We start from the raw sequence: 54,904 nt of genomic DNA, 5'->3' as shown, positions 1-54,904 counted from the left end.
CTGGAGTCGCTGTCGCGGCTGGAACCGCGGAAGCAACAGCGCGTCGCGCTGTTGCTGACGGCCGAGGACGAGGCCGCCCGCGCGGCGAGCGTGGCCGACGCCCTGGCGAAGGTCGATGGCGAGACCGAAGCGCCCGAGGCGAAGACGCCGACCAGCCGCATGTGGAATCTATGGAACCGGGCCTCGGCCGACGAGCGGCGCGCCTTCGTCGCCGAGCTGGACGAGGACGAGCTGGCCGACGCCGTCGCCGCCCGCGGCTACCGTCTGGAGCGCATCTGATGGCGCGGCGCCGGGATGGTCAGACGCTGGACCTGTTCGAATGGGAGCCGCCCAAGCTGGTGGCGCGCTATGACGAGCAGCGCGTCCGCGCCGCCGACCTCAGGATCAGGATCGCGCGGGCCATTTCCGAGACGCTGAACGACTGCGAATTCGACCGCAGCGAGGTGGCCAAGGCCATGTCGGAGTGGCTCGGCGAGGCCGTCAGCAAGTCGACGCTCGACGCCTATGCCAGCCCGGCGAAGGAAGAACACACGATCAGCTTCCTGCGTCTGATGGCGCTGGTCCACGTCACCGGCGACCGGCGGCTGCTGCAGATCGCGGCGGAGCCGTTGGGCTGGTCGGTGATCGAGGACCGCTGGCTGCCCTGGGTCGAAGTGGGCCAGCTGGCCGACGCCAAGGAAGACCTGGACCGCCACTACGACATGGCGCGCCGCCTCGCCCGAAAGGGCATCCGCTGATGAAGGACTGGTGGACAGCGGCCGAGCTGGCGGAGGCAGGGCTGAGTGGTCTGCCGACCACTGTTCGCGCGATCCAGCTGATGGCCAGGCGGGAGTGCTGGGCCGACCGGCGGAGGGTCGCCGGCGACCCTTTGGCCCGGAAGCGCAGGGGCCGCGGCGGGGGCATGGAGTACCACCGCAGCGTTCTGCCCGAGCGGGCGCAGATGGCCATCGCGAAGGCCGCGCTGGCCGCGCCCGTCGACACGGCCGCGCCGACGGCGCCCGGATCGACGGCCGAGCGGGTCGACTGGAGCTGGTTCGAGAGCCTGCCTGACAGCCGGAAGCGCAAGGCGCGGGAACGGCTGAAGGTCCTGGAGGAGATCGAGGCGCTGAAACGCGGCGGCATGTCGAAGAACAACGCCGTCTGCGCCGTCGCCAACGCCCACAAGGTCGGCAAGTCGGCGGTCTATGACTGGTTCCGTCTCGTGGCAGGTCTCGATCGCGCCGACTGGCTGCCGGCGCTGGCGCCGAAGCACACCGGCCGGACGAAGACCGCCGGATGCGATCCGCGCGCCTGGGAGTTTCTGAAGGCCGACTATCTCCGACTGTCGCAGCCGAGTTTCGAGACCTGCTACCAGCGGCTGGAGCTCGCCGCCGGCGAACATGGCTGGACCATCCCGGCGAAGCGGACCCTGCAACGGCGCCTCGAGAACGAAATCCCGCGACCGGTGCAGGTGCTGCTGCGCGAGGGCTATGACGCCCTGCACCGGCTCTACCCGCCGCAGGAGCGCGACCGCTCCTTGTTCCACGCCCTGGAAGCGGTGAACGCGGACGGCCACAAGTGGGACGTCTTCGTGCGGTGGTACGACGGCAGAATCGTGCGGCCGATGATGGTCGCCATCCAGGACCTCTATTCCGGCGCCCTCCTGAGCTGGCGCTTCGATGTCAGCGAGAACGCCGACACGGTGCGGCTCGCCTTCGGCGACGTCTTCCGCAAGTACGGCATTCCCGATCGCGTCTGGCTGGACAATGGCCGGGGCTTCGCCTCGAAGTGGATCACCGGCGGCACGCCCAACCGCTACCGCTTCAAGGTGAAGCCCGAGGAGCCCGCCGGCGTGCTGACGGCGCTCGGCATGGAAATCCACTGGACCCGCCCCTACAGCGGCCAATCGAAGCCGATCGAGCGCGCCTTCAAAGACCTCTGCGATTCCATCGCGAAGCATCCCGCCTTCGAGGGCGCCTATACCGGCAATCGCCCCGACGCGAAGCCCGAGAACTACGGCTCGAAGGCGGTACCGGTGGAGACTTTCATCGAGACCGTCGAGCAGGGCATCCGTCTGCACAACACGCGGCCAGGCCGCAACACGCGGGTCTGCCGCCGGAAGCTCAGCTTCGAGGAGGCGTTCCGACAGAGCTACAGCCAGTCGCTGATACGGAAGGCGACGCCGGAGCAGCTGCGCATGTGCATGCTCGCCGCCGAGAAGGTCCGCGCCGACCGTGAGTCCGGCTCCATCCGGCTGCTGGGCAACCGCTACTGGTCCGAGGCTCTGGTCGAACACGCCGGCGAGGCCCTGACCGTCCGCTTCGACCCCGATCATCTCCACGACGGCATCACCGTCTATCGCCTGGACGGGCAGATGATCGCCGAGGCCGCGTGCCTGGAGGCCGCCGGCTTCGCCGACACGGGCCAGGCGCGCGACCACAACCGCAAACGCAGCGCCTTCAAGCGCGCGACCAGGGAAGCGGCGGAAATCGAGAAGTCGCTCTCGCTGGAGGAGTACGCGCGGCTGCTGCCCGACGTGGACGAGCCGGTAGCGCCCGAGGCCCCGGCAATCCGTCTGGTCGCGAATGGCAGCCAGGCGGCCGCGGCGGCGCCGGCGGAGGAACAGGATTTCGATTTCGACGAGGCGTTCGCCCGGACGATGGCGCAGGAGCGCCGTCACCTCCGGCTGATCGAGGAGTAGGGGCGGGCGGCCGCGCCACGGCCATCCCGCCCCTGAGCAACAACTGCACAAGCGAAAGGCTACAGCATGAACGCTCCCAAGGACCAGACCCTTACAGACGCCGAGATCGAGGCGATCCGCGCCGAGGCGAAGAAGCTGATCGCGGACGAGAACCTTTCTCACGCCTCAGCCGCCCGGGACGCCGGCATTGCTGCGCCGACCATGAGCGCCTGGCTGTCGGGCACCTATACCGGCCGGAACGACAATGTCGCCGGCAAGGTGCAGCTCTGGCTTGCTTCCCGCGAGGAACGCAAACGCGCCCGTTCGTCCCTGCCGCAGGCGCCGATGTTCGTGAAAACCCGGACCGCTTCGAGTGTCACCGACGTCCTGCAATGGGCGCAAATCGGGCCGGACATCGTCGTCGTCGCCGGCGGCGCCGGTATCGGCAAGACCACGGCCTGCGGGCATTACGCCGGGACGAACCCGAATGTCTGGATGGCGACCATGCAGCCGTCGACGGCAAACGTCTATCCGATGCTCCAGGTCATCGCCCAGGCCCTGCAGCTGACCGAGAAGAGCCCGACGAAGCTGCCCGAGGCCATCGGCGCCCGGGTGCGCGACACGGGCGGGCTGCTGATCGTCGACGAAGCCCAGCACCTGGTCTCCAAGGCGCTCGACCAGCTCCGCTCGCTCCACGACCTCTACGGCGTCGGTATCGCGCTGGTGGGCAACGAGAGTGTCTACGGCCGGCTGCAGGGCGAGGGCCGGCGGCCGGAGTTCGCGCAGCTGTTCAGCCGGATCGGCATGCGGTTCACGCGAGGCAAGCCCTGGCCGGAAGACGTCTGCGAACTGATCGGCGCCTGGAAGGTCACCGACCCGGACACGGTCCGGCTGCTGAAGGCGGTCGCCACCAAGCCGGGCGCGCTCCGCGGCATGACCAAGGTGCTGCGCATCGCGAGCGCCTTTGCCAACAGCAAGGGGGAGCCGCTCAACGTCACCCACGTCAGCGCCGCCTGGAAGCGGCTCTCCGAGGATGGAGGCGACAATGCTCAGCACTGACCTGCAACACCATGTCGACCAGCTCCGCGACCTGATGCGGAGCGGCGAGCTCACCGAGGAGCGGCTTCAGTATGCGCTGCTCGGCTTCGAGGAGACGATCGAACGGGTCGCCGAACTGGAGCTGATGCGGGTGGTCGCCGAGCCCGCACAGCACGCCCTTGGCGGCTCGACCGTCCGCGTCTGCCGGCCCGGCGAAGTCCCGCCGCCGGCCGGCTATCGCGAGGCCGCGCCGCAACAGATCGACGGCTTCGGCGAGGTGGCGAGCTTCGAGCCCGACCCGACGCAGCCGGTGGTGCGCCTGGAAGACTTCAGGGGGCGGCGATGAACGCCATTGCCGCCAACCAGTTCGAAAGCCGGATGCTGCAGGTCGCGGAACGGACCGCCGAGGCTTGCGGCGTGACGGTCGAGGCGATGATGAGCGAGGCCCGGAACAGGGAGACCTCGCAGGCCCGGCACATTGCCGCCTATCTCATCTACCGGCGCCTGGGCAAATCCTCATCTCAGATCGGCCGGTTCTTCGGGCGCGATCACACCAGCATCCTGCACGGCATTCGCAAGACCGAGCACGCGCTCAGGACGCAGCCGGACGTCGCCAAGGTCGTCCAGGGGATAAACGCGGATTTCGCTCTCGAGGATTTCGAAGTGTTGCGCGAGGCCGGCCGCGCCGACCGCGAGCGCCTGATCTGGCGGCTGGAGAAGCTGGCCGACGGGATCGAACGCACCCTCCAACAGCTGCGCGAGGAGCTCTGCGATGAGACGCCGTAGCCACCTCCGCCGCTTCATCCGCCAGCAGCTGCGCTGGCTTCACCTCATCTGGGCAAGGAGCTGATCTATGAATGTCGAAATACCCGATGGCTTCATCATGGACGCGAAGGGCCGGCTGGTGCCCGAGGACATGGTCAAGGACCACGAGCGCCTGGAGGACCAGACGGTCCGCAAGATCCTGGGCTATGCCGAAGAGCTGAATGCGCAGATCGCGCGGTTCCGCGGCCACACCTTCGACGATGTCGCGACCTTCATGGACCTGCTGTCCGAGAAGTACGGCGTCACGCGCGGCGGCAAGAAGGGCAACGTCACCCTGATCACCTTCGACGGCTGCATGAAGGTGTCCGTGCAGGTGCAGGACTCGCTCACCTTCGGGCCCGAGCTGCAGGTCGCCAAGGAGCTCTTCGACGCCTGCATCTCGGCATGGTCGGAGGGCGCGGACGCGAAGATCCGCACGCTGGTCGACCACGCCTTCCAGGTCGACAAGGAGGGCCGGATCAACCGCGAGGCGCTGTTCGGCCTCCGCCGGCTGGAGATCGACGACGACGGCTGGCGGCAGGCGATCGCTGCGCTGAACGACTCCATCCGCATCCAGGGCAGCCGCGAGTATGTCCGCTTCTACAAGCGCGACCATCCGCGCGAGCCGTGGACGCCGGTGACCATCGACCTCGCCAGCGCCAGGGCGCCGGCCGAGCTGGCGGGCGCGTCATGATCTCTACCCGCTTCCAGCCCGGCCCGGCCGACAAGCAGGCGTTGCCGCACCCGGTGATCGACACCCATTTCGGCGATGATGTCGTCGCCCGCTTCCGCAGCGAGTGCCTGGCGCGCGAGTTCTGCCGCCGGCTCAATGAGCCGTTCTACCGCCCCACGCCGCCGCATTTCCAGCTTGCGGGCGCGATGGCAGCCGGAGGTCAACCGTGACCGCGGCCGCCCGCCAGCGCCTGCCGGAGCGGCGGCCGTCCGTCTCAGAGACGATCGAGCGGAACGGCCTGTCGGCCGAAGTCAGCTGCGGCTTCGATCCGGCGACCGGCGAATTGCGCGAGATCTTCATCTTCGCCGGCAAGGAGGGCTCGGAGACCCGCCACGCCCTGGAGGACGCGGCCGTGATGGCGTCCGTCGCCCTGCAGCACGGCATTCCGCTGGAGGCGCTGCGCCGCTCGCTGGCCCGCGTCGCCACCGGCCCGATCGATCCGGAGAACCTGGACCGCCGGTCGGAGACCGCGCCGGCCTCCATGATCGGTCTGGCGCTCGACGCCGCCCAGCGGATCGCCGCGGATTTCGGGAGCTGACCATGCCGTCGCGCCCGACCACCACCGTCGAGGAGATGCGCCGCGTGATGATGAACCTTGCGCTGGCGGCCGCACCGGCCGGGCGCTCCTCGCGCAGCGCTGAACGCCGGCAGGTGATCACCCGTGCGGTGACAGAGGCCAACGAGGTGCTGAACGCCGAGCTGATCCTGCCGCAACCGGAAGCCTGCCAGCACTGCCTCCGCCGGCTGGCTGAGGCCGCGGACGCCGAGGCGCGCGAGCGGCCGGGCTTCCGCTGCGACATCGAGGGCTGAGGCGATGGCCGCGGGCATGACCTGGAGCAGGGAGACTCGCAAGCACGTCCGCCGCCTGGCGAAGGCCGGGCTCGAGCCGGCGGAGATCGCCGCGCGGACCATGAAGCCGTACCAGGCGATCCGCGACTTTATTGATCTCGAACTGAAAGACGCGAGGTCGACGCCAGAAGCCAGCATGCTTAACGATTCACATCCAGCGCCGACCCGGCCGAAAGCCATCTCCACCTCTGTGGACAGGTCTTGCAGACCCGAAAACAAGGCTGTGACCCCGGCCTGCAACGAACCTCGGCCTCTGGATAAATGCTGTCAACCCACTCCCGCGACATATCCCGCTACCTCCCTCCACGCGTCTCCGCCGGCGGCGAAGCCTCAGCCGGCGATCAAGCAGGCTTCAAAGCCCGTTGAGAAGGCAATCGAACCCGCCCGCGCGCCGTCCTTTCCGGCGCTGCCGGCGCGGCGGCCGCAGGAGATCGCGCGCACGAGCCTGCGCCGGTCGGCCGAGGAGCAGGCGGCGATCGACGCGTTCCTGGCGAAGGGCAAGGTCACGAAATTGCCGCCCGGCCACGCCGCCGGAATCAGCGCGATCGAGATGGAGCACCACGCCGCGCCGCTCTCGATCGAGCAGCTGAAAGGCGGCGCGGCCCGGCTGAAGCGGCAGCGCGAGGCCGGCCGCAACGGCCGCCGCATCCGCGACGCGAAACGAGGAGTCGGCAAATGAGCCAGAACCGCAGCAGCGCCGTGATGGCGCAGCGGCGCGAGCCGCACGATTCTCTGGACTTCTTCCCAACGCCGCCCTGGGCGACGCGGGCGCTGATCGAGCACGTGCTGGTCGGCCTTGGCAAGTACGGCTATCGCAGCTTTCTCGCGCACTCGGTTGTCTGGGAGCCGGCCTGCGGCGAGGACCACATGGTCAATGCGCTTGCCGAGTATTTCGGCGAGGTCATCGGCACCGACGTCGACGCCAGAATGCACGGGGGGCCACCCCACGACTTCCTGATGCCGTACCTGCCCTACATCGTAGAGCACCGGCCGGGCCCTCACTTTGTCATCACCAACCCGCCCTTCCGGCTGGCGGCCGAATTCGTCGCCCGAGGCCAGGAGGTCGCGGAGATCGCGGTCGCCATGCTGGTCCGCACCGTCTTCCTGGAGGGCGCGGCGCGGTACCGCGAGATCTTCGAGTCGAACCCGCCACTGATCTTCGCGCCGTTCTCGGAGCGCGTGCCGATGCTCAAGGGCCGGCTCGATCGAAAGGCGTCGAGCGCGACGAGCTACGCATGGTTCGTCTGGCCGGGCCGGGATTTCAAACGGACCAGCATAGACCCGAAGCTGATTTGGATCCCGCCCTGCCGCAAGGCGCTGGAGCGGCCCGGCGACTACGAGGAACCGGACCGATGACCGTCCCGGCTAACCGGAAGGCGCTGCTGGCCAAGTCCGCGATCGCGGTGAAGCAGCTGGGGATAGAGGAGGCGGACTTCCGCGACCTGCTGGAAGCCCGCTACGGCGCGCGGTCCCGGACGAAGCTCTCCGACGATCAGCTGGTCGACCTGGTCGAGCACTTCAGGAGCCAGGGCTTCCGGCCGGCGAAGAAGGCGCGCGCCCGCCGGCCCTCCGCCACCCCGGGCGCGCGCGCGTCCAGTGGCATGCTTTCAAAAATCCGCGCGCTGTGGATCTCCGGCTGGCACCTGGGCGTGGTCCGCGACCGCTCCGACGAGGCGCTCAGCGCCTGGGCCCGGAACGTCACCCGTGTCGAGCGCGCCGAGTGGCAGCACGGCGAGGACGCCATGAAGGTGGTCGAGGGACTGAAGGACTTCCTCAGCAGGGAGGCCGGCGTGGCCTGGAACGAATGGGGCTTCGCCGGCCGCCCGCCCGAAGGGCTCAGGCCTGCGATGCGCGATCGCCTGGCGGTGCTGGCCGCCCAGGGCCGCAAGCTGCACGAGCTGGGCCGCTTCGAGACCGGCGACGCCTTCTACGTCGCCGCCGCGATCGGGCGCACCGCGCGGCCGAAGGATCACTACCCGCCGCGCCTGGACGAGCTCTCGGCCGAGGAGCTGGACCGCGTCATCGCCGCCTTCGGCCGGCGCATCCGCCGCGCCGAGGGCATCCCCGAAGACAGGGCCGGCCATGGCTGAGGGCCAGCTCCCCGCCACGCTCAATCTTGTGGCCGACGCCGCCGGCGTCGAGGCGGCGCTGGAACTTGCGCTCTCGCGGGGCGGTACACGGCTGCGCGTGCCCCAGCGGGCCGAGGGCTCCGACCTCGCGGCCATCGTCGGCGTTGACGCCGCCCGGGCGATCGTGGACGCTCTGGCCGACGAGCGCCTCGAGATACCGCTGGCCAAGGCGGTGATCTACCGCTGGCTCCGCGCCAAGAACTGGAGCCAGGAGCGCGCCGGCGCCGCGGTGAAGATCTGCCGCCGCACCGCCCAGCACTGGGACCGCGACCCGAAGCCCGCCGCCCAGATCGACCTCTTCGACTGATCCTGCCGGGGCGTAACCGTTACGCCCTTATTCGCACGGGGCAGAAGCCCGACCATGGCCGCAAATCACCCCGGTCCTGGGAGCGCCCGTTGCGCCATATCGATACCATCATCATCCACGGCGCCCACACGCCGCCCGGCATGGACATCGGGGTCGCGGAAATGCGGCCGTGGCACACCGACCCGCCGCCGGAGGGGCGCGGCTGGGATGACATCGGCTACAACTACGTCATCCGCCGCAGCGGCAAGACGGAGCCAGGCCGCGATCTGGACCGGGACGGCGACGTCGACGAGGAAATCGGCGCCCACGCCTATGGCCACAACGCGCAATCGATCGGCATCTGCCTGGTCGGCGGCAGGGCCGAGGACGCCGACCGGCCCGACTTCAACTACACCGCGGCGCAGATGCTGGCGCTGACCGTGCTGGTCGAGCACCTGCGCCGGCGCTTCCCGACGATCAGGCGCGTGATCGGGCACCGCGACGTCAATCCGGGCAAGGCCTGCCCGTGCTTCGACGTCGGCGCGTTCTTCGCCGGCATGCCCGAGGCCGCGACCTTTCAGGGGGGCGGGGCATGAGCGCGCCGAGGAAGGCCCGCAGCCAGCGCGTGAAGAAGCGCGCCTTCCACCGCTGCCGCCATCACGGCGCGCCGGCCGAGGTGCCGCGGGCGCTCTCAGTCGAGGCCCTGAGCTTCCTGCGCAGCTACCCGTTCGACCATCTCTCGGCGAGGCGGGGCTGATGGTCCCCGCCATCATCGCCGCGGCACTGCCACTGGTCGCCGAGTTCCTGCCGTCGATCGGGCGGCTGATCAACGGCGAGAATGGCGAGCGCGTCGCGACCAGGGTGGTCGACGTGGCCCGGCGCGTCACCGGCGCCGAGACGCCCGAGCAGGCGCTGGAGCGTCTCCGGGCCGACCCCAGGCTGGTGGCCGAGCTGCAGCGCCAGGCGACCGCGATCGAGCTGGCCGAGATCGACTCGGAAGTCGCCCGCCACCGCCAGGTCAACGAGACCATGCGCGCCGAGATCGCCTCCGACGATCCGTATGTCCGGCGCTGGCGGCCGACGCTGGGCTACGCGGTCGCCTTCACCTGGGCGCTGTCCATGCTGGGCCTGATGTTCGTGATCGGCTGGGTCGCGATCAATGAGCCGCGCGAGGCGCCGGCCATCTTCATCGCCCTGGGCGACGCCATCGCGTCGATCGCGCCGATCTGGATGTTCGCGCTCTCGGTCCTGGGCGTCAGCGTCTGGAAGCGTTCTGAGGACAAGAAGACGGCGGCCGGCGTGAACCGCGGGCCGGGTGTGATCGGTTCCATCCTCGGCCGCCTGACCGGCCGCGACGGTTCGTAGGAGGGGCGGCGCAATGGAGGAGATCAACTGGATCCCGATGATCATCGTTCCGGTGATCACGGTCATCATCAACATGGTGGTCGGCTGGGTCGCCTGGTCGATCCGCACGTCGGCAAAGCAGGAGATGGCCAACGTCTCCGCGAACATGACCGAGCAGCTGGCGAGCGTCTCGTCGTCCATCCGCACAGAACTCGCCGAGGTCTCCTCGGAGATCAAGAAGTCGCTCGACGAACATGACAAGCGGCTGCAGGAGCTGGAACTTCGCCACCAGTACGCGCCCGGCCACGAAGACCTGCAGCGGCTGCACGACCGGGTCTCGAACGTGAAGGACGCGGTGACCGCCATGGCCTCCGAAGTGCAGGGCGCGCATGCCGACATCGGCGGGCTGAAGCGCCTGATGGAGATCCTGGTCCGCCATCACATTCCCGAGGCCGGCGCACTGCAGAGGGGTGAGAAACGATGAGCCTTGCCGCATCCATCCGCGCCATGGTCCGGCGCGAGATCCTGCGCCTGCTGGCGGCCGACGCCGGCTACAGCCAGAACCACGCGATCATCCGCCGGGCGCTGGAAGTCTCCACGGCGCAGTCGCTGACGGAATCCGACGTCAAGGCGCACCTGTCGTGGATGGAGGACCGGGATCTGGTCACGACCGAGATCGTCGGCCCCTACGTCCTGGCGAAGCTGACCGACCGGGGCCTGACGGTGGCGCGCGGCGAGGAGCATGTCGACGGCGTGGAGCGTCCCCGGCCCAGCGAGCTCGGCTGAGATGCCCCCGCGCCACCAGATCGATCGCCTGCCGTCCGACGTCCGTCAGACCATCAAGCGCTGGCTGGCGGACGAGAACCGCTCGGTCGACGACTTTACCACCTTCCTGGCCGAGCTGCTGGCGCCGCACGAGATCAGCGTCTCGCGCTCCTCGGCGCACCGCTTCATGGTCAATCACGAGCGCACCGCGTCGCGGCTGCGCCAGGCGCGGGAGATGACCGAGGCGCTGGCGAAGGAGCTGCCGGACGCGGCCATGCAGGGCAAGCAAGGCCGCCTCCTGGTGGAGATGGCCAGGACCTTCGTCTTCGACCTGCTGGCCCAGGTGGACCAGGAAGGCGGCGTCCTGGATCCGAAGTCGATCGCCAATATCGGCAAGGGGCTGGCCGAGCTGGCGCGCGCCGCGCGCCTGGACCAGGACTTCGAGACCAAGGTCGAGGAAGCCCGCCGCAAGGAGCGCGAGGCGAGCGCCGACAAGGCCGAGGCCGCCGCCCGCAATGCGGGCCTCTCGGCCGACACGGTCAAGGGCATCCGCCACGCCATCCTGGGCATCGCCGCATGAACCAGGGCCCGATCGAGCAGCTGATGCCGAAGACGGCCGAGCTGCCGGCCGCGATGAAGGCCATGCCCCGCGGCGACATCCTGCTGCCGTACCAGGCGCGGGCCGTCACCATGACATCGGTCTCGGCCCTGCTGGTGATCGACAAGTCACGCCGCATCGGCCTGACCTGGGGCATGGCCTCCCACGCGGCGCTGACGGCCGCCGCCGCCCGCGGCGAGGGCGGCATGGACGTCTGGTACATGGGCTACGACCTGGAGATGGCGCGCGAGTTCATCGACGTGGTCGGCATGTGGGCGCGCGCCTTCGGCATGGCCGTCGGCGAGATGGACGAGATCGTCCTGGCCGACGACGAAAAGGACATCAAGGCGTTCCGGGTGAAGTTCGCCTCCGGCTTCGAGGTGGTGGCGCTGCCCTCCGTCGCCCGTGCGCTGCGCGGCAAGCAGGGCCTGGTGATCCTGGACGAGGCGGCGTTCTACTCGGATCTCGCCGAAGTTCTGAAGGCGGCCATGGCGCTGCTGATGTGGGGCGGCTCGGTGATCGTGGTCTCCACGCACAATGGCGTCGACAATCCGTTCAACCAGCTGATCGACGAGATCCGCGCCGGCCGGCGCAAGGGCGCGACCATGACCATCACCTTCGACGATGCGATCGCCGAAGGGCTCTACGAGCGCATCTGCCTGGTCACAGGACGAGAGGCCACGCCGGAAGGCCGCGCGTCCTGGTGCGCCGAGATCCGCGCCTTCTACGGCGCCGACGCCGCCGAGGAGCTGGACTGCGTGCCCTCGACCGGCGCGGGCTCCTGGATCGGCCTGGACGACATCGTCGCCGCGCAGCACCCGGAAGCCGGCCGCCCCGAGCTCTACCAAAAGGGCCTCGTCTTCTCCGGCTGGGACGTGGCGCGCCGCCGCGACCTGTCCGTCGTCGCCCCCTTCGAGATGGTCGGTGACGTGCTCTGGCTGCGCGAAGAGACCTACATGCACAACCGCCGCTTCGCCGAGCAGTACGACGAGATCGGCCGGATGATGCGCGACTACCGCGTCGTCCGCCTGGCCATGGACCAGACCGGCATGGGCGAGGCGGTGGTCGAGGAAATCCAGGCGCGCCACGGCCAGGAGCGCTGCGAGGGCGTGATCCTTTCGGGCCCGCGCCGGCTCGACCTGGCCACGATCCTGAAGGCGCGCTTCGAGAACGGCACCATCCGCATCCCCGACAGCCCGGAGATCCGCGCCGACCTGCGCGCCATCAAGCGCGTCGCCGGCCCGACCGGCGCGCCGCGCCTGGTCAACGACGACACGGTCCACGCCGACATCTTCTGGGCCTATGCCTTGGCTGCGGCGGCCGCCGCCGAGGGCGCGTTCGAATACGGCTACGAAGCCGTCACCGGCACCGCCAGCGGCCGCGCCGGCGTGCTGGGCCGCCGCGCCGAGGATGATGACGGGCCGCCCTCGCTGGCCGGTTTCGCGCGATCGAAGGGAGCCTGGTGATGCCCGAGACGAGGATCCTGGACCAGTACGGCCGCCCGATCGAGCGGGGCAAGCTGACCGAGGAGCTGGCGGCGCCGTCGCTCCGTTCCGTCCGCCAGGTGATCTCCGACCACCCGGAGGCGGGGCTCACGCCCGCCCGGCTGGCGCGGCTGCTGCTCGACGCCGAGCAGGGCGAGCCCACGGCCTATCTGGAACTGGCCGAGGCGATGGAGGAGAAGTATCCCCACTACGCCGCCGTCGTCGGCGTCCGCAAGCGCGCCGTCGCCGGACTGGAGCTGCAGGTCGAGGCCGCCTCCGACGCGGCCGACGACGTGAAGGCGGCCGACCTGGTGCGCGAGGCCGTGGTGCGCGACGGCATCGAGGACGAGCTGATCGACCTGCTGGACGGCATCGCCAAGGGCTATGCCGTGGCCGAGATCATCTGGCGGCAGGAGGCCCGGGCCTGGTGGCCGGAGCGCCTGGAGTGGCGCGACCCGCGCTGGTTCCGGCCCTCGATCGAGGACGGCACGACGCTGCTGCTGCGCGACATCGCCGGCGATCTGCCGCTGGCGCCGTTCAAGTTCATCACCCATCACGCCCGCGCCAAGTCCGGCATCCCGATCCGCGCCGGCCTGGCCCGGGCGGCGGCCTGGCTCTACCTGTTCCAGAACTTCGGGCTGAAGGACTGGATCGTCTTCGCCGAGACCTTCGGCCACCCGATCCGCATCGGCCGCTACGATGCCGGCGCGAGCGCGGAAGACCGGAAGGTTCTGCTCAACGCGGTCAGCGCCATCGGCACCGACATGGCCGGCATCGTGCCGCGCTCGATGGAGATCGAGCTGATCGAGGCCAAGCTCGCCGGCAATATCGACCTGTTCGAGCGGCTCTGCGCCTATCTCGACCAGCAGGCCTCCAAGCTGGTGCTGGGCCAGACCGCGACCACCGACGCCATCGCCGGCGGTCACGCCGTGGGCCGGGTCCACGACGACGTGCGCGAGGACATTCGCGACGCCGACGCCCGCCAGCTCTGCGCCACGCTGGCGCGCGACCTGGTCAAGCCGCTGGTCGATCTCAACCTCGGGCCGCGGCGCGCCTATCCCAGGATGCGCCTGGTGGCGCCCGACGACATTCCGCTGGACAAGCGGATCGACGGGCTCAAGACCTTCGTGCCGATGGGCCTGAAGGTGCAGATGTCGGAGATCCGCGACATGCTGGGCTTCGCCGATCCGGACGAAGGCGCAGAGCTGCTGGTGGCGCCGGCGCCGCAGGCAGTCCCGCCGCCGGGCGGGACGGACGATCCGGCGGCGGACCCGGCCGAGACCGCCGCCCGGCGCGACCGCCTCACGACCGCAGCTGCGACCGGCGCGGAAGCCGACATGCTCGACAACCTCGCGATCGCGGCGCTGGAATCGGAGGGCTACGACCCGCTCTCCGACCTTGTCGCCGACGCCCTGGGCGAGCTGGCCGAGGCCGACGACTTCGACGACTTCGAGCGGCGCCTGCGCCGGCTGGTCGGCGGCGAGCCGCCGGACGGCGCCGTGGAAAGGCTGGGCGACATCCTGTTCCAGGCGAAGCTTGCCGGCCGCATCGGGGTGGGCCTGGACGAGGACGCCTGAGCCGTGGCGATCGAGCTCGAACCGCTGCCGCCGGCCGAGGCCGTCGCCTTCTTCCGCTCCAAAGGCTACCTCACCGGCTTCAGCTGGCGCGACGTCTCGGCCGAGCAGCACGGCCAGGCCTTCACGGTGGCCAAGGCGATGCGCCTCGACGTCATGGAGGCGATCCGGGGCGAGCTCGATCGCGCCCTGGCCGGCGGGACGACGTTCCAGGATTTCCGCAAGACGCTCACGCCCCGGCTGAAGGAGCTGGGCTGGTGGGGCCGCAAGCCCATGTTCGACGAGCTCACCGGCGAGACGATCGAGGCGCAGCTCGGCTCCGACCGGCGGCTCCGCATCATCTACGACGCCAATCTCCGCGCCGCCCACGCCGCCGGCCACTGGACCCGTATCCAGGCGACGAAACAGGATCTGCCGTATCTCCGCTACGTCGCCGTCCTGGACGGGCGCACGCGGCCGCAGCACCGCGCCTGGCATGGCACGCTGCTGCCGGTCGACCACGTGTTCTGGCAGACGCATTACCCGCCCAACGGCTGGCGCTGCCGCTGCCAGGTCCAGCAGGTCTCCGAGGGCCAGATGCGCCGGCGCGGCTGGCAGGTGACCGAGCCGCCGCCCGAGAGCGGGCCCGGCCGGGCGCACGTCAACCGCCGGACCGGCGAGGTGATCGAGGCCCCGGCCGGCATCGATCCGGGCTGGGGCCACAATCCCGGTATGGCGGCCGAGGGGCGGTTTCCCGATCCGGCCCGCTACACGGATGCCGACTGGGGCCACGCCGCCGCCAGGGCCGCGGTGGAGAGCCCGCACTTCGAGGATATCGTCCGCGGCACCGCCGGGGGCGCCGCGCCGGTCGCCTGGCTGGACGAGGCGCTCGCGGCCGCGATCGGGACGGACGTGCAGCGCGTGGATCTCTCGGCCGACACCATGCGGAAACAGCGCGGCGAGCTGCCCGGCAATCCCGGCCACCCGGAGCTGACCCTCGTCGATTATCGACGTCTTCCAGACCTCATCGGCGGCGGATCGGTCTACAGCGACCGGGAGCGGAGCCTGCTGATCTTCTCGGAGCACGAGGGCCGCTTCTACCGCATCGCCCTGAAGGCGACAGCGGACGGGCAGGCGGCGTTCCTGACCTCGTTCACGAAAGTGCGCCGCGAGAACGCCCTGCGCCAGCAGCGGCGTCGCCGGAAGATCGACCGCGGAGATTGAAGACCGGCGGGGTGGGCGCCCGATCTGAACCCACATTGCGCTCGACGCCGAAGGCGCCTGCTACGGCTTCGGGACTTTCACCGTGTATCCCGCCGGCACCGTCAATATAGCGATCCGCCCGCCGCGATGAAAGCCAGAGGGCCGGCGGTTGTGGGACCGATTGGAGATGACCTCCCAAAAGTGCTCAGTGCAGATCGGTGGATGGCCTCGATGACGGATCCGAAGGCAGGGGCTATTGGAAGGACTCCAAGATCGACCGCGTCATTTCGCTGAATTTCCGGAGCATCTCGGCAACGGGCGGACGACCGATGTCGGGAACGTCGGCCAGCGATACGCTCAGCGTGATGTTCAACTGCAGGCCCTCGTCGGCGTCCCATCGTGCGACTGGGTCGCCATCGGTGTAGGGGCCATCCCAGAGCGCGATCAGCCTGATATGACCGTTGCCGCTGACGTGGGCGTCCCCGCGTTCTATGCCGCAGACAAGCAGCTTCCGGTGCTTATCCGTCAGGTCCAGATGGTGAAGAGCGTAGAGTAGCGCGTTGCCGCCGCGAAACGGTCGGAAGCCCAGAATTGCTGCCTGGTCCGCTTCGGAAAGACGCCGAAACTTCTTCCTGGTTCTCTTGTCGGCGAGTCCCTGCTCCGATTTGGCGAAAGGAAAGTAAGTATCGGAGGGCTCCCGATGGCCGTTGCGCTCGGCGAGAGCGCAGGCGAGAAGGTCGAGCGCGCTTCGCTGCGCGTGGATGATGGCGCCAGTCTGAACGCCGATTGACCGGGGCACGGGAGCCGCAGTCTTGAAGAAATAGATCAGGCCGCGCCCCTCGGGATCCGGCACCGGTCTCAGCCGATAGGGCTTCTGATCCAGAAATCCCCTAAGCTTCTGATCGAGAGCATCGATCTGAGTATCGGCCCAATCGATCTTCGCAAACGCGTCTGCCAGATCATCTGGGTCCATGCCAATTGCTCCGTTCGAACAGGTTGTCGTCCCCGTCGCTACAAACGCCAGCCCAGCGTCGTGAGCCATGTCCAGATCGTCTGGCCGACCTCCAACAGGGCGGGCGCGATACCCAGAATCTCCGAGCCGGCCTTCGTGCCGGCCACGATCACAGTAGCATCTACGAACCGGTCAGCCTTCTTCAGGATCCAGCCGGCAATCCGCCGGCCGAGAGATTCGGTTCGATCCTGGATGGCCTTCACTTCGGTCAGTTGGTCGCGATCCGGCTGCGCGGGCAGCGATTTCAGATGCGCCACGTCGTGGGACAGCTGTTCGAATTCCGCTCGGGTGATCGGCAGCTCATCGGGGATGGGTTCCGGCGGCTGGTTGTGACCCATGCCGGCGGGGCCCTGACCGATCTTCTCCAGTGCCGCTTCCAGTTGCTCGATGCGCTGGAGCATGTCCTGATGGGCTTTGGCCGCGGAGAAGCGCTCATCGTTCCAGGGACGGGTCTCCTCCTCCCATTTCGTCTGCCGATTCTGCCACGTATCATCGTCGGACGGACGGATTCGCGCTCCGTGCGGCGCCCACTCGAAGGAGTACCGGTCAAGCTCTAGGGCGGCGCGCTCCATTTGCTCCCAGGTAGCGACGTCATCGAAATATTGCTCAATCACGTCGATGGTCTCGTAGGGGCCACCCCAGATGTAATTGTACTCGCCGTCATTTCTTGGCGTCCCCATCTCCGGCGGTTCGTAGTTCCGAAGGAACCACTCCTCGATCTTCGTGGCGCCCTCTTCCACGCTCAGGGCGCGAAGATCCTCTCGGGGCAGGTCCGGTGCCCGGAGCTGCGGTTCCTCGAGTCGCGGCTTGGCCGCTTTCTCCTCATTTAGCTCTTCGGCTGATCTCCACCTTGCCTGCCCAAGTCTGGCCCGCCCAAAGCTGGATTTCCCGTATGTGGCCTGACCATATCTCGCCGGTTCCCGATCCTGCTGACCGAGTTGGCCCTTGAGGAGAAGCGCCAACCTTTCGGCGCTGCCTCGAAATCCGTTGGCCTCTTCGGCCGCCATGTCGTCGACACGAAGCAACCATCGCGACACCAGATCTGCCGCAAGTTTGGGGTGGGCCGACGTTCGGGGGAATTCGATGTCACGCGTCGGCAGAAAGCGCACCGGCAGAATCAGGTCCTTGCGGCCGAGTTGTCTCTCGAAAGACTGGAAGAGTTGCGCCTCCAGGCGGCACAGGGGGTCCGAGAACCAGGCCGGGGTTATGAAGGCCAGAAGAACGGCGCTGCCATCGTTTTCACCGGCGCACGCCCGCTCCCAGGCCTCGGCGGCGGGGTCTTCGCTCCGATCCACCCAGATATGGACGTTCTTCAGGCCGACCCCGTAGACCTCACGCTGCAGGCGAAACGCTAGGTCGGAAATGGAATCCGCCTCCGCGCTGTTCCGCGCAAAGCTCAGGAACAGGTCGTACTCGGTCTCCGCCATGATGCCGGCCACGCCCCCTCTTGTGCTCGTCCGGCAACATTCTGGTGCATGCGCGATGAAGCCGGCAACCCGGGTCGCTCTCAGGGGGCCGTCAGGGGGCTTCTCGGGTTCGGCGGGAGCCGATGGGCCCGGAACCGGCTCTCGCCGCTCCTGCCCCCTTTTAGTGGCTATTATTCGTCTATTAGAAACTCGGGTCCGGGTGTCTCGGCCAGCGCCAGGCTGCAGCCGCTCCACCGATCGCCGCGGCGCGGGCAGCGGCCGGCGTCGCGAAGGGCCGTGAGCATGTCCGGCACCGCCATCCCGGGGCCGAAGCGGCGCAGCAGGGTGCGCAGGCGGTAGCGCCCGTTCTTGCCGCAGCGGGTGCAGCGGATCGCGATCATGCGATCCTCGACCAGATCCAGAACGGTGCGCGACGCGGCCATGGGGCGATGATCGGCGATCGCATTGCGCCGCGCCACAGTTGCAATCTGCCTGCACGCGGCGCCGGTGGCGTCAGTGCATTTTGAAGCGGTTGCGCAGCGTGAGCAGCAGGAACAACAGCGTAATGACGCCGCCGACGGTCTGGACGCTGCTGATGACGTGCAGGCTGTCGATGGTCACCCGGATGGTCACTACTCCTCTGTCATGTCCGCCTCATCGAGCGCCAATTGCTCTACGAATAAGGGCTCTTCGTCCGAGGCTTCATCCCACAATTCGCGAAAGTGGCGTAGCGTGCTCTTTTCCTCGTCTGTCGTCCCGGGACCCGCAAGAAGTTCATCGACACAGGAAATCAGTCGTTTCGGATCGCACAGCCCGGCGACCAACTTCTTGTGAACTAAATATCGTGTTCTAGTGACGTTGCTGCGGCCAGAAGACGACTGGTTCGTGGAAACAAAGGAACCCGCAAGCGCCACGACGAGCTGAGGATCTTCCAGATTCTGCTGAACCCAGTCCCGGACAGTCTCCTCTCCCATCATCTCCTCCAGTTGCATCCACACATAGAGCGAAGAAACCAGTTCGGGTACTTGAAGCAAGGACATATCGGATGCGGCCCGCGTGACCGCCTCCAATGCGAGATCACGCAGTTCGATTGCCGCCTCGCTTGACACGATGGATCGCTCGGCCCCTCGTCGACCCTCAATCAGGCCGTTGTTTCGTAATGCGCGATCCGCAAGGCTCAGAAGGAACTGCAGAGACGCGAGCTTCGCAGCCCGGACGACTGCACGATCGAATTGCTCTTTGGAAACTCGGTCTCTGAAACGGTTGAGCAACCAGTGCGCGCGGAGTTCGTTGTCCTCGAAATCCCCCAACCGCCTGGACCCGTCTATCGGCAAATTGATCTCGTCAACCACACTGAACACAGCCCCGAGGAAGCTTTCGATATTCTGCTCGGGCACGTCCTCGGCGCGAACCACCAACTCATCGAGCAGAGAGGCAGCTTTAGTCCCGCCTTGGCGCCTGGGTCGGGCGCTTGCTTTCCGCAGCGCGCTCGCAACTGTCTTCCCGTCCCCCGACTGACTGATGATCTGATCCAACTGTGAGGCTGGTAACGTGCTGTCGTCGATGGCATAGCGGAAATACGAGTCGAAAAAGGTCTCGCTACAGATCTGCCGGTTCTTGCGCCATTCGGCTTCCCAATCGGAATCGTAGCCACTACCACCCCAGTAGATCTCCAACCTCGGGAATAGGCGCGATAGCGCTTGCTGAAGGACTCTGACCGATGGCTGATCAAGGCCGTCGAACAACGTCTTCGTCATCGAAGCCCTGTCGTCCTCTGAAAGACCGCGAGCTGCCGGACGTCGGAGCACGGCATTCTTGTTGTCAAAAATGCGCCGATGCAGGAGAGGAAGAAAGACCCGCAAAGCCTCGATGCCCACGAAATCCGCCCTGTCGAGTTCACCTTCGACGGATGGCCAAAGGATTTTGAGGACGTTGTCGAACCGCGCCAGGTCTCGCGCCGTATTGAGGAAGGGCCAGACCACGTCAACAAGGACGTCCAGAATGCGTGCCTCGTCATCCTGGTTCTGCGCATCCACTGCGCGAAGGACCTGTTCCCGCAGTTTGTAGCGGAGGTCAGTCTTGTCTGGAGGAGGCACCTCGAAGGAAGCCTGGATGATCTTGTCGAGATACTGCTGGTCTGCCCCTGAGAATCTTTCCTTAAGGTGACGCTCGACCAGAGCTCGATCGAAAACGAGCATGTATGTGATGTTGGGCAATCGACCTGAGGATTTCACGAGTTGGAACACCATCATCGCTTCTTCGATATCGAGCCGGTCCAGATCGTCGATGACCACGAGATAACGCTTGCCTGCTTCCCGAAGTGCGTCCGAAATCCGCCGGTGCTCGTGTGGGACAGTGGCCTTGGGGTCTTCAAGAAAGTCCTGCAACACGCCGCCGGTCGCCCTGAGAGCCTTCTCCATGGCGGATCCGCCGATCAGCCCAACGATCGGCGCGATACTGGCCGAGTGTTTTCCCAAGCGGTGACCGATGGCGCGTAGACGCGCTCTCTCCCTATCAGGCAGGGACATCGCTGCCGCCAGTTCCGCAAAGAAATCCGCATGAAGGGACTCCTTGTCGGTGAACCACCAGGGATTGAACTCGATGATCTCCAGATTCTCCCTGTCCTCACCAAACTCGGCATCTAGGCAGTGCCGGACGAGGGCGACCGTGCTGCTCTTGCCGATGCCCCAAGGGCCGTGGACACCGAGGACGAAGCTGTCCTCGCTGCGATTCTTTGCGATCACTCGGGCAATCGTTCTGGCAAAGGACGTCAGCTCGAATTGATCCTCGTCGGGCTCGGCGATCGGGCGATCGCTATTCATCGTCCATTCCTGGATTTCGGCTTGTTCCCCTGACGGCTCGGTCATCAACCCGGTCCCCCTCGTCTTTTCCCGCCTGACGGCGACAGAATAGACAATTTTCTTCCCTGGCGTCATGGTGGCGGACCGCCGTGTTGCGAGGCTGGCTGGCCCAGTCCGGCAAGACCGGCCAGGCACAGTCGCCCCGCCCGCCGACCCTCCGCCATCCCGGGCGGGGCGGGCCGTGGGGCGTAACCGTTACGCCCTTATCCGGCCGGGCCGGGAGCCGCACAGTCGGCCCCATGGATCGGCAATTCGCATACGGACAGCCCCAGCCCGTCACCGCCGCCGCCGAGGCGGCCGATGGTGGGGATTGGATCACGCTCTGGCCCGCCGGCGGGGCCGAGGTCGTTCCCGTCGACGGCCGCGGTTCCTGGCGGGTGACCGACGCGGCCAAGGTCGTCGAGACCTCGCTCGCCACGGCCGCCGGTCACGTCCTGCCCATCGACTTCGATCACGACATCCACAAGCCCCGGCCCGGCCGCACCGGCCGCGCGGTCGGCTGGATCGACCGCCTGGAGGCGGCGGAAGACGGCGCCATCCGCGGCCGCGTCGAGTGGACCGCCGAGGGCCGCGAGGCGCTGGCGTCCAGGGCCTACCGCTTCATCTCTCCGGCCTTCGGCACCGACAAGGCGGGCAACGTCACCCGCATCGTCGGCGCCGGTCTGGTCAATGTTCCCGCGATCCAGGAGCTGCCTGCGGTCGCACACGCCCAGGAGGACGACCCCACCATGACCAAGGAACAGCTGGCCGCGCTCCGGAAGGCGTTCGGCCTGACGGACGACGCCGACGCCGCCGCCATCGTCACGGCGGCCGATCAGCTCTCGACCTCGCACACCGCCCTGGAGACGGCCGCGGCCAAGGTCGCGAATGCCGCCGGCCAGGACGAGCTGACCGAGGCGGTCGCCACCGGCGTCGCGGCGAAGCTGCAGACCGCTTCCGCCGAGCCGGACCCGAAGAAGTACGTGCCGAAGCCCGCCTATGACGAGCTGGCGGCCCGCGTCGAGAAGCTGGAGACGGCGAGCGCCGCCTCCGGCGCGCAGGCCGCCGTCGAGGCGGCGACCAAGGCCGGCAAGGTCTCGCCCGCGCTCAACGAGTGGGCGATGAACTACGCCACCGCCGACCCGGAGGGCTTCGCCGCCTGGGCCGAGAAGGCCCCGGTGATCGTCGCCGCCGGCCGCGACCCGGCCATCGCCACCGCCGCCGCGCACACCGACAAGTCCGGTCTATCGGCCGAGGAGCTGCAGGTCGCGCGGTCGATGGGCCTCACGGCCGAGGCCTTCAAGGCCGCCCGTGACGAGAACGAGGAGACCAGCCAGTGACCGCGCTTTCCGCCGACCGCAACACGCCGCTGATGGAGGGCGTCTTCCACGACCTCCCCGTCAAGGCCGCGACCCTGATCCACGCCGGCGCCCTGGTGGCGCTCAGCGGCGCCTTCGTCCAGCAGGGCGCCACCGCCACTGGCCTGGTGGCCGTGGGCCGCGCCGAGGAGAGGGCCGACAACTCCGCCGGCGCCAATGGTGACATCACCGTCCGGATCCGCGAGGGCGTCTTCCGCTGGGCCAATTCGGAGGGCGGCGAGGCGATCGCGGTCTCCGAGATCGGCAAGGCCTGCTGGATCGTCGACGACCAGACGGTCGCCAAGACGAGCAATGGCGGCGCGCGCAGCCCCGCAGGCATCGTCACCGACGTGGACGCCCAGGGCGTCTGGGTCCGCACCGGGCCGCAGGTCCTGGTCAGCCCGGACGGCGCGCTGCTCGCCGCCAACGACCTGGGCGACGTCGATGACGCGGCCGCCGCGCGCGGCAATCTCGGCGCCGACAAGATCTTCCTCAACGCCAAGGCCGCGGATCTGAGCGGCACCGACGTCTACCGCCTGGTGGCGCCGCTCGCCGGCGACATCACGAAGTTCCGCTCGGTGCTCGACGGCGCCCTGGCGGACGGCGACGCGACGCTGACGCTCTCGATCAACGGCACGCCCGTGACCAACGGCGTGATCACGATCGCCGAGGCCGGCTCGGCCGCCGGCGACGTCGACGAGGCGACGCCCACGGCCGCCAACACCGTGGCCGCCGGCGACGTCATCGCCATCACCGTGGGCGGCGCCAACAGCGCGGCCCGGGTGGCCGACACCGTCCTCGAAATCACCTACTGAGCGGAGCTTCCAGCACCATGATCATCAACCGGGGCAATCTCGCCACGCTCTTTACGGGGTTCAAGGCGAGCTTCCAGAACGGCATTGGCCAGCACGAGCCGCAGTGGCCGCGGGTCGCCACCCGCGTGCCGTCGACCACTTCCGAGGAGGAGTATGGCTGGCTCGGCCAGGTGCCGAACCTGCGCGAATGGTTCGGCGACCGGGTCGTGCAGAACCTTCAGCAGCACGACTACTCGATCAAGAACCGGAAGTTCGAGCTGACCCTCGGCGTGCCGGTGGACCACATTGAGGACGACAAGTACGGCGTCTACGCGCCGATGTTCGAGGAGATGGGCCGCTCGGCCGCCGCGCACCCGGACCAGCTGATCTGGCCCCTGCTCAACGCCGGCTTCTCGACCGTCTGCTATGACGGGCAGTTCTTCTTCGACACCGACCACCCGGTGCTGGACGAGAACGGCGAGGTCCAGTCGGTCGCCAACACCGACGGCGGCGCGGGCACGCCCTGGTTCCTGATGGACGTCAGCCGGCCGCTGAAGCCGCTGATCCACCAGGTCCGCCAGGAGGGCCCGCTGGTCCGCCAGGACGCGCCCACCGACGAGCCGGTCTTCAACAGCGACGAATACAAGTACGGCATCAAGCACCGTCGCAATGTCGGGTTCGGCTTCTGGCAGTTCGCCTGGGGCTCCAAGCAGACCCTCAACAAGGCGAACTACAAGATCGCCCGCGAGAGCCTGATGGGGATGAAGGGCGACCATGGCCGGCCGATCGGCGTCATGCCGCGGCTGCTGGTCGTGCCGCCTTCGCTGGAAGGCGAGGCGCTGGAGATCCTCAACGCCGAGCGCGACGCCGCCGGCGCCACCAACGTCTACAAGGGCACGGCCGAGCTGCTGGTCGTGCCGTGGCTGGGCTGACGGAGATGACCATGCACGCCTACGAGAACAGGATCCTGGTGGTGACCGCGAAGCGGCCCGGCTTCCGCCGCGCCGGCCGCGCCTGGCCGGCCGAGCGGACCGAGGCGCCCGCCACCAACTTCCGGCCCGACCAGGTGGAGGCCATCCTGGCCGACCCGATGCTGGTCGTCCACCTGGAGGACGCGCCGGCGCCCGCGGACCCGCCCATGACCGAGACGGAGATCCACGAGAAGCTGCTCGACGTCTTCCCCGGCCTGGACCAGGCGAAGGACTTCACCCGGGACGGCACGCCGAAGGCGAAGTCCGTCGAGCGCATCGCCGGCTTCGCCATCCCGGCGGCAACGATCGCCACGTCCTGGGCCGCCTTCCGGGCGATGAAGGAAGGCGACGGCCAGGGTGGCAGCGACGGCGGCAACGCGGGCGGCGGCGGGAGCTGACGCCCGAGGAGATCCCGAGCGAAAGCTCGTGCTGAAGCGCGCCGGCCGGGCTGGCGCGTGGAGCGGGTGAGTAGGCCCGCCGGCGGGCGGACGCCGGCTGCGACGTCTGAGGCATGGGCGTGACAGGCCGGAGAGACGGCCACCTTTTTCTCACCGGGGCCGAGCCATGAGCTACACCACCAAGGCCGACATGACCGCCCGCTTCGGGGCCCGGGAACTGGAGCAGCTGACCGACCGCGACGGCCAGGCCGGCGCCATCGTCGACAGCGTCCTGGACAGCGCCATCGCCACGGCCGAGGCGGAGATCAACGGCTACCTGGTCAAGCGCTACACGCTGCCGCTGGCCGACCCGCCGGCGCAGCTGACCGCCTGGGCGGCCGACATGGCCCGCTACTACCTGCACGTCCACAGCGTCCCCGAGACCGTGCGCACCCGGCACGAGGCCGCGGTGAAGGGTCTGCAGCAGGTGGCCCGCGGGCTTCTCAGCCTGGGCGACGACGACGCCGGCGACAGCGCCGCGGCCTCCGAGGGCGCGCCCGAGTTCACCAGCCCGGGCCGGACCTTCTCGCGGCAGAGCCTGAAGGGCCTCTGATGGCGCTGCAGCTCACCATCGATGTCGACGGCTTCGAGCGCGCCCGGGGCGGGCTCCGGCGGCTCCGCCAGGCCGGCGAGGATCTCACGCCGATCATGCGTTCGATCGCGGGGCAGATGGAGAGCCACACCGTTGGGCACTTCGACACGGAGACCGCGCCGGACGGACGGCCCTGGAAGCCGTCGCTCCGCGCCCGCGCCGAAGGCGGCCGGACCCTGACCGACGCCGGCCGGCTGCGGCGCTCGATCACGAGTTCGGCGACCGCCGATACGGCCTCGGTCGGCACCAACCTGGTCTACGCCGCGATCCACCAGACCGGCGGCCAGATCCGCGCGAAGACGAAGAAAGGCCTCGTCTTCCGCATCGGCGGCGCCTGGGTGCGCAAGCGCGAGGTGACGATCCCCGCCAGGCCCTTCATCGGCCTTTCAACGGCGCTTCAGGAGGACATCGAAGGCATCGTCGTCCGCCGCCTCGACGCCGCCGCGGGCGGCGGGCCCAGCTCGGGAGCGGGGGCATGAAGATCCAGCCCGTCATCGATCACCTGAAGGCCGTCGGCCTCGGCTATCTCGACATCGGCGGCGCCGCGGAGCTGGGCGAGGTGCTGGAGAACGCGCCCCGCCTGCCGGCGCTGTTCATCGTGCCCACCGGCGAGACCCGGACCGGCGGCCGCGAGACCGGCCCGAAGCTGCGCCAGCGAATCACCTACGCGTTCTCGGCCGTCTCGGTGGTGCGCAACGTCGCCGGCGGCACCGGCGCGGCCGGGAATGACGAGCTGGCCGATCTCCGCGACGGGCTGATCGGCGCCCTGGTCGCCTTCCGCCACCCGGCCGGGCGCAACAATCCGATCCCCGTCTCCGGCCGCCTGGCCGAGCTGACCGACCGCATCCTGATCTTCGAGGACGCCTTCCGCTTCGACGGCGTCGAGACCCGCGAGGTGACGTCATGACCGAGACCACCCGCCGCCGCGGCGGCATCTACCGCCGCGAGGCCGACGACAAGCCGGCGCGCCTGGTGAAGGGCAGCCGCACCGCGCCGCCCGCCGATCCCGCCCACCGGATCATGGCCGAACCCGCGCCCCGGCCGATGACCGAACCCGCGCCCCGGCCGAAGCCGGCCGCGGCGCCCAAGGAGGACTGAGCCGTGCCCTATGATTACGACGAGTACCTGATCCTGGCGAAGACCGAGGTGACCGAGGGCACGGACCCGACGCCGGCGATCGGCGACGCCGTGCTCTGCGTCGGCAGCCCACAGTGGAACCCGCTGGCGGCGAGTTACGGCGACCGGGAGCTGGTCGACGGCCGTGCCGGCGCCAAGAAGCAGTTCGTCGGCGCGCCGCACGCCACCCTCGGCCTTTCCGTCGAGCTCGCCGCCGGCGGCGACGACGCCGCGCTCGATACCGTGCCCCACTGGGCGGCGCTGCTGCTGGCCTGCGGCTTCGCCCAGACGGTAACCGCCGACACCAAGGTCGACTTCCAGCCGGTCTCGGCTGACTACGGCTCGGTCACGATCCATCCCAACATCGACGGCGTCGACGGCCGCCTGCTCGGCGCGCGCGGCAACGCGGTGATCGAGGGCCGCGCCGGCCAGGTGCCGCGGATCAACTTCCAGATGCTGGGCCTGCGCCAGGCAATCGCCGCGGCGGCGCAGATCTCCGGCTCGCTGCCCGCCTTCGCAGAGGGCCTGCCGGTGGGCGCGGTCGAGACCACGATCACCATCGGCGGCGAGGCCATGCGCGTCTCCGAGTTCTCGATCGACTGCGGCCGCCGGCCCAGCTTCGACGACATGGCGGGCCATCGCGGCGTGCGCATCAACCGCCGGCGGATGTCCGGGCGGATCAGCCTCGACCTGCCGACGATCGGGACCAAGAACCTGGTCGAGGAGGCCGCGGCCGCCGGGACGCAGGCGATCGTCATCACCCACGGCGCCAGCGGCGGCGACATCGTCGAGATCACCATGCCGGCGGTGCAGATCAAGACGGGCCAGTTCACCGACCGCGACGGCGTACTGGCAATGCCGCTGGACCTGCAGATCACGCCCTCGTCGGGCGACGACGAGATCACCATCACCACGAAGTAGGAGGCTCCGCTGTTCACCCTTTCCGAGCGCGAGACGTTCTCGTGGCCCGTCGCCGTGCCCGCCCCCCAGGCGGACGGCACCATGGCCTTCCAGGAGTTCACCGCCGTCTTCGAGCGGCTGCCGGTCGACGAGGCCGAGCCGCTGGCGAAGGAATCCAACGCCGCCTTTCTCGGCCGGGTGCTGGTCGGCTGGACCGAGGTCCGCGACGCGGACGGCGCCGATATCGAGTTCTCGGACACGGCCAAGGCGCAGTTCCTGCGCCACATCCCCGCCGTCCAGGCGGCGGTACTGGCCTACTGGCAGGCGCTGTCGGGCCGGGAGTACGCCAGAAAAAACTCCGCGAGCTCGGCCGGCGCTTCGCCGGCGGCCGGGCGCGGCGCAGCTCCTCGGCGATCCGCCAGGCCGAGCGATGGGGCCTGAGCGAGGACCAGCTGGAGCGCCTGCGGCGGCGGCGCCCCGAGATGGCGGCGGGACTGCTGGTCCTGCCGGCCTCGGCCGGCCCGGCGATCGAGCTCTTCGCCCTGGTCCAGGGCCAGTGGCGGCAGCTCATGCAGCTCATTCCCGCCGGCGCCGGCTTCGTGCCGCTCTCCCGTCCCGCCGCCCTGGACTACGCGGCGGTCGAGGCGGCGGCGCGCATGGCCGGCATCGAGATGACGGCGGCGCGGTTCGGCGATCTCCGCGCGCTGGAGGCGGGCGCGGTTTCCGTCTTCGCCGAAGCGGCGGGAGGTAGCGGATGACCGAGTACCGCGTCGGCCTGACGCTCACCGCCCGGGATGCCGGTTTCACCGGCGCCACCCGCGAGGCCGAGGCCGGGCTGGAGCGGCTGGACCGCTCCACCGACCGCGCCGCCGAGGCCCAACGCGGCTTCGAGCGCGCCACCCGCTCGGCTGCGGCCGAGCAGCAACGCATGGCCCGCTCCGGCGTCGAGCTGGAGCGCGCGGTCCGCGGCGTGGTCGCCGCCCTGGCCGCCTTCGGCGCGCTGCGCGTTGCCCGCTCGATCGCCGAGACCGGCGTCGCCGTCGAATCCATGACGAACGCACTGGCGGTCGCCACCGGCTCGGCGGAGGCCGGCGCCGACGCCATGGCCTTCGTGCGCGCCGAGGCCGACCGCCTCGGCCTCTCGCTCCGGCCGGCGATCGAGAGTTTCACGGCGCTGGCGGCCGCGACCCGGGGCACGGCGATCGACGCCGGCCAGACCCGCGAGATCTTCACCGCCGTCTCCGAGGCCATGGCCGTGCTGGGCCGGTCGTCGAACGAGACCGAGCGCGCCCTGCTGGCGATCCAGCAGGTGATCTCCAAGGGCAAGGTCTCAGCCGAGGAGCTGCGCGGCCAGCTGGGCGAAGTCCTGCCGGGCGCCTTCCAGGTCGCCGCCAGGGCCATGGGCGTCTCGACACAGGCGCTTTCGGATATGCTGGAGCAGGGCGAACTCTTTTCCGACGACTTCATCCCGCGCTTCGCCCGCCAGCTGCGGGCCGAATTCGCCGATGGCGTGACCGGAGCCGCCGAATCGGCGCGCGCGGCCTTCAACCGCTTCGGCACGACGATCTTCGACCTGGAGGTGGCGCTGGCCGAGGGCGGCTTCCTCGACGCGGTCACCGAATCGGCGCAGGAACTCGCCGTCGTCCTGCGGGATCCGGCCGTGGTCGACGGGCTCTCCACCGTCGCCTCCGCGATCGGCGACATCACCGTTTTCGCGGCGCGCAACCTGGAGACGATCGCGGCGCTCGCCGCCGGCTACGCCACCGCGCGGATCGCCACGGCCGGCTTCGCCGCCGCGACCGGCGGCGCGGCGATCGCCATGCGCGGCCTCAACGTCGCCATGCGGTCGAACCCAATCGGCCTGGTCGCCGGCGTGGCCGCAACAGCCGCCGCGTCGATGATTGACCTCGGCGGCGACACGGACACCGCGACCGAGGCCATCGAGCGACAGGCCCGCGCCCTCGGCCGGCTGACCGACAACAGCCGCGCGGCGGCGCTGGAGACGGCGGAACTCCGCCTGCAGGGACAGCGTCTTCGGGAGCAGGCGCTCACGGCGGAGCTCGACAGCCTGGCCGCCGACCTGCAGGCCCGGGAAGAAGAACGGCAGCTGCTGCAGCGGAGCCAGCCCAACAACCTGGCGCTTGGCCTCGTCCAAAGTCACCAGCGCCAGGGTGATAGTGAGGACATCGACCACGCCCGCGCCGAGCTGGAACAGCTCCAGAGCAGCATCGCCGCCACCCGCGCCGAGATTGAGCGGCTGAAGTCGGCGGAGACGAAGGCCGGCAGCGGTGACGACGACCCGCCGGGGCGCGCGCCGAAGAAGAACCCCTTCGCCGACGCGATCGCGGACGCCGAGGCCGAGCTGGCGGCGATCGAGCGTCTGCGCCGCGCCCGCCAGGTCTCGCCGGACTTCGAGCGGCTGACCGCGATCGACATCGAGGCCGAGCAGCAGACAGCCCGCATCGTCGAGCAGGCGGCCGACGCGAAGATCGAGGTCACGCGCCGCCAGGCCCTGGAGCTGGAGGCGCTGGTCTCGGAGCTGCTGCTGGCGCAGCAGGCCGAGCGCGATCATGCCAAGGCGACCCGCGAGGCCGCCCGCGCGGCCGAGGAGACCGCCCGGCTGCACGAGCAGACCACCGACGACATCTCCCAGCGGCTCGACCAGCTGGCGCCGAGCTTTGAGCGCGCCGCGGCCGCCGCCGACCGGTGGCGGGACGAGGCCCTGGCCGGGCTGGACGAGACCGCGGCCGGCTATGCCGAGTTCGCCGCCGACGTCGAGCGCATCCATGAGGGGATGCTGGCCGAGGCCTATCGCGAGGATCTCGACCGGCGCACCGACTGGGCCGCCGGCATCGAGCGCGCCATGGCCGAGGCGGAGGCCGTCCAGGGCGACTGGGCCGCGGTCTCCGAGGACCTGTTCGACCGCGCCACCCGCTCCGCCGAGGACTTCTTCGTGCGCCTGGTGCAGGGCAAGGCCTCGCTCTCCGACTTCGTCGATTTCGCCGTCGCCGAGCTGGCGCGGCTGGCCTTCCAGATGTCGATCAGCCCGATCCTGCAACAGGGGCTGGGCGAGCTGGGGCAGATCTTCGGCAGCCTGTTCGCGCCGTCCTTCGGGCCCGGCGCGGGTGGGTCGCTGGGCTCGGTCACCGGGGTGACGCCGCTGCACGAGGGCGGCGTCGCCGGCCGCGACGGCCAGGCGCCGCGGACGCTGCCGGCGGCGCTGTTCCGCACCGCGCCGCGCTATCACGAGGGCACGGCCGCCGCGGGCCTCGGCCCGCGCGAGGTGCCGGCAGTGCTGCTGGAAGGTGAGCGGGTGCTGACCGAGGCGCAGCAGGCGGCGACGGCGCGGACCATCTCCGGCCTGGCCGAGAGCCTGCGCGCCATGGCGGCGGTCTCGTCCGGCCGGGCCGAGGTCGCCGGCGGCGGCATGAACGTCGAGATCCACAATCACCTGGGGGGCGAGGCCGAGGCGAAGGCCAGCCGCACGCCTGACGGCGGGCTGCGCATCGACTTCCTGCGGCGCCTGAAGGACGACGTCTCCGGCGACATCGCTGCCGACCTCCGCTCCGGCCAGGGCCCGGTCTTCGCCGCCATGCGCGACGGCGGCCTGCCCATGAGCCTGCCCCGGCCGAGGGCCAACCCGTGAGCGCCCCGGTGACATGGCCGGCCGGCGTGCCCTACACGCCGTTCCGCGAACCGCTGCAGCTGCAGCCCATGACCTCGTTCAACGCGGTCGAGATGGACCAGGGCTGGACCGACCGGGAATCGCTCTTCACGGTCTCGCCGGCCCGCTACCAGGTCGAGATCGAGACCACGCTGCGCCAGTTCGAGATCCTGAAGGGCTGGTGGCGGCTCAATCTCGGCCGCGGCGCCCGGACCTTCCTGATGCCGGTCTGGACGGGCGAGGCCTATGTCGAGACCGAGTGCCGCATGGCCGTCGAGCCCTGGCGCGCCGGCCAGCCGGACGGCGACCGCTGGATCGCCGCCGTCCAGATCGAGATCCTCGACCTGCCGACGCCCGAGGCCGACGTGCTGGCGGCGATGCAGATCGCCGAGGTCATGGGCGCGGCCGGCATCCAGGCGCTGGCCGATCTGGCCGAGCTGGTGCACAGCGATTACCCGGCGGCGGTGGCCTGATGCCGGCCTTCCTGACAGACGCCGAGCGCGCCAGCCTGGCGATCCGCGAGCACGAGGCCTCGCTGCCGGCCGGCGAGGTGGAGCTGGTCACCCTGGAGTTCCGCCACCCGGCGCTGAGCGAGCCGGTACGCGTGGTCAACGACCGCGTCGGCCACCAGCTGACCCTGGAGGCGACGGCGCCCGCGAACCCGGGCGAGACCGTGACCTTCCAGCGCTCGGGCTTCCAGCTGACCTGGCCGGCGACCAAGCGCGACCGCAGCCCCGAGATCGAGCTGGAGGCGATGAACGCCAACGCCGCGCTGGAGCGGGTGCTCGACCTGACGCTCGCCTCCGACGCCGCCGTCGAGCTCACCGTCCGCTCGTATCTCTCGACCGACCTCACCGGCCCGGCCGCCATCGTCGAGGGCCTGGAGATCCGCGAGAGCCTCGCCACCGACCGCGCCGTCCGGGCGCGCGCCGGCATGTTCAACTGGGAGCGGGCCGCGGGGTTGATCTACACCCGCTCCAGCCACCCGCTGATCGGGGGCTGAGGGGATGCTGAACCGTTCGGACTCCATTCGCTTCGTCCGGCCGCTGATCGGGCTGCCCTGGGAACGCGGCGCAGCCGGGCCCGACGCCTTCGACTGCGGCAGCTTCACCGCCTTCGTCCAGCGCGGGATGATGGGCCGCGAACTGCCCGTCAGCCTTGCCGACTATGGCGACCTCGTCTCGGCCGCCGCGCTCCGCCAGGCCATCGCCGACGCCGAGCTGGACGCCGCCTGGCCGGTGGTGACCCGCGCCGAGGGCGAGGAAGCGGCGCGGCTCGCCACCACCGCCGGCTGGCGCCATGGCGACGTCGTCGTCTTCCGCCGGGGCGCGTTCTGTCATGTCGGCACCTGGACGGCGCTGGGCCAGGGCGCGACGGGGCTGCTGCACTGCGCCCGCTTCGACGGCGTGGTGCTGGAGCCCTGGTCGACGGCACGCGCGCGCAGCTGGACCTCGATCGAGGCCTGCCGCCCGGCTGCGGAGGCGAAGCCGTGAACCCGCTTCTGACAGGCCCCCTGCCGGCGAACGGCGTCCGCGTGGTGATCGCGAAGGATCCGCTCCGGCCGCTGCTGGGCGCGGAGGTGCGCCAGCTGCCGACCGGGATCACGGCGGCGACAGCGCTGATGCTGCTGGACGACGCAGCCCCGGCCCGGCCGCTCTGCTGGAAGGGCGCTTCGGCGCTGCTGCGTTCTCACCCGCTGACGGGCGAGAACGAGTGGGAGACCGTCCGCTTCCTCGCCGGCGACGTGCTCTACGTCACGCCGCCGCCGCCGGCCGATAGCGAGGGCGGCTCCAATCCCATCGCCATGGTGGCCATGATCGCCCTGATGGTGGTGGCGCCCTATGCCGGCGCCGCCATGTTCGGCGCGGGCACCTTGGGAGCGGCGGTCGCGACCGCCGTGATCTCCGTCGCCGGCGGCTTCCTGATCAACGCCCTGTTCCCGCCGTCTGCGCCCGCCGCGCCGCCGCCGCTGCCGGGGCCGGGCGAGGCCTTCCGCGCCACGCTGTCGGGTCAGATCGTCCGCGCCGGCGAGCGCATCCCCGAGCTGCACGGCACGGTCCGCTTCGCGCCGAAGTGGATCGCGCCGCCCTATGGCGAGTTCGCCGACAACGAGCACCTGGTCTTCGCCCTCTACAGCCTCGGCAGGGACAAGGTCCGCCTCGACCGCCTGGAGTTCGAGGACACGGTGATCTGGACCGAGGCCGATGGCGTGACCACCGCTGGTGGCGCGCTGGAGATCGAGATCGTCGAGCCCGGCGACCCGGTGACGCTGTTCCCCGCGGCCGTCACCAGCTCCTCCGAGCCGGCCGGCACCAAGCTCCGCGCCGAGAACGAGCTGGAGGGCGGCGAGACCACCGACGACCTCTTCCTCGGGCCCTTCGCCGCCTGCCCGGCCGGCCAGGTCGCCGACCGCATCGGCGTCGACATCGAATGGCCCGGCGCGCTGTTCAAGACGGTCTCTAACCGCATCCGCCAGACCACGGTGACCTGGCGCGTCGAGGCGCGCGAGATCGACGACAACGGCGACCCGGTCGAAGGCGCGTCGTTCGAGCTGCTGGGCGCGGAGAGCTTCACCGCCGGCACCACGACGCCGCAGCGGCTCTCGAAGCTCTACGCGGTCGACCGCGGCCGCTACGAGGTCCGCGTCCGCCGCACCAACAACACGGTCGGCACCTCGGCCGCCTCCGACCGCACGGTCTGGTCGGGGCTGAAGGGCTTCGTTCCCTCCGACCAGGTCTTCGACGACGAGACGGTGCTGGCGATCCGCTTCAAGGGCACGGCGGCGACGGCGCAGAGCCGGACGCTGTTCGCCACCGCGACTGGCATCCATGAATACTGGGACGCGGGCGCCGAGGAATGGGTCGAGGGCCCGACCGCGGCGATCGAGGCGGCGGCGCGCCACATCGCCCAGGACGACCGGCAGGCCGGCCTCGCCGACCACCGCGTGGATCTGGCCACGCTGCAGGCGCTGGCCGAGACCTGGGCGGCGCGCGGCGACACGTTCAACCATCTCTTCACCGGCGATGCGACGCCCTGGGAGGAGCTCACCGCCGTGCTCCGGGCCGGCCGGGCCCAGCCGATCCGCATCGGCGCGGACCTCACCTTCTGGCGCGACGAGCCGCAGCCGATTCCGGTCGCCGCCTTCGCGCCCCACGACATCGTCCGCGGCTCGCTGCAGATCCGCCGCCTGCACGTGACCAGCGAGGACGCCAACGCCGCGCGGGTGCTGTTCACCGACGCCGCCGGCGTCGAGCGCGACGTCATCGCCGCCCTGGACGGCATCGCGCCCGACCGGGTCGCCGACGTCCGCTTCACCGGCATCGACAACTTCCCCCAGGCCTGGCGGGAGGGCGTGACCGAAGCGGCGGCGCACCGCTTCCGGCGGCTGTTCGTCACCTTCTCCGCCCTGAAACGCGGGCGCTTCCTGCGCCGCGGCCAGAAGATCGCACTGGCGCACTACCGGCCCGCCTGGGGGCAGAGCGCCATGGCGACCGGCCTCTCGCCGGATGGGCGGACGCTGACGCTCGACGAGCCGTTCGCCCTCGACGCGGAAGGCGGCGACCATGTCATCGGCCTGGTGGCGCCGGATGGCGAGCTCTGGGGCCCTGTGAAGGCGACGGTCGGCGCGCACGAGCGCACGCTGGTGATCGACGCCGCCGACCTGGCCGCCTATCTCGCCGAGCCGGCCCAGGGCCGCGACTATCACGCCAATCCGAAGGACTGGATCGCGCTCAAGCGCGACGGCCGGAAGCCGACCCGGGCCATGTTCGGCAAGGCGGACCAGGTCTGGCGGGAGCTGCTGATCCTGGACACCGAGCCCCGGCCGGACGGCACGGTCGCCATCGCCGCGGTCGTCGACGATGCCCGCGTCCACACGGCCGAGACCGACACCGCCCAGCCCGAGGAGGTCGCCGCCGCCGGCCTCGGTGCGAACTCGTCGTCGCCGGTCTGGCTGGACGTGAAGATCGCGCTCCGCGATCTCGGCGACGCCCGGGAGATGACGCTGGTCGGCCCGTCGGCGCCGGGCGCGGTGCTCTACCGCGCGCGCTTCCGGGCGGACGGCGGCGACTATGCGGAGCTCACGCCCTCGGCCGCGCCGGAGCTGAAGGGCATCGTGCCCGACGTCGACGACACGCTGGTGGTCGAGTACTGGGCCGAAGGGCCGGGCGGCGAAGGCACACGGATCGTGCGCAACATCTCCGACCAGGTCACCCCGCCGGATGCGGTCGATGCCGCGAGCTTCGCCCTCACCGAGCTGTCGAACGGCGATCTCGACTGGACCTGGGACACGGTGGCCGGCGCGGCCTCCTACGACGTCGAGTTCCTGGGCGGCGCCGCGGCCGACAGCCTGAGCCTGAAGCGCACCGAGATTGCCGCCGCCGGCGCCGCATCCTGGACGGCCGACGAACAGGCCGCGGACGGTGGGCCGTTTCGCACAGCGCGCATCCGGGTGCGCAGCGTCGGCTCCGGCGGCGTCGCCAACCCGGCCGCCGACACATACGCCAACCCGGCGCCCTCGGCGCCCACCGGCTTGTCGGCAGCCGCGATCGACAAGAACACCGGGTCCGTCTCCTGCGACCCGGTGGGCGACGCCGACGTCCAGGGCTATGTCGTCGCCTTTGCCACCTCGCCCTTCGGCCCCGGCGGCGGCTCAAAGAAGACCGGGGCTGGTCCCTCGATCACGCTCACCGGCCTCTACGGCGGCAATACCTACTACGTCCGCATGGCCGCCCATGACGGCACACTCACCGGGCTCAACTGGACCGGTCAGACGAGCTTCTTGACGCCTGCCCTCAACCCGGGCGAAGGCCCCTGATCGGAGGAAACCATGGCCACCGACTACAGCCAGTTCATCCCGCTGCTCGCCCAGGCGATGCTCGATCTGCAGAAGCTGAACGACATCGTCCACGGCGACGCCTCGGCCACCGTCGAGACCGACGCCGGCACGGTCGACAGCCTGGCCAAGGCGATCGCCGCCATCACCGCCCTGGCCGGACCGGTGCACGACGACTTCACCGGCGACGGGGTGGAGACCGACTGGACGCTGTCGACGACGCCCAAATCGGCCGATGCGCTCATGGTCTTCGTCAACGGCGTGCCGACGCGGGCGTTCACACTGGACGGGGCGACGCTGACCATCGACCCGGCGGTGACCGACACCCACAAGATCGAGACCATCGACTTCAGCTCGACCGCCGCGATCGACGCCGCTGACCTGAAGGCCGTGGCGGACACGATCGCCGACATCTCCGCCGTGGCCGCGGATCTGGCCGGCGACGACACCATCGGCCAGGCGCTGACCAAGGCCGCCGAGGCCGCGGCCAGCGCCAGCGCCGCGGCAACCTCGGAGACCAACGCGGCGACTTCCGAGACGAACGCGGCAGCCAGCGCCAGCGCCGCGGCGACCTCCGAGACCAATGCGGAGGTCTCGGCGATCACCGCGTTGACCGCGAAGATCGATGCACAGGCCGCCCAGACGGCGGCGGAAGCCGCCCAGGCTGCCGCTGAGGCAGCCGTGGGCTGGGACACCTCCGTCACTCTCGAGGCGTACGCCGCCGCCGGAGACGGCGTGACCGACGACAGCGCGGCGTGGAACAGCGCGGTCGCGGACGCCCATACCAACGGGAAGACCCTGATCCTCGACGGGCGCTCGTACTACATTCCGAACGCGACGACGCAGGATCTCACGACCGAAGTGACGGTCGTCGGCATCGGGAACTCGAAGCTCCTCGGTGGCAGCGGCGGCCCGGTCCTGTTCAGGCCCCTCTCGGCGGGATTGCGCTTCTGGAACATCTACACCGAGAACATGGCGCTCATCGACAATTTCAATGAGCTGACCGGGAACATCGATCTCATCGACATCCGGGGCTGGCGCTACAGCAACGGCGCGCAGTTCTCGGCGAGGCTCAGGGAGGACTACAGCTCCGGGTACTATCTCACGACGCTCCGCCTCCTCGACATCAGCGGCACCGGCGGCCTCGGCGGTCTGTCCTTCTCGCTCGCGGTCAAGTACGCGGACGTGGACGACTACGATGTCCGGGACATCTCCGTCCCCAACAGCGACGACCACTTCGACGGCGACGACATGATCAACTCGGGCTACGGGGACGGTCTGTTGATCGGCGACGACGACCCAGACGCGCAGGATCTGTGTGTCCGCTGGTCCATCGGTCGGGTCGCAGTGGCCGGCATTAATGACGCCCGGGTGCAGAAGAACAGTGGGCAGGTCGCGTCCTGTGACGGCGTCCGGCTGCTCGGCCAGAACATGCTCATCGGCCAGCTCCTGATCGAGGGCGTCACCAGCTACTATCGGTCCGACACGACCGCCGTATACTTCAAGGGGCAGAACTCCAGCGTCGGCCAGATTCTCACGATCAACGCCGGGCATCACGAGGCAAGCGTCGTGTTCAAGGGCGCACGCCGCGTCGCCGGATCACAGGCCAAGGGCTTCAACATCGACGTCGACAAGATCAAGCTCTTCGCCGACGACGGTGAGGACCGGGCCGCGGTGTACTTCGGGACCGACGACATCCGTGTCGGCTACCTGTCGGTCGAGGGCTACGGCGGTGACATCGAGGACCCGGACGACCCCGGCGTCCGTTTGCAGGGCTCCGGCGCGCTGGTGTACTGCGAGGCGTCGGAGTCCGAGCGGCTCCAGATCGACGGCTACTCGTTCTACAACTGCTCGGTCGGCGGCACTGCGGCTGCGGTCCGCCTGTTCACGTTGCAGGGCTACAAGGAGATCAGGATCGGGGTCGGCTACATCGACGGGGTCTCGAACGACAACCTGTTCTCGACGCAGACACCGTCCGACGATCCGACGCCGTATCCGATCCTGCACGTCTTCCACTGGGTGGAGACGACCGTGGCCGCGCGCCTGATCTCCATCGGGCCGGTCAACGCGCGGAACTTCTCGGGCAACGGTTCGGACGTCCGCCTGATCACGATGGGCGGGTCGGTCGACCTGGACCGCCTCGTCGTCCATTCGCCGATCTGCGACGCCACGGTGAACGACGGGATCACGCTCAGCTCGGGCGCGGACCCCGTCAGCGCGATTGACCACTTCGAGCTGATCGGGGGCGACCTGTCCGCTTGCCCGGACAACCAGCTCGTCGAGGGCATCACGCCCGGGACCAGGCGCATCTTTGGCTGCAAGGGCGTCTACGTCGATCCGACTGTGGTGGCGGACATCGCCGGCGGCTCGCAGACGATCAACCACTCCGGGGTCGAGCGCCTCGAGTACCTGAACGGCGATGTCGGCGGCTGGAGTGACACGGACCACGACTTCACCGCCGCCGAGGCCGGCGTGTACCTGATCGACATCTACACGTCGGTCCGTCCCGACACGGCGGAGGACGTGCTCTGGACGCTCGAGGCGGTCAAGTCGAACGGGGCCGAACCGACCCCGACCGAGAACGTGATCGCCAGGATGAAGACACTCGTCGCCCAGCGCGCCTCGACGGCGGACCACGAGAGCCTGCACGTCTCCCGGGTCTTCGAACTGGCCGTGGGCGAGAAGCTCTTCGGCCAGCTCAGCCATGACAGCGGCACGAACAAGGTGCTGCCCGGCGGCACGGCAGCCGAGAACTTCATCCAGATCACGAAGCTCTCGTAGGAGGCCGGATCATGCAGACCTGTTACCTCCGTTTCGGCGCCGGCGCCGACCTGCGGACAGCCTTCGACGCCGCCACGGCGCTGAACGCTCCGCGCACGCCCTGCACGCCCCAGACCCTCGACCACTGGGCCTGCGTCGCCCGGCCGACAGAGTGGCGGCGGTGGGGGAACAGCGATGGGTGAGAACACCGCGATCGCGGAGCCATGTGATCTCCCGTCGTGGCCGACGGGGGCCCGCATGAAGCTACCGGCGCGAGCCAGGGCGTGGGGGCGCCCCAAGGCTGCAAGTGGCCAGTTGCAGCTGACCCGTCACCCCGCTGGGGGCAGGCGCATTCTGTCGCTCAGCGATGATCAAGTCCATCCACGTCGCCGGAAAGGCCGGCGGGGGCCGCGGTGTTGACGCACCGCGAACCGGGCGAGCTGACACGCCCACGACCGCAACCGGCCGCTCTGCGGCCGTCCCGCCACCCCTGCAGGGGCGGGGCGATAGTGAAACCCGAGGATCATGGAGTCGAATCCAAACGCTCTCTCGCCCGTCGACCCGGTGCGGCCCGTCGCGCCCTATGTCGGCGGCAAGCGCAACCTGGCCAAGCGCCTGGTCGCGCGCATCAACGAGACGCCGCACGACGGCTACGCCGAGGTCTTCGTCGGCATGGGCGGCGTCTTCCTTCGCCGCACGGCCCGGCCGAAGGTCGAGGTGATCAACGACCGGAGCCGCGACGTCGCCAACTTCTTCCGCATCCTCCAGCGCCACTACACGGCCTTCATGGAGATGATGCGCTTCCAGGTCACAACCCGGGCTGAGTTCGAGCGGCTGTCGGCCACCGATCCGGCGACGCTGACCGACCTGGAGCGCGCCGCGCGCTTCCTCTATCTCCAGCGCACGGCCTTCGGCGGCAAGGTCGCGGGCCGGAACTTCGGCGTGAGCTCCGGCCATGGCGGCCGCTTCAACGTCACCACGCTGGCGCCGATGCTGGAGGACGTGCACAGCCGCCTCGCCGGCGTGGTGGTCGAATGCCTGCCATGGCGGGCCTTCATCGAGCGCTACGACCGGCCGGGCATGCTGTTCTACCTCGACCCGCCCTACTGGGGCAGCGAGGGCGACTACGGCACGGATCTGTTCGGCCGCGAGCAGTTCGCGGAGATGGCCGAGGCACTCGGCCGACTGAAGGGTTGCTTCCTGATGTCCATCAACGACACGCCGGAGATCCGGGAGCTCTTCGCCGGCTTCGCCATCGAGGAGGTCACGACGACGTACACGCTCACCAAGGGCCGTTCCCGACCGGCAGCGGAGCTGATCATCTCCGGCGGTGCTCCACCCTGATTCGGGAGAGGTCTATCAACGGTCTCTGAGGCGGCTATTATCGCCCGCTGAGAGGCGGCTAAATGTGCTCCAGATTCAAGCGGCGAGGACTCCGGAAACATGTGGCGCGCTACAAGGATCCAACCCCTCCCCGTCCCTCCCCCTGGCAGGGGGAGGGTGGCCCGCGTCAGCGGGTCGGGTGGGGGGTCGATCCTCCGAAAGGCTCAGTGCTGCGCGATGCGGCGGCGGATGCGGCGCAACACCCAGCCGAGGACGGGCAGGCGTTCGTAGAATTGCCCGGCGGCGTCCCAGTAGTCGAGATGTTCGCGGACGCGCCCCTCGGCGTCGAAGCGGATCACGCTGACGCCGTGGACGATCCAGGGCTCGCGCCCCAGCGCCCTGACGGAGCCCGACATGGTCCAGCGCACCATGCCGGTGTCGGCGGCGGTCATGCCCTTCTCGTCGACGCTCAGCGCATAGTCGCGCATGCCGTCGAACATGGCGGCGAAAACCCGGCGCAGGTCGTCCAGGCCGCGGAAATCGCTGAAGGGATCGGCGAAATGCACGTCCTCGGCGTAGATCTCGCCGAGCCGGCCGACATCCGCCGCGGTCATGCGCTCGAAGAAGGCGGCGAAGCGATCAAGCCTGGCGGCGTCCGCGGGTGGCCCGGCGGATGAGGGGGAGAGCGAGTCCATAGGGCAGGCACCTCAGCGCTTTCATGATCAGGACGAAGGGGAGCGGGAACGCGACCTCGAACCGGCCGTCCAGCACGCCGTCGGCGAGGGCGCGCGCCGCCTTGTCGACGGGCATCAGGAAGGGCATGGGAAAGTCGTTCTTCGCCGACAGCGGCGTCTCGACGAAGCCCGGCACGATGATGCCGAAATGCACGCCCTTCGGCTTCAGCTCCGTGTGCAGCGCCTCGGCCATGTTGATCAGCCCGGCCTTGCTCATCCCGTATGCGGAGGCCATGGGCAGGCCGATATAGCCCGACAGCGAAGCGGTGGGATAGATCCTGCCCGCGCCGCGCGCGGTCATCCGCGCCAGCAGCGGGCGCAGCGGCCGCGCGACGCCCATCACGTTGACCTCGAAGGTCTGCGCCAGCGCCTCCGGGTCGAAATCATCGACCGTCATGGGCCGGTAGATGCCGGCGTTGAGGATGGCGATGCCGATGGGGCCGAGGTCCCGCTCGACCGCCTCGATCACCGCCGTCATCCGCGCCTCGTCGGTGACGTCACCGGGCCAGGCCGTGATGTCGCCCAGCAGGCCATCGGCCTCCGCGGCCAGTTCCTGCAGCCTGTCCTCGCTGCGCGCGGTGGCGGCGACGCGGTAGCCGCGGCGGGCGAATTCCAGCGCCGCCTGCCGCCCCAGCCCCGAACTGGCGCCCGTAATCCAGACGATGGCGCTCATTCGCGGGCCATCCGGGGGCCGTTGACGCACTGCACGCAGCGATAGTCGATGACGCTGCCATTCTCCCTGAAACGCAGTTTCACCCAGCGGCCGTCCCCGTCGTACCAGACGTCGATGTCGCGCAGATCGCCGTCGAAGCGGTAGCGGGTGGCCTCGACCGGTCCGGCGTTGGTGGCGACCCGCTCCTGGCCGACGCGGCTGACGCGCACCTCGGCGACGTCGCCGGTCAGCGTGTTGATCAGCCGCGAGCCGGTCACCGCGCCGGGATGCCAGTGATTGCTGGGAAAGACGCCCTGATCGGTGGTCTCGGCGCCGTCCGGGCCGCTGACCACCAGCCGACCGTTCCGGCGGTCGACCCGCACCGTGCGGCGGTCGCCGTCGTCATTGGTGCTGGCCGTAAGGTCGAGCAGCGCACCGTCGCGCCAGGACGCGTCCGAGCGGTAGTCGAAGCGGAACACGGTGAAGCCGATCATCTTGACCGCCGCGTTGAACTGCGCCCTGACCCCCAGGTTCCCGCCGTCGCGCGTGAAGCGGACGACATGCTGGCCGATCCGGTCCTCGCCGCGATAGACGTCGAAGACGATGCGCTCGCCATAGGCCTTCAGCGGGTCGAAATCGGCCGGCGCCGCAGCCGCCGCGGGCCCCGCCGGCGCAAGCGCGAGCACCAGGGCGGCGGCCAAGCTCTTCATTCCGGACGGCACGATGGATACTCCTGCGGCGCGCGGGGATCTGATCCCGCATATGCGAAGCCTACGCGCCGGCGCAAGGCGTGGATCACGGGCCCTGTCGGCCTTGCCGCCGCGGGCGGCGCGTGGTCTGCTGGCCGGAGAGCTTTCCCCGCCCGCCGGACCGCCGAATGAAGCCGCTCCTCTACGTCCTGCTCGCCATCGTTCTGCTGCTGGCCCTTGCCTTCCTGCTGGGCGCGCGGGAGCGGGTGCGCACCGCCATCGGCTTCCGGCCTGCGGACCTGGGCGCCGATCCGGCGGCGGCGCTCGCGGCGTCCGAGGCGCGCTTCCGCGACATCCGTGCGGGCCAGGCCAGGGAGATCGTCTGGCGCGACCCGGCGGCGCCGGCGCGCACCGAATGGGCGGTGGTCTACGTCCATGGCTTCTCGGCCAGCAAGGCGGAGATCCGTCCCGTCCCCGACCGCATCGCCGCGGCGCTGGGGGCGAACCTGTTCTATACCCGGCTGGCCGGCCATGGCCGCACCGGCGCGGCCATGGCGGAGGCGGAGGCCGGCGACTGGCTGGATGACGTCGCCGAGGCCCTGGAGGTCGGCCGGCGCATCGGCGAGAAGGTCATCGTCATCGCCACCTCCACCGGCGCCACCGCGGTGACCCATCATGCCGTGACGGGCGATCACATGGCTGGCGTCCGGGCGCTGATCTTCGTCTCGCCCAATTTCGGCGTCCGCTCGAAGGCCGCCGCCGCGCTCACCCTGCCGTGGGCGCGCCGGCTCCTGCCGCTCGCCTTCGGGCGGGAGCGCGACACGGGCGCCGAGAATGACGAGGTGGAGCGGCACTGGCAGACGCGCTACCCGACCGTGGCGCTGCTGCCCATGGCGGCGCTGGTGAAGCACGTCGCCGCGGAGGACCACGGCCGGGCCGGGACGCCGCTGCTCGTGTTCCACTCCCCCGACGACAAGGTGGTCGATCCGGCGGCGACGCGGCGGGTCTTCGACCGCTGGGGCGGGCCGAAGCGCTGGATCGACGTGCCCGGCGCCGCCGGTCCCAGCCATCATGTCATCGCCGGCGATATCATGAGCCCCGCGACAACGGAAGAGGTCGTCGACGCCGCACTGGACTGGCTGGACGCCACAGCGGGTGCGCGCTGAGCGCGGCCGGGCTTGACCGCGGCGGGAAAAGGCTGAAAAGAAGCGCTCCACCGAACCTATCGTGAGCACGGAGGCCGCCATGGCGGGCCATTCACAGTTCAAGAACATCATGTACCGCAAGGGCGCGCAGGACGCGAAGCGCGCCAGGGTGTTCACCAAGCTGGCGCGGGAGATCACCGTGTCGGTGAAGGAATCCGGCGACGACCCGACCGCCAATCCGCGCCTGCGCGCGGCCATCGCCGCCGCCCGCAAGGAAAACATGCCCAACGACAACATCGACCGCGCCATCAAGCGCGCGACGGGCGACGGCGCCGCCGATACCTTCGAGAACATCCGCTATGAGGGCTACGGACCGGGCGGCGTGGCGCTGATCGTCGAGGCGCTGACCGACAACCGCAACCGCACCGCCTCCGAGGTCCGCTCCGCCTTCTCCAAGCACGGCGGCAGCCTGGGCGAGACCAACTCGGTCTCCTTCATGTTCGACCATGTGGGCGTGATCGAGTACCCGGCCGCCGCCGCCCGGATGGAGGCCCTGTTCGAAACGGCGGTCGAGGCCGGCGCCGACGACGTGGTCGCCGGCGAGGATGGCTTCGAGGTGATCACCGCCGTGGAAGCCTTCAACGACGTCCGCGAGGCGCTGGAGGCGGAATTCGGCGAGGCCGGGCGGGCCGGCCTGGAATGGCGGCCGCAGAACACCGTCGAGGTCGACGAGGAGAAGGCCGGCACCCTGCTGAAGCTGGTCGACGCCCTGGACGACAATGACGACGTCCAGAAGGTGCACGCCAATTTCGAGGTTTCCGACGAGGTCATGGCCCGGCTGGAAGGATGATATGACCCGGCTGCGGCTGATCGGCCTGGATCCCGGCCTGCGTCACACCGGCTGGGGCGTGGTCGATGTGGAGGGCAACCGGCTGATCTGGGTCGCCGACGGCTCGGTCGCCTCCGACCCGAAGGGCAGCCTCGCCGAGCGGCTGGTGCAGCTCCACGACGGCCTGCAGGCGGTGATCGCCGAATGGCGGCCCGACGCGGCGGCGGTCGAGGAGACCTTCGTCAACAAGAACCCGACCTCGACTCTGAAGCTGGGTCAGGCGCGCGGCGTCTCGCTGCTGGTCGCCTCCCTGAACGGCCTGCCGGTGACCGAATACGCCCCCAATGCGGTCAAGAAGGCCGTGGTCGGCACCGGCCATGCGCACAAGGACCAGATCCACCTGATGGTGAAGACGCTGCTGCCCGGCGCGCGGCTGACCAACGAACACGCCACCGACGCGCTGGCCTGCGCCATCTGCCACGCCCATCACGGTACGGGACCGACGCCATCTGCGCTGCCGCGCTGAATCTGCTACAACGGCCCGATACCGAATCATCCCCGGACCGCCGCCCGCCATGATCGCCAGCCTCAAGGGAATTCTCGACCGGATCGGCGCCGATCACGCGGTGATCGACGTCGGCGGCGTGGGCTATCTGGTGTTCTGCTCGGCCCGCACCCTGGCGGCGCTGGGGACGGAGGGCGATGCGGTCGCCATCCAGGTCGAGACCCATGTCCGCGAGGATCACATTCACCTCTACGGCTTCGCCGACCGCGCCGAGAAGGAGCTGTTCGGCCTGCTGCAGACCGTCCAGGGCGTGGGCGCGAAGGTGACGCTGCAGATCCTCTCGGCGCTGGCCGCCGACGACATCCGCATGGCCATCGCGTCCGGTGACGTCGCCACGATCACCCGCGCGCCGGGCGTCGGCAAGCGCCTGGCGCAGCGCATCGCCAGCGAACTGAAGGACAAGGTCGGCGCCCTGCCCGCCCGGCCGGCGCAGGCCGGTGCGGCTCCGGGCGCGGCCCCGGTCGGCGGCGCGGCGGGCGACGCGGCCTCGGCGCTGGTCAATCTGGGCTACCGCCGGGCCGAGGCCGAGGCGGCGGTGCTGCGCGGCGCGGCCATCGCCGGCGAGGACGCCACCGTCGAGGCCCTGATCACCGCCGGGCTGAAGGAGCTGGCGCGGTGAGCGGCGCCGAGGGCGAGCGGCTGGTGACGGGCGAGCAGCGCCCGGAGGACGGCGGCGAGATCGGCCTCAGGCCGCTGGAACTCACCGATTTCATCGGCCAGCAGAAGGTGCGCGAGAACCTGCGCGTCTTCATCGACGCCGCCCGCGCCCGGGGCGAAGCCATGGACCACACCCTGTTCTTCGGTCCGCCCGGCCTCGGCAAGACGACGCTGGCGCAGATCGTCGCCCGCGAACTCGGCGTGAACTTCCGCGCCACCTCCGGTCCGGTGATCGCCCGCGCCGGCGACCTCGCGGCCATCCTGACCAACCTGGAGGCGCGCGACGTCCTGTTCATCGACGAGGTGCACCGCCTTAATCCTGCCGTAGAAGAGATTCTATATCCCGCCATGGAGGATTTTCAGCTCGATCTGGTGATCGGCGAGGGGCCGGCCGCGCGCTCGGTGAAGATCGATCTGCCGCCGTTCACGCTGGTGGCGGCGACGACGCGCTCGGGCCTGCTGACCACGCCGCTGCGCGACCGCTTCGGCATTCCCTGCCGGCTGGAGTTCTACGCGCCTGCCGAGCTGGAGCAGATCGTCCGCCGCGGCGCCCGGGTGCTGGGGCTGAAGCTCACCGCCGACGGCGCCGCCGAGATCGCCCGACGGGCCCGCGGCACGCCGCGCGTCGCCGGACGGCTGCTCCGGCGGGTGCGGGACTTCGCCGCTGTCGCCGGCGCGGACGAAGTGGACGCGCCGAAGGCTGACGCGGCGCTGAAGCGCCTTGAGGTCGACGAGGCTGGCCTCGACGCCATGGACCGGCGCTATCTGCGCTGCATGGCGGAGAACTATGGCGGCGGGCCGGTCGGCGTCGACAACCTCGCCGCCGCCCTGTCGGAGCCGCGCGACGCCATCGAGGACATCATCGAGCCCTATCTGATCCAGCAGGCGCTGGTGGTGCGCACCCCGCGCGGGCGGATGATGACCGCCGCCGCCTGGACGCATCTGGGACTCGCGGCGCCGCAATCGGCCATGCCGGGGCAGATGGACATGCTGGACGGCGGCGATGGCTGAGCCGGCAGCGGCAGCGCTGGGCCGGGTCGAGGCCGACGCCCACCTGTTTCCCGTCCGCGTCTACTGGGAGGACACGGACGCCGGCGGCATCGTCTACTACGCCAACTATCTGAAATTCGCCGAGCGCGCGCGCTCCGACATGCTGCGCCTGATCGGCGTCGACCAGGCCGCGATCTGGCGCGACGGCGCGATGTTCGCCGTCCGCGACGTGAAGGTCGAATATCTGCGTCCGGCGCGGCTGGACGATGACCTTTTGGTGACCACGCGCCTCGATGCGCTGAAGGGCGCGACGATCGCGCTGCGGCAGGATATCTCCCGGCTTGGGGCCCCCCTTGTCCGGGCCCATGTACGTGCGGCATTTATCGGTCTCGACGGAAGGCCCCGGCGCATTCCGCCCGCGATTTGCGCCGCGATGGAACGCCTGACAGGAAACGGCAGGGAAGAATCAACATGAACGAAGACGTCATCGCCCGGCAATTCGCGGGGGCCGCCGAGGTGGATCTGTCGATGTGGTCGCTGTTCCTGCGCGCCGACATCGTCGTGCAGATCGTGATGCTGGCGCTGCTGGTCGCCTCGATCTGGTGCTGGGCCATCATCTTCGAGAAGTGGGTCCGCTACCGCCGGGTGCAGAAGCAGGCCGACGAGTTCGAGCGCCTGTTCTGGTCGGGGGGCAGCCTGGAAAAGCTCTACGACGAGATCGGCGCCAATGCCTCCCACCCGATGGCGGTGCTGTTCGCCGGGGCGATGCGGGAGTGGCGGCGCACCGCCGAACGCGGCCTGGCCCGGACCGACAAGCTCCGCGCTGGCCTGCAGGACCGCATCAGCCAGGTCATGCGCATCTCCATCGACCGGGAGGTCGACCGCCTGGAGCGCTATCTGGGCGTGCTGGCGACCGTCGGCTCGACCGCTCCGTTCCTCGGCCTGTTCGGCACCGTCTGGGGCATCATGGACAGTTTCCAGTCCATCGCGGCGACCAACAACACCTCTCTGGCGGTGGTCGCGCCGGGCATCGCCGAGGCCCTGTTCGCCACGGCGCTGGGTCTCGTCGCCGCCATCCCCGCGACCGTCGCCTACAACAAGTTCGCCAATGACATCGCCCGCTACGCCACCCGGCTGGAGGGCTTCGCAGGCGAGTTCTCGGCGATCATGTCGCGCCAGCTCGACGAAGGGGAGAGCCGCTGATGGCGATCCAGGTCCATGGCGGCCGGTTCCGGCGCAAGCGCTTCACGCCCATGTCGGAGATCAACGTCACGCCCTTCGTCGACGTCATGCTGGTGCTGCTGGTGGTCTTCATGATCGCCGCGCCGCTGCTGTCGGTCGGCGTGCCGGTGGAACTGCCCCGGGCGGTCGCGCCCAACCTGCAGGGTCTGGACGAGCCGCTGGCGGTGACCATAGACGAGGAAGGGAAGATCTATCTGCAGGAGAAGGAAATCGAACTGGGCGATCTGGTGCCGGCGCTGATCGCCATCACCAACGGCAACCAGGAGCGGCGCATCTTCGTGCGCGGCGACCGCACGATCGCCTATGGCCGGGTGATCGAGGCCATGGGCGCCATCAACGCCGCCGGATTCACGCGGGTCGCGCTGGTCGCGCAGGCGCCGGCGCGGGTCGGGGAATGATGCGGGAGGCGTGATGGTCCGGGGCGCCGCATTCTCGTTCGGCCTGCACGTCCTCGTGGTCGTGATGCTGGTGCTCGACTATGCCTTTCTGGACTCGCCGGCCGAGGTGCTGAGCGACCCCATCATCCCCGTCGAACTGACCACCATCGGCCCGGAAACCAATCAGGCCACCGCGGGCGAGAAGACCGACGCCCCGCCGCCGCCGCAGGCCACCGCGCCGGACAGCCCGCCGCCGCCTCCGCCCCCGCCGCCTGCCGCGGCGCCGGAGCCGCCGCCCCTGCCCGACACCAACGCCCTGGTGCGCGAGGCGCCGGAGCCGCCCGCCCCTGAGCCGGAGCCGGAGCCGGAACCCGATGTCGCCGTGGCGCCGCCCGCGCCGCGCCCGGCGGTCGAGGAGCGCGCCGACAAGGCGGTCGCGCCCAAGGAGAAGGTGGTCGAGGAGGCCGAGAAGCTGGCGGCGCGCGAGCCTCTGCCGGAGCCGAAGGCGCCCGAGCCCGGGCCGGAGCCGGAGAAGAAGGCGGAACCGAAGCCCGACCCGAAGCCGGAGCCCGAGAAGAAGACCGCTGCGACGCCGCCGGAACCGGCGCCAAAGCCCGCACCCGAGAAGACCGAGAAGAAGGGCCTCGATCTCGACCGGCTGGCCGCCAAGATCGACCGCATGGCCGATGAACGCCAGCCGCCGCGGCCGCGCGAGCAGGACCGGCGGCAGCTGGCCGACATCCGCATCGGCGAGGGCGGCGTGTCACAGAATCGGCTCAATCAGAAACTATCGGTTTCGGAAGTGGACCTCCTGCGACACCGGCTGCGGGAGAACTGGAGCCCGAACCACGGGGCGCCCGGCGTCGAGAGCATGCAGGTCGTGATAAGCATAGTCCTCAAACCCGACGGCACGCTGGCGGCGCCGCCCCGCGTCATCGACGGGTTCGACGCGGGTCAGTCGCGGGACGTGTTCGGCGCCTTCTCCGACAGCGCCGTCCGGGCCGTCTACAAGTCGCAGCCGCTGCCCCTGCCGCAGGAGAAGTTCCAGGACTGGCAGGAGATCGAGATCAACTTCAACCTCAGGGACATGTACGGCTGATGATCATTGCAGGAATTCGACGCCTTCCGGCCTTCGCGGCGCTGGCGCTTGTCGCCCTGGCGCTGCTGGCTGCGGCGCCGGCCCGCGCGCAGCTTCAGGTCGACGTCACCAGCGCCAATGTCGACCCGCTGCCGATCGCGGTCACCGACATCCACGGCGAGACCCGCACGACGCGCGAACTGGGCCAGGAGATCGCCTCCGTGATCCGGGGCAACCTGACCCGCTCGGGCCTGTTCCGGGTCATCGACCCGCGCGCCTATCTGGAGGAGCCGGCCGCCATCCAGGTCAGGCCCAACTTCGGCAACTGGCGCACCATCCAGGCCCAGGCCCTCGTTGCGGGCAATGTCAGCATCGAGAGCGACGGGCGGCTGCGGACGGAGTTCCGGCTGTGGGACGTCTTCGCAGGAGCCCAGCTCACCGGCCTCGTCTACTTCACCTCGCCGGAGAACGCCCGCCGCATCGGCCACATCATTTCCGACGCCATCTACAAGCGGCTCACCGGCGAGGAGGGCTATTTCGACACCCGCATCGTCTATGTCGCCGAATCGGGCCCGCCCGACCGCCGGGTCAAGCGGCTGGCAATCATGGACCAGGATTCGGCCAATCACCGCTTCCTCACCGACGGCTCCAACCTGGTGCTGACGCCGCGCTTCTCGCCGACGCAGCAGGTCGTGACCTACATGTCGTATTTCCAGAACCAGCCGCGCGTCTACCTGTTCAACATCGACACCGGCCAGCAGGAGATCCTGGGCGACTTCCCGGGCATGACCTATGCGCCGCGCTTCTCCCCGGACGGTGAACGGGTGCTGTTCTCCATGGCCGAAGGCGGCAATTCCGACGTCTTCATCATGGACCTGCGCACGCGGGTGACGCGGCGGCTGACGCGCAATCTGGCGATCGACACTTCGCCCAGCATGTCGCCGGACGGCCAGCAGGTGACCTTCAACTCCGACCGTTCCGGCGGCCAGCAGATCTACACCATGAACGCCGACGGCTCGAACGTGCAGCGCATCAGCTTTGGCGATGGCCGCTACGCGACGCCGGTCTGGTCGCCGCGCGGCGACCTGATCGCCTTCACCAAGCTGAAGGGCGGGCGTTTCTTCATCGGGGTGATGCGGCCCGACGGCACCGGCGAACGGATCCTGACCGAAAGCTTCCTGGACGAGGGGCCGACATGGTCGCCGAACGGCCGCGTCCTGATCTTCTTCCGGCAGGTGCCCGGCAGCAATGACGGCCGCGGCGGCAGCGTCAAGCTCTGGTCGGTCGACCTTACCGGGCGCAACCTCAGGGAGGTGCCGACGCCGCTGGACGCCTCGGACCCCGCCTGGTCGCCGCTGTCGGCGTTGTCGCCCTGATTTGGGGCCGAATGACACGTATTTGCCACACCGTAGGGCCGGTTCGGCCCAACTCCGCCGTTTTGCTTTGCGAACTTGGGTGTTAAATGTTGCAGCCACTGTCCGCGTCCGCGTGACTTAATCAAGCGCCGGACAGCATCTGCAACCTGACGTCACGTGGGCGTCAAGCATGAGGGAGCAACAATAAAGATGCGCCAGCGATTTCTGATCAAGATGGGCAGCCTCGCCGCTGCCCTGTTCCTCGTCGCCGCCTGCGGCGAGGAGGAGCCGGTGACCACCACCAGCGACACCGGCGGCGGACAGGCGCAGGCGGCGCCGGCGCCGGCGCCGCAGGCCGAGCCGAGCCAGCCGGCCGGCCCCCAGCCGGGCACGCAGGAACACTTCGTGCTGAACGTGGGCGACCGCGTGTTCTTCGACTTCGACCGCTACGACCTCGACGCCGAAGACATCGAAACCCTGCGCCGCCAGGCAGCCTATCTGCAGCAGTTCCCGTCGAAGAACGTGGTTATCGAGGGTCATGCCGACGAGCGCGGCACCCGCGAGTACAACCTCGGCCTCGGCGACCGCCGCGCCACCTCGGTGAAGGACTACCTGGTCAGCCTCGGCGTTGCGCCCGGCCGCATCACCACGATCTCCTACGGCAAGGAGCGTCCGGTGGCGCTGGGTCACAACGAGGAAGCCTGGGCCCAGAACCGCCGCGCGGTGACCGTCATCGCCAACTGACCAACGGGCAGGCGAGCTGAACGCATTCGCGGCGGGGGCCGGGAGGGACCCCGCCCGCGGATGCGGGTCCGCGGGGGGCGATCGAAGAAGGAGACGCGATGATATCCGCTGTTCGACCTTTTGCGCTCGCCGCCGCGGCGGCGATGCTGGCCCTGCCGGCGGTCCCGGCGTCGGCGCAGGACCTCGCGCCGCTGCAGGACCGGGTGCAGCGCCTGGAGCGCAGCATCAACGACCTCAAGGCCCATGTGCTGGGCGGCAGGCCCCTGCCGTCGGACAGCGCCGGGGCCGCGGCGACAGCGCCGCCATCCGGCGATGACAGGGCGGCTGCCGGGCTGAAGGTGCAGGCGCTGGAAACCGAGATCCGGGAACTCACCAACCGGCTCGAGGAGATCGACTTCACGGTGCGGCGGCTGAACGACCGCATGGACAAGCTGGTCGCCGACATCGATTTCCGACTGACCGCCATCGAACGCAATCTTGCCGCCGGCGGGGGCGCGCCGCCGGCCGCGGGCCAGGGTCCGGCCGGCGACGGTTCCAACAGCAGCGCCGGCGGCGTCGCGCCGGGTCCGCGCAATCTCGGGACGGTCTCGCCGGAGGCGCTGGAGCGCGTGCCGGCGCCGGCGGAGAACGGCGCCGCTGGCGGGTCGGAGAGCGCGGCGCTGGCCGCGCCGGCGCGGCCCGTCGAGACGCCGGCCGCCGCCGGGGGCACCCCGCAGGAGGCCTACAACGCTGCCTTCGACATGCTGCGCTCGAAGCGCTTCGGCGAGGCCGAGTCCGCCTTCAGCGGCTTCCTTGCCAGCTATCCGGAACACGAGCTGGCCGGCAACGCCCAGTACTGGCTGGGCGAGACCTATTATGTCCAGCAGGACTACGAGAGCGCCGCGGGGGCCTTTCTGGAGGGCTACAAGAAATACCGCGGCAGCTCGAAAGCGCCCGACAACCTGCTGAAGCTCGGCATGACGCTGACCAAGCTGGGCCAGAACAAGGACGCCTGCGCGGTCTTCGACGAGCTGCGGGACCGCTACCCCGACGCCGCGCAGACCCTGTTGCGGCGCGCCGACAGTGAGCGCCGCCGGGCGGGCTGCTGACGGCGGTCCGGCGGCGGCCTTCCGGGCCGCGCTCGCGGCCCTGCCGCCGGCGGGTCCGCACGTCGCCGTGGCGTTCTCCGGCGGCCCCGACAGCACCGCGCTGCTGCGCCTGACCCGGGACTGGGCCGCGGAAAGCGGACGGCGGGTCAGCGCCCTGGTCGTGGATCACGGATTGCGGTCCGAATCGGCGGCGGAGGCCGAGCTGGCGGCGCGCAGGGCGCGGGCGCTGGGCGTCGACGCGGCGGTGCTCGCCCGGCAGGGCGCCCGCCCCGGCTCCGGGCTGCAGGAAGCCGCGCGGGAGGCGCGTTACGCGCTGCTCCTCGACTGGTGCCGCGCGTACGGCGCTGGCGAATTGTTCATCGGCCACCACCGGGACGACCAGGCCGCGACGGTGCTGATGCGTCTCAGGCGCGGCAGCGGGCTGGACGGGCTGGCGGCGATGCGGCCCGAGAGCCGCCGCGGAGGCCTGCGCCTGATCCGGCCCCTGCTGGGCGTGGCGCGGGCCGATCTGCTGGCGCTGCTGCGCGACGCCGGCGACGACTGGATCGAGGATCCCGGCAATGACAGCCCCGAGTTCGAGCGCAACCGGCTGGACGGCTGGCTGGCGGAACTGGACGAGGACGGCCGTCTCCGCCGCCGGCTGGGCCGGCTGGCGCGGCGCGCGGCGCGGGCCGCCGACGCGCTGGAGACCGCCGCCGGCGACGCCTTCGCGGCGCTCTGCGCCGACCCGTCGGCGCGGCCGCTGGTGCTGGACCCCGCCGGCTGGCGGGCCCTGCCCGAGGAGATGGCGCTGCGCGTGCTCGACCGCGCGATCCGGGAAGTGGCGGGCGCGCGCGCGCCGCTCGGCCGGCTGGAGGACGCCATGGCGCGGCTGGAGACCCAGCGCCGGGTCACGGTGGGCGGCACGGTGCTGGCGCTGGACCGGACGGCGTTGAGCGTGGCGGCGGAGGCGCGGTCCACACGCGGCGATCAACTCTGATCCACGGAGGCGCGCGGCGAAAGATCGGCCCTTGCGCCTGCTTGCCCGAAACGCTTTAACGCTTATCTAGCAAAGGTGCGCCGAGACTGGCGGTCTCTCCGCCGGAGCGGCCGGCGCCCTGATGACATGATCGAAACGGGAAACACGTGGCACCCTTCGGAAGAAACCTTGCTCTCTGGATCATCATCGCGCTGCTCGCGCTGGCGCTGTTCAACCTGTTCCAGAGCCCCTCGAACAACACCACCGGGCAGCAGCTCACCTATTCGCAGTTCCTGACCAAGGTCGAGGAAGGCGGCGTCCGCGACGTCACCATCGAAGGCAACAACATCTCCGGCCATCTGCAGGGCGGCCAGCCCTTCCAGACCTATGCGCCCTCGGACCCGACGCTGATCGACACGCTGCGCGACCGCGGCGTGGACATCGACGCCAAGCCGCGGGAGGAGGGCAGCGCGCTGTTCTCCATCTTCGTGTCCTGGTTCCCGATGTTGCTGCTGATCGCGGTCTGGATCTTCTTCATGCGCCAGATGCAGGGCGGCGGCGGCAAGGCCATGGGCTTCGGCAAGTCCAAGGCCCGGCTGATGACCGAACGCCAGGGCCGCGTCACCTTCGAGGACGTCGCCGGCGTCGACGAGGCCAAGGAGGAGCTCGAGGAGATCGTCGAGTTCCTCAAGGACCCGCAGAAGTTCCAGCGGCTCGGCGGCCGCATCCCCAAGGGCTGCCTGCTGGTCGGACCGCCCGGCACCGGCAAGACGCTGATCGCGCGCGCCGTGGCCGGCGAGGCCAACGTGCCCTTCTTCACAATCTCGGGCTCCGACTTCGTCGAGATGTTCGTCGGCGTCGGCGCCAGCCGCGTGCGCGACATGTTCGAACAGGGCAAGAAGAACGCGCCCTGCATCATCTTCATCGACGAGATCGACGCCGTCGGCCGGCACCGCGGCGCGGGCCTCGGCGGCGGCAATGACGAGCGCGAGCAGACCCTGAACCAGCTGCTGGTCGAGATGGACGGCTTCGAGGCCAACGAGGGCGTGATCCTGATCGCCGCCACCAACCGCCCCGACGTGCTGGACCCGGCGCTGCTGCGCCCCGGCCGCTTCGACCGCCAGGTGGTGGTGCCGCTGCCCGACATCCTGGGCCGCGAGAAGATCCTGAAGGTGCACATGCGCAAGGTGCCGCTGGCGCCGAACGTGGACGCGCGCATCATCGCCCGCGGCACGCCCGGCTTCTCCGGCGCCGACCTGCAGAACCTGGTCAACGAGGCCGCGCTGCTGGCCGCGCGCAAGAACAAGCGTCTGGTCACCATGACCGAGTTCGAGGACGCCAAGGACAAGGTCATGATGGGCGCGGAGCGGCGCTCCATGGTCATGGACGAGGACGAGAAGAAGCTGACCGCCTATCACGAGGCGGGCCACGCCATCGTCGGCATCTTCATGCCGGGCTCGGACCCCATCCACAAGGCGACCATCATCCCGCGCGGCCGCGCGCTGGGCATGGTCATGCGCCTGCCGGAGAAGGACCAGCTCTCCATGCGCTACGACCAGCTCATCGCCCACCTGGCGGTGGCCATGGGCGGACGCGTGGCGGAGGAGATCATCTTCGGCAAGGACAAGATCACCACCGGCGCCGCCAGCGACATCCAGCAGGCGACCGGCCTGTCGCGGCGGATGATCACCGAATGGGGCTATTCCGACAAGGTCGGCATGGTGCGTTACTCCTCCAACGAGGAGGAGGTCTTCCTCGGCCACTCGGTGACCCAGCAGAAGAACATCTCCGAGCACACCGCCGAGCAGATCGACGAGGAAATCCGCCGCCTGATCGACGAGGCGCTGGAGACCGCGCGGGGCATTCTCACCGAGAACCTGGACCTGCTGCACCGCGTGGCCCAGGCGCTGCTGGAGTACGAGACCCTCTCGGGCGACGAGATCCAGGCGCTGAAGCGCGGCGAGAACATCGACCGTCCCGAGGACAGGACCGACAACAAGCCCAAGGCCGGCCCGGCCTCGGCCGTGCCCGAAACGGATGGCCATGAGGGCGAGCCCGACGACGGCGGCATGGAGCCGGAGCCGCAGCCCGGCAACTGACCGCTCCGCCACCGGCGCGAACGAATGAACCCCGCGGGCCGCAACCCGCGGGGTTTTTCTGTTCGGCGCCGGCGGGCCGGTCCACCCTCCCCCTTGGTCAGGGGGAGGGCAGGGTGGGGGATCGCACCGACGCTGACCCGCGCCCTCAGAGCAAACCTTGAGGAGATTGAATAGCCACTGGGGCTTTGGTGTCATGCCCGCCTTGTGCGGGCATCCGGCCAAGATCATCGACTTGCGGCGAAGCCGCTCC

63 protein-coding genes (1 of these 63 cut by a window edge) are annotated in these 54,904 nt (G+C 69.7%); 56 read left to right on the top strand and 7 right to left on the bottom strand.

The window, feature by feature from the left end:
* The 23 genes from CWC60_RS12115 to CWC60_RS12010 all read left to right on the top strand — a co-directional run.
* A protein-coding gene (locus CWC60_RS12115; protein ID WP_109792154.1) for a ParB/RepB/Spo0J family partition protein crosses the window boundary here: on the top strand, window positions 1-279 show its 3' end. Its footprint begins 558 nt before the window's first position; only the last 279 of its 837 coding nucleotides appear in the window; the start codon falls outside the window, past its left edge; it ends in the stop codon at window positions 277-279.
* Entirely contained in the window at window positions 279-737 is a 459-nt protein-coding gene (locus tag CWC60_RS12110) for a DNA transposition protein (protein ID WP_109792153.1), read from the top strand. Before CWC60_RS12115 ends, CWC60_RS12110 begins: the two co-directional genes overlap by 1 nt.
* On the top strand, window positions 737-2,680 hold the full coding sequence (locus CWC60_RS12105; protein WP_109792152.1) for a transposase domain-containing protein: 1,944 nt from the start codon (window positions 737-739) through the stop codon (window positions 2,678-2,680). The genes CWC60_RS12110 and CWC60_RS12105 overlap by 1 nt, the downstream gene beginning before the upstream one ends.
* A 66-nt stretch (window positions 2,681-2,746) precedes the next feature.
* Window positions 2,747-3,718 carry an AAA family ATPase gene (locus CWC60_RS12100; protein WP_109792151.1) on the top strand — a complete coding sequence of 324 codons (972 nt, stop codon included), beginning with the start codon at window positions 2,747-2,749 and terminating at the stop codon, window positions 3,716-3,718.
* Entirely contained in the window at window positions 3,705-4,043 is a 339-nt protein-coding gene (locus CWC60_RS12095) for a hypothetical protein (RefSeq protein WP_109792150.1), read from the top strand. The genes CWC60_RS12100 and CWC60_RS12095 overlap by 14 nt, the downstream gene beginning before the upstream one ends.
* Window positions 4,040-4,483 carry a helix-turn-helix domain-containing protein gene (locus tag CWC60_RS12090; protein ID WP_109792149.1) on the top strand — a complete coding sequence of 148 codons (444 nt, stop codon included), beginning with the start codon at window positions 4,040-4,042 and terminating at the stop codon, window positions 4,481-4,483. The genes CWC60_RS12095 and CWC60_RS12090 overlap by 4 nt, the downstream gene beginning before the upstream one ends.
* Before the next feature lie 67 nt (window positions 4,484-4,550).
* Window positions 4,551-5,195: a DUF3164 family protein gene (locus tag CWC60_RS12085; RefSeq protein WP_109792148.1), complete on the top strand. Its 645-nt coding sequence runs from the start codon at window positions 4,551-4,553 to the stop codon at window positions 5,193-5,195.
* On the top strand, window positions 5,192-5,404 hold the full coding sequence (locus CWC60_RS12080; RefSeq protein ID WP_109792147.1) for a hypothetical protein: 213 nt from the start codon (window positions 5,192-5,194) through the stop codon (window positions 5,402-5,404). Before CWC60_RS12085 ends, CWC60_RS12080 begins: the two co-directional genes overlap by 4 nt.
* Entirely contained in the window at window positions 5,401-5,772 is a 372-nt protein-coding gene (locus CWC60_RS12075) for a TSCPD domain-containing protein (protein WP_109792146.1), read from the top strand. The genes CWC60_RS12080 and CWC60_RS12075 overlap by 4 nt, the downstream gene beginning before the upstream one ends.
* Before the next feature lie 2 nt (window positions 5,773-5,774).
* The gene (locus CWC60_RS12070; protein ID WP_109792145.1) at window positions 5,775-6,044 is read left to right on the top strand and encodes a hypothetical protein; all 270 of its coding nucleotides are present in this window, start codon (window positions 5,775-5,777) and stop codon (window positions 6,042-6,044) included.
* A gap of 4 nt (window positions 6,045-6,048) precedes the next feature.
* Window positions 6,049-6,762 carry a hypothetical protein gene (locus CWC60_RS12065; protein WP_109792144.1) on the top strand — a complete coding sequence of 238 codons (714 nt, stop codon included), beginning with the start codon at window positions 6,049-6,051 and terminating at the stop codon, window positions 6,760-6,762.
* Complete coding sequence (locus CWC60_RS12060) at window positions 6,759-7,439, top strand: methyltransferase (RefSeq protein WP_109792143.1); 681 nt, start codon at window positions 6,759-6,761, stop codon at window positions 7,437-7,439. Before CWC60_RS12065 ends, CWC60_RS12060 begins: the two co-directional genes overlap by 4 nt.
* Window positions 7,436-8,173, top strand: coding sequence for a regulatory protein GemA (locus tag CWC60_RS12055; RefSeq protein ID WP_164516295.1), 738 nt, complete (start codon window positions 7,436-7,438; stop codon window positions 8,171-8,173). The genes CWC60_RS12060 and CWC60_RS12055 overlap by 4 nt, the downstream gene beginning before the upstream one ends.
* Entirely contained in the window at window positions 8,166-8,519 is a 354-nt protein-coding gene (locus tag CWC60_RS12050; protein ID WP_109792141.1) for a hypothetical protein, read from the top strand. Before CWC60_RS12055 ends, CWC60_RS12050 begins: the two co-directional genes overlap by 8 nt.
* Window positions 8,520-8,608: 89 nt before the next feature.
* The gene (locus CWC60_RS12045) at window positions 8,609-9,094 is read left to right on the top strand and encodes an N-acetylmuramoyl-L-alanine amidase (RefSeq protein WP_109792140.1); all 486 of its coding nucleotides are present in this window, start codon (window positions 8,609-8,611) and stop codon (window positions 9,092-9,094) included.
* Window positions 9,091-9,255 (top strand): hypothetical protein, encoded by a 165-nt coding sequence (locus CWC60_RS23640; RefSeq protein ID WP_164516294.1) that lies wholly within the window; start codon window positions 9,091-9,093, stop codon window positions 9,253-9,255. Before CWC60_RS12045 ends, CWC60_RS23640 begins: the two co-directional genes overlap by 4 nt.
* Window positions 9,255-9,863: a 3TM-type holin gene (locus CWC60_RS12040; protein WP_109792139.1), complete on the top strand. Its 609-nt coding sequence runs from the start codon at window positions 9,255-9,257 to the stop codon at window positions 9,861-9,863. Before CWC60_RS23640 ends, CWC60_RS12040 begins: the two co-directional genes overlap by 1 nt.
* 13 nt (window positions 9,864-9,876) lie before the next feature.
* A complete protein-coding gene (locus tag CWC60_RS12035; RefSeq protein ID WP_109792138.1) occupies window positions 9,877-10,326 on the top strand; it encodes a hypothetical protein in 450 nt (149 codons plus the stop codon).
* Window positions 10,323-10,628 (top strand): VpaChn25_0724 family phage protein, encoded by a 306-nt coding sequence (locus tag CWC60_RS12030; protein WP_109792137.1) that lies wholly within the window; start codon window positions 10,323-10,325, stop codon window positions 10,626-10,628. The genes CWC60_RS12035 and CWC60_RS12030 overlap by 4 nt, the downstream gene beginning before the upstream one ends.
* A 1-nt stretch (window position 10,629) precedes the next feature.
* Window positions 10,630-11,187 carry a phage protein Gp27 family protein gene (locus tag CWC60_RS12025; RefSeq protein WP_164516293.1) on the top strand — a complete coding sequence of 186 codons (558 nt, stop codon included), beginning with the start codon at window positions 10,630-10,632 and terminating at the stop codon, window positions 11,185-11,187.
* On the top strand, window positions 11,184-12,671 hold the full coding sequence (locus CWC60_RS12020; protein WP_109792135.1) for a phage terminase large subunit family protein: 1,488 nt from the start codon (window positions 11,184-11,186) through the stop codon (window positions 12,669-12,671). Before CWC60_RS12025 ends, CWC60_RS12020 begins: the two co-directional genes overlap by 4 nt.
* Window positions 12,671-14,266, top strand: a complete 1,596-nt coding sequence (locus CWC60_RS12015; RefSeq protein ID WP_109792134.1) for a DUF935 domain-containing protein — start codon at window positions 12,671-12,673, stop codon at window positions 14,264-14,266. The genes CWC60_RS12020 and CWC60_RS12015 overlap by 1 nt, the downstream gene beginning before the upstream one ends.
* Window positions 14,267-14,269: 3 nt before the next feature.
* Window positions 14,270-15,466 carry a phage head morphogenesis protein gene (locus CWC60_RS12010; RefSeq protein WP_109792133.1) on the top strand — a complete coding sequence of 399 codons (1,197 nt, stop codon included), beginning with the start codon at window positions 14,270-14,272 and terminating at the stop codon, window positions 15,464-15,466.
* Between the two features lie 232 nt (window positions 15,467-15,698).
* Here the strand turns inward: CWC60_RS12010 and CWC60_RS12005 are convergent, their stop codons facing one another.
* The 4 genes from CWC60_RS12005 to CWC60_RS11990 all read right to left on the bottom strand — a co-directional run bounded on the left by CWC60_RS12005 (window position 15,699) and on the right by CWC60_RS11990 (window position 20,730).
* Window positions 15,699-16,418, bottom strand: coding sequence for a hypothetical protein (locus CWC60_RS12005; protein ID WP_109792132.1), 720 nt, complete (start codon window positions 16,416-16,418; stop codon window positions 15,699-15,701).
* Between the two features lie 38 nt (window positions 16,419-16,456).
* On the bottom strand, window positions 16,457-17,884 hold the full coding sequence (locus CWC60_RS12000; protein WP_125226062.1) for a TIR domain-containing protein: 1,428 nt from the start codon (window positions 17,882-17,884) through the stop codon (window positions 16,457-16,459).
* Between the two features lie 170 nt (window positions 17,885-18,054).
* Window positions 18,055-18,342 (bottom strand): hypothetical protein, encoded by a 288-nt coding sequence (locus CWC60_RS11995; protein WP_109796330.1) that lies wholly within the window; start codon window positions 18,340-18,342, stop codon window positions 18,055-18,057.
* A gap of 153 nt (window positions 18,343-18,495) precedes the next feature.
* The gene (locus tag CWC60_RS11990) at window positions 18,496-20,730 is read right to left on the bottom strand and encodes a KAP family P-loop NTPase fold protein (protein WP_164516292.1); all 2,235 of its coding nucleotides are present in this window, start codon (window positions 20,728-20,730) and stop codon (window positions 18,496-18,498) included.
* 233 nt (window positions 20,731-20,963) lie between these two features.
* Between CWC60_RS11990 and CWC60_RS11985 the strand changes: the two genes are divergently transcribed.
* The 19 genes from CWC60_RS11985 to CWC60_RS11905 all read left to right on the top strand — a co-directional run bounded on the left by CWC60_RS11985 (window position 20,964) and on the right by CWC60_RS11905 (window position 39,473).
* Window positions 20,964-22,043, top strand: coding sequence for a phage protease (locus CWC60_RS11985; protein ID WP_109792128.1), 1,080 nt, complete (start codon window positions 20,964-20,966; stop codon window positions 22,041-22,043).
* Window positions 22,040-22,876 carry a hypothetical protein gene (locus CWC60_RS23910; protein ID WP_206419693.1) on the top strand — a complete coding sequence of 279 codons (837 nt, stop codon included), beginning with the start codon at window positions 22,040-22,042 and terminating at the stop codon, window positions 22,874-22,876. Before CWC60_RS11985 ends, CWC60_RS23910 begins: the two co-directional genes overlap by 4 nt.
* A gap of 17 nt (window positions 22,877-22,893) precedes the next feature.
* On the top strand, window positions 22,894-23,787 hold the full coding sequence (locus CWC60_RS11975) for a Mu-like prophage major head subunit gpT family protein (protein ID WP_109792127.1): 894 nt from the start codon (window positions 22,894-22,896) through the stop codon (window positions 23,785-23,787).
* Between the two features lie 11 nt (window positions 23,788-23,798).
* Window positions 23,799-24,224, top strand: coding sequence for an HI1506-related protein (locus CWC60_RS11970; protein WP_109792126.1), 426 nt, complete (start codon window positions 23,799-23,801; stop codon window positions 24,222-24,224).
* A gap of 166 nt (window positions 24,225-24,390) precedes the next feature.
* Window positions 24,391-24,816 (top strand): gp436 family protein, encoded by a 426-nt coding sequence (locus CWC60_RS11965; RefSeq protein ID WP_109792125.1) that lies wholly within the window; start codon window positions 24,391-24,393, stop codon window positions 24,814-24,816.
* The gene (locus tag CWC60_RS11960) at window positions 24,816-25,334 is read left to right on the top strand and encodes a phage virion morphogenesis protein (RefSeq protein WP_109792124.1); all 519 of its coding nucleotides are present in this window, start codon (window positions 24,816-24,818) and stop codon (window positions 25,332-25,334) included. The genes CWC60_RS11965 and CWC60_RS11960 overlap by 1 nt, the downstream gene beginning before the upstream one ends.
* Window positions 25,331-25,762 carry a phage tail terminator protein gene (locus CWC60_RS11955; RefSeq protein ID WP_109792123.1) on the top strand — a complete coding sequence of 144 codons (432 nt, stop codon included), beginning with the start codon at window positions 25,331-25,333 and terminating at the stop codon, window positions 25,760-25,762. Before CWC60_RS11960 ends, CWC60_RS11955 begins: the two co-directional genes overlap by 4 nt.
* Window positions 25,759-25,953, top strand: a complete 195-nt coding sequence (locus tag CWC60_RS11950; RefSeq protein ID WP_109792122.1) for a hypothetical protein — start codon at window positions 25,759-25,761, stop codon at window positions 25,951-25,953. The genes CWC60_RS11955 and CWC60_RS11950 overlap by 4 nt, the downstream gene beginning before the upstream one ends.
* Window positions 25,954-25,956: 3 nt before the next feature.
* Window positions 25,957-26,892, top strand: coding sequence for a phage tail tube protein (locus CWC60_RS11945; protein WP_109792121.1), 936 nt, complete (start codon window positions 25,957-25,959; stop codon window positions 26,890-26,892).
* A gap of 81 nt (window positions 26,893-26,973) precedes the next feature.
* A complete protein-coding gene (locus CWC60_RS11940; RefSeq protein ID WP_109796329.1) occupies window positions 26,974-27,312 on the top strand; it encodes a hypothetical protein in 339 nt (112 codons plus the stop codon).
* A 41-nt stretch (window positions 27,313-27,353) separates the two neighbouring features.
* On the top strand, window positions 27,354-27,629 hold the full coding sequence (locus CWC60_RS11935) for a DUF1799 domain-containing protein (protein WP_109792119.1): 276 nt from the start codon (window positions 27,354-27,356) through the stop codon (window positions 27,627-27,629).
* A complete protein-coding gene (locus tag CWC60_RS11930; RefSeq protein WP_109792118.1) occupies window positions 27,626-30,517 on the top strand; it encodes a tape measure protein in 2,892 nt (963 codons plus the stop codon). Before CWC60_RS11935 ends, CWC60_RS11930 begins: the two co-directional genes overlap by 4 nt.
* Window positions 30,518-30,525: 8 nt before the next feature.
* Window positions 30,526-31,008, top strand: a complete 483-nt coding sequence (locus tag CWC60_RS23635) for a hypothetical protein (RefSeq protein ID WP_164516291.1) — start codon at window positions 30,526-30,528, stop codon at window positions 31,006-31,008.
* Complete coding sequence (locus CWC60_RS23630) at window positions 31,008-31,538, top strand: DUF1833 family protein (protein ID WP_164516290.1); 531 nt, start codon at window positions 31,008-31,010, stop codon at window positions 31,536-31,538. The genes CWC60_RS23635 and CWC60_RS23630 overlap by 1 nt, the downstream gene beginning before the upstream one ends.
* Before the next feature lie 4 nt (window positions 31,539-31,542).
* Entirely contained in the window at window positions 31,543-32,028 is a 486-nt protein-coding gene (locus tag CWC60_RS11920) for a hypothetical protein (RefSeq protein WP_109792117.1), read from the top strand.
* Window positions 32,025-35,351, top strand: coding sequence for a fibronectin type III domain-containing protein (locus CWC60_RS11915; protein ID WP_109792116.1), 3,327 nt, complete (start codon window positions 32,025-32,027; stop codon window positions 35,349-35,351). The genes CWC60_RS11920 and CWC60_RS11915 overlap by 4 nt, the downstream gene beginning before the upstream one ends.
* Window positions 35,352-35,363: 12 nt before the next feature.
* A complete protein-coding gene (locus CWC60_RS11910) occupies window positions 35,364-38,150 on the top strand; it encodes a hypothetical protein (RefSeq protein WP_109792115.1) in 2,787 nt (928 codons plus the stop codon).
* Between the two features lie 11 nt (window positions 38,151-38,161).
* The gene (locus tag CWC60_RS23625) at window positions 38,162-38,332 is read left to right on the top strand and encodes a hypothetical protein (protein ID WP_164516289.1); all 171 of its coding nucleotides are present in this window, start codon (window positions 38,162-38,164) and stop codon (window positions 38,330-38,332) included.
* A 322-nt stretch (window positions 38,333-38,654) separates the two neighbouring features.
* Entirely contained in the window at window positions 38,655-39,473 is an 819-nt protein-coding gene (locus tag CWC60_RS11905; RefSeq protein WP_109792114.1) for a DNA adenine methylase, read from the top strand.
* Window positions 39,474-39,676: 203 nt separating this feature from the next.
* On the opposite strand, the gene CWC60_RS11900 is transcribed toward CWC60_RS11905, so the two are convergent.
* The 3 genes from CWC60_RS11900 to CWC60_RS11890 are packed head-to-tail and all read right to left on the bottom strand — an operon-like array spanning window position 39,677 to window position 41,560.
* The gene (locus tag CWC60_RS11900; protein ID WP_109792113.1) at window positions 39,677-40,147 is read right to left on the bottom strand and encodes a nuclear transport factor 2 family protein; all 471 of its coding nucleotides are present in this window, start codon (window positions 40,145-40,147) and stop codon (window positions 39,677-39,679) included.
* On the bottom strand, window positions 40,092-40,859 hold the full coding sequence (locus CWC60_RS11895; RefSeq protein WP_109792112.1) for an SDR family NAD(P)-dependent oxidoreductase: 768 nt from the start codon (window positions 40,857-40,859) through the stop codon (window positions 40,092-40,094). Before CWC60_RS11895 ends, CWC60_RS11900 begins: the two co-directional genes overlap by 56 nt.
* Window positions 40,856-41,560 (bottom strand): DUF6134 family protein, encoded by a 705-nt coding sequence (locus CWC60_RS11890; protein WP_125182698.1) that lies wholly within the window; start codon window positions 41,558-41,560, stop codon window positions 40,856-40,858. Before CWC60_RS11890 ends, CWC60_RS11895 begins: the two co-directional genes overlap by 4 nt.
* A gap of 155 nt (window positions 41,561-41,715) precedes the next feature.
* On the opposite strand from CWC60_RS11890, the gene CWC60_RS11885 reads away from it, so the two are divergent.
* The 14 genes from CWC60_RS11885 to ftsH all read left to right on the top strand — a co-directional run bounded on the left by CWC60_RS11885 (window position 41,716) and on the right by ftsH (window position 54,654).
* Window positions 41,716-42,693: an alpha/beta hydrolase gene (locus tag CWC60_RS11885; protein WP_109792110.1), complete on the top strand. Its 978-nt coding sequence runs from the start codon at window positions 41,716-41,718 to the stop codon at window positions 42,691-42,693.
* 79 nt (window positions 42,694-42,772) lie between these two features.
* On the top strand, window positions 42,773-43,522 hold the full coding sequence (locus CWC60_RS11880) for a YebC/PmpR family DNA-binding transcriptional regulator (protein WP_109792109.1): 750 nt from the start codon (window positions 42,773-42,775) through the stop codon (window positions 43,520-43,522).
* A 1-nt stretch (window position 43,523) separates the two neighbouring features.
* On the top strand, window positions 43,524-44,027 hold the full coding sequence (ruvC, locus tag CWC60_RS11875; RefSeq protein WP_109792108.1) for a crossover junction endodeoxyribonuclease RuvC: 504 nt from the start codon (window positions 43,524-43,526) through the stop codon (window positions 44,025-44,027).
* Window positions 44,028-44,076: 49 nt separating this feature from the next.
* A complete protein-coding gene (gene ruvA, locus CWC60_RS11870; protein ID WP_109792107.1) occupies window positions 44,077-44,685 on the top strand; it encodes a Holliday junction branch migration protein RuvA in 609 nt (202 codons plus the stop codon).
* Window positions 44,682-45,734 carry a Holliday junction branch migration DNA helicase RuvB gene (gene ruvB, locus CWC60_RS11865; protein WP_109792106.1) on the top strand — a complete coding sequence of 351 codons (1,053 nt, stop codon included), beginning with the start codon at window positions 44,682-44,684 and terminating at the stop codon, window positions 45,732-45,734. The genes ruvA and ruvB overlap by 4 nt, the downstream gene beginning before the upstream one ends.
* Window positions 45,727-46,188 carry a tol-pal system-associated acyl-CoA thioesterase gene (gene ybgC / locus CWC60_RS11860; RefSeq protein WP_109792105.1) on the top strand — a complete coding sequence of 154 codons (462 nt, stop codon included), beginning with the start codon at window positions 45,727-45,729 and terminating at the stop codon, window positions 46,186-46,188. Before ruvB ends, ybgC begins: the two co-directional genes overlap by 8 nt.
* On the top strand, window positions 46,185-46,916 hold the full coding sequence (gene tolQ / locus CWC60_RS11855) for a protein TolQ (protein WP_206419692.1): 732 nt from the start codon (window positions 46,185-46,187) through the stop codon (window positions 46,914-46,916). Before ybgC ends, tolQ begins: the two co-directional genes overlap by 4 nt.
* On the top strand, window positions 46,916-47,353 hold the full coding sequence (locus CWC60_RS11850; protein ID WP_109792104.1) for a biopolymer transporter ExbD: 438 nt from the start codon (window positions 46,916-46,918) through the stop codon (window positions 47,351-47,353). The genes tolQ and CWC60_RS11850 overlap by 1 nt, the downstream gene beginning before the upstream one ends.
* Window positions 47,354-47,366: 13 nt before the next feature.
* Window positions 47,367-48,431, top strand: coding sequence for an energy transducer TonB (locus CWC60_RS11845; protein ID WP_109792103.1), 1,065 nt, complete (start codon window positions 47,367-47,369; stop codon window positions 48,429-48,431).
* Window positions 48,431-49,786: a Tol-Pal system beta propeller repeat protein TolB gene (gene tolB / locus CWC60_RS11840; RefSeq protein WP_109792102.1), complete on the top strand. Its 1,356-nt coding sequence runs from the start codon at window positions 48,431-48,433 to the stop codon at window positions 49,784-49,786. The genes CWC60_RS11845 and tolB overlap by 1 nt, the downstream gene beginning before the upstream one ends.
* A gap of 189 nt (window positions 49,787-49,975) precedes the next feature.
* Entirely contained in the window at window positions 49,976-50,509 is a 534-nt protein-coding gene (gene pal, locus CWC60_RS11835; RefSeq protein WP_109792101.1) for a peptidoglycan-associated lipoprotein Pal, read from the top strand.
* 98 nt (window positions 50,510-50,607) lie between these two features.
* Window positions 50,608-51,597 (top strand): tol-pal system protein YbgF, encoded by a 990-nt coding sequence (gene ybgF, locus CWC60_RS11830; RefSeq protein WP_109796328.1) that lies wholly within the window; start codon window positions 50,608-50,610, stop codon window positions 51,595-51,597.
* Window positions 51,572-52,576 (top strand): tRNA lysidine(34) synthetase TilS, encoded by a 1,005-nt coding sequence (gene tilS, locus CWC60_RS11825; RefSeq protein ID WP_109792099.1) that lies wholly within the window; start codon window positions 51,572-51,574, stop codon window positions 52,574-52,576. Before ybgF ends, tilS begins: the two co-directional genes overlap by 26 nt.
* A 146-nt stretch (window positions 52,577-52,722) precedes the next feature.
* Window positions 52,723-54,654: an ATP-dependent zinc metalloprotease FtsH gene (gene ftsH, locus CWC60_RS11820; protein WP_109792098.1), complete on the top strand. Its 1,932-nt coding sequence runs from the start codon at window positions 52,723-52,725 to the stop codon at window positions 54,652-54,654.
* The last annotated feature ends 250 nt before the right edge of the window (window positions 54,655-54,904 follow it).

Origin of the sequence: Minwuia thermotolerans, from assembly GCF_002924445.1 — a bacterium.
GTDB classification, from domain to species: Bacteria; Pseudomonadota; Alphaproteobacteria; order Minwuiales; family Minwuiaceae; genus Minwuia; species Minwuia thermotolerans.
The sequence above is the reverse complement of the archived record's forward strand: the minus strand, read 5'-3'. Positions and strand labels throughout refer to the sequence as shown.

Coding starts and splice junctions, on each gene's coding strand:
- CWC60_RS12110 (WP_109792153.1), top strand. CDS start 279: ATGGCGCGGCGCCGGGATGGTCAGACGCTGGACCTGTTCGAATGGGAG.
- CWC60_RS12105 (WP_109792152.1), top strand. CDS start 737: ATGAAGGACTGGTGGACAGCGGCCGAGCTGGCGGAGGCAGGGCTGAGT.
- CWC60_RS12100 (WP_109792151.1), top strand. CDS start 2,747: ATGAACGCTCCCAAGGACCAGACCCTTACAGACGCCGAGATCGAGGCG.
- CWC60_RS12095 (WP_109792150.1), top strand. CDS start 3,705: ATGCTCAGCACTGACCTGCAACACCATGTCGACCAGCTCCGCGACCTG.
- CWC60_RS12090 (WP_109792149.1), top strand. CDS start 4,040: ATGAACGCCATTGCCGCCAACCAGTTCGAAAGCCGGATGCTGCAGGTC.
- CWC60_RS12085 (WP_109792148.1), top strand. CDS start 4,551: ATGAATGTCGAAATACCCGATGGCTTCATCATGGACGCGAAGGGCCGG.
- CWC60_RS12080 (WP_109792147.1), top strand. CDS start 5,192: ATGATCTCTACCCGCTTCCAGCCCGGCCCGGCCGACAAGCAGGCGTTG.
- CWC60_RS12070 (WP_109792145.1), top strand. CDS start 5,775: ATGCCGTCGCGCCCGACCACCACCGTCGAGGAGATGCGCCGCGTGATG.
- CWC60_RS12065 (WP_109792144.1), top strand. CDS start 6,049: ATGGCCGCGGGCATGACCTGGAGCAGGGAGACTCGCAAGCACGTCCGC.
- CWC60_RS12060 (WP_109792143.1), top strand. CDS start 6,759: ATGAGCCAGAACCGCAGCAGCGCCGTGATGGCGCAGCGGCGCGAGCCG.
- CWC60_RS12055 (WP_164516295.1), top strand. CDS start 7,436: ATGACCGTCCCGGCTAACCGGAAGGCGCTGCTGGCCAAGTCCGCGATC.
- CWC60_RS12050 (WP_109792141.1), top strand. CDS start 8,166: ATGGCTGAGGGCCAGCTCCCCGCCACGCTCAATCTTGTGGCCGACGCC.
- CWC60_RS23640 (WP_164516294.1), top strand. CDS start 9,091: ATGAGCGCGCCGAGGAAGGCCCGCAGCCAGCGCGTGAAGAAGCGCGCC.
- CWC60_RS12040 (WP_109792139.1), top strand. CDS start 9,255: ATGGTCCCCGCCATCATCGCCGCGGCACTGCCACTGGTCGCCGAGTTC.
- CWC60_RS12035 (WP_109792138.1), top strand. CDS start 9,877: ATGGAGGAGATCAACTGGATCCCGATGATCATCGTTCCGGTGATCACG.
- CWC60_RS12030 (WP_109792137.1), top strand. CDS start 10,323: ATGAGCCTTGCCGCATCCATCCGCGCCATGGTCCGGCGCGAGATCCTG.
- CWC60_RS12025 (WP_164516293.1), top strand. CDS start 10,630: ATGCCCCCGCGCCACCAGATCGATCGCCTGCCGTCCGACGTCCGTCAG.
- CWC60_RS12020 (WP_109792135.1), top strand. CDS start 11,184: ATGAACCAGGGCCCGATCGAGCAGCTGATGCCGAAGACGGCCGAGCTG.
- CWC60_RS12015 (WP_109792134.1), top strand. CDS start 12,671: ATGCCCGAGACGAGGATCCTGGACCAGTACGGCCGCCCGATCGAGCGG.
- CWC60_RS12005 (WP_109792132.1), bottom strand. CDS start 16,418: ATGGACCCAGATGATCTGGCAGACGCGTTTGCGAAGATCGATTGGGCC.
- CWC60_RS12000 (WP_125226062.1), bottom strand. CDS start 17,884: ATGGCGGAGACCGAGTACGACCTGTTCCTGAGCTTTGCGCGGAACAGC.
- CWC60_RS11990 (WP_164516292.1), bottom strand. CDS start 20,730: ATGACCGAGCCGTCAGGGGAACAAGCCGAAATCCAGGAATGGACGATG.
- CWC60_RS11985 (WP_109792128.1), top strand. CDS start 20,964: ATGGATCGGCAATTCGCATACGGACAGCCCCAGCCCGTCACCGCCGCC.
- CWC60_RS11975 (WP_109792127.1), top strand. CDS start 22,894: ATGATCATCAACCGGGGCAATCTCGCCACGCTCTTTACGGGGTTCAAG.
- CWC60_RS11970 (WP_109792126.1), top strand. CDS start 23,799: ATGCACGCCTACGAGAACAGGATCCTGGTGGTGACCGCGAAGCGGCCC.
- CWC60_RS11965 (WP_109792125.1), top strand. CDS start 24,391: ATGAGCTACACCACCAAGGCCGACATGACCGCCCGCTTCGGGGCCCGG.
- CWC60_RS11960 (WP_109792124.1), top strand. CDS start 24,816: ATGGCGCTGCAGCTCACCATCGATGTCGACGGCTTCGAGCGCGCCCGG.
- CWC60_RS11955 (WP_109792123.1), top strand. CDS start 25,331: ATGAAGATCCAGCCCGTCATCGATCACCTGAAGGCCGTCGGCCTCGGC.
- CWC60_RS11950 (WP_109792122.1), top strand. CDS start 25,759: ATGACCGAGACCACCCGCCGCCGCGGCGGCATCTACCGCCGCGAGGCC.
- CWC60_RS11940 (WP_109796329.1), top strand. CDS start 26,974: ATGGCCTTCCAGGAGTTCACCGCCGTCTTCGAGCGGCTGCCGGTCGAC.
- CWC60_RS11935 (WP_109792119.1), top strand. CDS start 27,354: ATGGCGGCGGGACTGCTGGTCCTGCCGGCCTCGGCCGGCCCGGCGATC.
- CWC60_RS11930 (WP_109792118.1), top strand. CDS start 27,626: ATGACCGAGTACCGCGTCGGCCTGACGCTCACCGCCCGGGATGCCGGT.
- CWC60_RS23630 (WP_164516290.1), top strand. CDS start 31,008: ATGCCGGCCTTCCTGACAGACGCCGAGCGCGCCAGCCTGGCGATCCGC.
- CWC60_RS11920 (WP_109792117.1), top strand. CDS start 31,543: ATGCTGAACCGTTCGGACTCCATTCGCTTCGTCCGGCCGCTGATCGGG.
- CWC60_RS11910 (WP_109792115.1), top strand. CDS start 35,364: ATGGCCACCGACTACAGCCAGTTCATCCCGCTGCTCGCCCAGGCGATG.
- CWC60_RS23625 (WP_164516289.1), top strand. CDS start 38,162: ATGCAGACCTGTTACCTCCGTTTCGGCGCCGGCGCCGACCTGCGGACA.
- CWC60_RS11905 (WP_109792114.1), top strand. CDS start 38,655: ATGGAGTCGAATCCAAACGCTCTCTCGCCCGTCGACCCGGTGCGGCCC.
- CWC60_RS11900 (WP_109792113.1), bottom strand. CDS start 40,147: ATGGACTCGCTCTCCCCCTCATCCGCCGGGCCACCCGCGGACGCCGCC.
- CWC60_RS11895 (WP_109792112.1), bottom strand. CDS start 40,859: ATGAGCGCCATCGTCTGGATTACGGGCGCCAGTTCGGGGCTGGGGCGG.
- CWC60_RS11885 (WP_109792110.1), top strand. CDS start 41,716: ATGAAGCCGCTCCTCTACGTCCTGCTCGCCATCGTTCTGCTGCTGGCC.
- CWC60_RS11880 (WP_109792109.1), top strand. CDS start 42,773: ATGGCGGGCCATTCACAGTTCAAGAACATCATGTACCGCAAGGGCGCG.
- ruvC (WP_109792108.1), top strand. CDS start 43,524: ATGACCCGGCTGCGGCTGATCGGCCTGGATCCCGGCCTGCGTCACACC.
- ruvA (WP_109792107.1), top strand. CDS start 44,077: ATGATCGCCAGCCTCAAGGGAATTCTCGACCGGATCGGCGCCGATCAC.
- ybgC (WP_109792105.1), top strand. CDS start 45,727: ATGGCTGAGCCGGCAGCGGCAGCGCTGGGCCGGGTCGAGGCCGACGCC.
- tolQ (WP_206419692.1), top strand. CDS start 46,185: ATGAACGAAGACGTCATCGCCCGGCAATTCGCGGGGGCCGCCGAGGTG.
- CWC60_RS11850 (WP_109792104.1), top strand. CDS start 46,916: ATGGCGATCCAGGTCCATGGCGGCCGGTTCCGGCGCAAGCGCTTCACG.
- CWC60_RS11845 (WP_109792103.1), top strand. CDS start 47,367: ATGGTCCGGGGCGCCGCATTCTCGTTCGGCCTGCACGTCCTCGTGGTC.
- tolB (WP_109792102.1), top strand. CDS start 48,431: ATGATCATTGCAGGAATTCGACGCCTTCCGGCCTTCGCGGCGCTGGCG.
- pal (WP_109792101.1), top strand. CDS start 49,976: ATGCGCCAGCGATTTCTGATCAAGATGGGCAGCCTCGCCGCTGCCCTG.
- ybgF (WP_109796328.1), top strand. CDS start 50,608: ATGATATCCGCTGTTCGACCTTTTGCGCTCGCCGCCGCGGCGGCGATG.